General features: G+C 66.0%; 41 protein-coding genes and 2 pseudogenes. 13 read left to right on the plus strand and 30 right to left on the minus strand.

Going from position 1 to position 49,317, the window contains the following annotated elements:
- A partial coding sequence (locus tag BGN95_RS07590) for an MAPEG family protein (RefSeq protein WP_286772167.1) occupies nt 1-377 on the plus strand: 377 nt, incomplete at its 5' end.
- Between the two features lie 98 nt (nt 378-475).
- Here BGN95_RS07590 and BGN95_RS07595 read toward each other — a convergent pair.
- From BGN95_RS07595 to BGN95_RS07605, 3 genes are all read right to left on the minus strand, one after another.
- The gene (locus BGN95_RS07595) at nt 476-1,693 is read right to left on the minus strand and encodes an aspartyl protease family protein (RefSeq protein ID WP_286772168.1); all 1,218 of its coding nucleotides are present in this window, start codon (nt 1,691-1,693) and stop codon (nt 476-478) included.
- A 315-nt stretch (nt 1,694-2,008) separates the two neighbouring features.
- Complete coding sequence (locus tag BGN95_RS07600; RefSeq protein WP_286772169.1) at nt 2,009-4,000, minus strand: cytochrome c/FTR1 family iron permease; 1,992 nt, start codon at nt 3,998-4,000, stop codon at nt 2,009-2,011.
- Between the two features lie 103 nt (nt 4,001-4,103).
- Nucleotides 4,104-4,523 (minus strand): MerR family transcriptional regulator, encoded by a 420-nt coding sequence (locus BGN95_RS07605; protein WP_286772170.1) that lies wholly within the window; start codon nt 4,521-4,523, stop codon nt 4,104-4,106.
- A 67-nt stretch (nt 4,524-4,590) separates the two neighbouring features.
- Here BGN95_RS07605 and BGN95_RS07610 point away from each other — a divergent pair, with 67 nt between their 5' ends.
- From BGN95_RS07610 to BGN95_RS27230, 3 genes and pseudogenes are all read left to right on the plus strand, one after another.
- Nucleotides 4,591-7,113, plus strand: a complete 2,523-nt coding sequence (locus BGN95_RS07610) for a heavy metal translocating P-type ATPase (protein WP_286772171.1) — start codon at nt 4,591-4,593, stop codon at nt 7,111-7,113.
- Nucleotides 7,114-7,179: 66 nt separating this feature from the next.
- On the plus strand, nt 7,180-8,052 hold the full coding sequence (locus tag BGN95_RS07615) for an undecaprenyl-diphosphate phosphatase (RefSeq protein WP_286772172.1): 873 nt from the start codon (nt 7,180-7,182) through the stop codon (nt 8,050-8,052).
- A gap of 117 nt (nt 8,053-8,169) precedes the next feature.
- A pseudogene (locus BGN95_RS27230) lies at nt 8,170-8,286 on the plus strand (IS5/IS1182 family transposase); the annotation flags it as partial.
- A 97-nt stretch (nt 8,287-8,383) separates the two neighbouring features.
- On the opposite strand, the pseudogene BGN95_RS07620 reads toward BGN95_RS27230, so the two are convergent.
- The 5 genes and pseudogenes from BGN95_RS07620 to BGN95_RS07640 all read right to left on the minus strand — a co-directional run.
- Nucleotides 8,384-9,148: pseudogene (locus BGN95_RS07620) on the minus strand (HAD-IC family P-type ATPase); the annotation flags it as partial.
- Between the two features lie 66 nt (nt 9,149-9,214).
- A complete protein-coding gene (locus BGN95_RS07625; RefSeq protein WP_286772173.1) occupies nt 9,215-10,447 on the minus strand; it encodes a tyrosine-type recombinase/integrase in 1,233 nt (410 codons plus the stop codon).
- Nucleotides 10,448-10,908: 461 nt separating this feature from the next.
- Nucleotides 10,909-11,850, minus strand: coding sequence for a tetratricopeptide repeat protein (locus tag BGN95_RS07630; protein ID WP_286772174.1), 942 nt, complete (start codon nt 11,848-11,850; stop codon nt 10,909-10,911).
- Between the two features lie 335 nt (nt 11,851-12,185).
- On the minus strand, nt 12,186-13,751 hold the full coding sequence (locus BGN95_RS07635) for a vWA domain-containing protein (protein WP_286772175.1): 1,566 nt from the start codon (nt 13,749-13,751) through the stop codon (nt 12,186-12,188).
- 251 nt (nt 13,752-14,002) lie between these two features.
- Nucleotides 14,003-14,545 carry an RNA polymerase sigma factor gene (locus tag BGN95_RS07640; protein WP_265270357.1) on the minus strand — a complete coding sequence of 181 codons (543 nt, stop codon included), beginning with the start codon at nt 14,543-14,545 and terminating at the stop codon, nt 14,003-14,005.
- A gap of 124 nt (nt 14,546-14,669) precedes the next feature.
- On the opposite strand from BGN95_RS07640, the gene BGN95_RS07645 reads away from it, so the two are divergent.
- Nucleotides 14,670-15,341, plus strand: a complete 672-nt coding sequence (locus tag BGN95_RS07645) for a response regulator (protein ID WP_286772176.1) — start codon at nt 14,670-14,672, stop codon at nt 15,339-15,341.
- Entirely contained in the window at nt 15,338-17,197 is a 1,860-nt protein-coding gene (locus BGN95_RS07650) for a sensor histidine kinase (RefSeq protein WP_286772177.1), read from the plus strand. Before BGN95_RS07645 ends, BGN95_RS07650 begins: the two co-directional genes overlap by 4 nt.
- 2 nt (nt 17,198-17,199) lie before the next feature.
- Here the strand turns inward: BGN95_RS07650 and BGN95_RS07655 are convergent, their stop codons facing one another.
- The 3 genes from BGN95_RS07655 to BGN95_RS07665 form a co-directional block, all read right to left on the minus strand.
- Nucleotides 17,200-21,849: an MBG domain-containing protein gene (locus BGN95_RS07655; protein ID WP_286772178.1), complete on the minus strand. Its 4,650-nt coding sequence runs from the start codon at nt 21,847-21,849 to the stop codon at nt 17,200-17,202.
- Nucleotides 21,850-21,863: 14 nt separating this feature from the next.
- Nucleotides 21,864-23,570, minus strand: coding sequence for a ShlB/FhaC/HecB family hemolysin secretion/activation protein (locus tag BGN95_RS07660; protein ID WP_286772179.1), 1,707 nt, complete (start codon nt 23,568-23,570; stop codon nt 21,864-21,866).
- Between the two features lie 282 nt (nt 23,571-23,852).
- Nucleotides 23,853-24,323: a MarR family winged helix-turn-helix transcriptional regulator gene (locus BGN95_RS07665; RefSeq protein WP_286772180.1), complete on the minus strand. Its 471-nt coding sequence runs from the start codon at nt 24,321-24,323 to the stop codon at nt 23,853-23,855.
- A gap of 66 nt (nt 24,324-24,389) precedes the next feature.
- Here BGN95_RS07665 and BGN95_RS07670 point away from each other — a divergent pair, with 66 nt between their 5' ends.
- The gene (locus tag BGN95_RS07670) at nt 24,390-25,583 is read left to right on the plus strand and encodes an FAD-dependent monooxygenase (RefSeq protein WP_286772181.1); all 1,194 of its coding nucleotides are present in this window, start codon (nt 24,390-24,392) and stop codon (nt 25,581-25,583) included.
- 114 nt (nt 25,584-25,697) lie between these two features.
- Here BGN95_RS07670 and BGN95_RS07675 read toward each other — a convergent pair whose 3' ends face one another.
- From BGN95_RS07675 to BGN95_RS07710, 8 genes are all read right to left on the minus strand, one after another.
- The gene (locus BGN95_RS07675) at nt 25,698-26,423 is read right to left on the minus strand and encodes an MIP/aquaporin family protein (RefSeq protein WP_265313053.1); all 726 of its coding nucleotides are present in this window, start codon (nt 26,421-26,423) and stop codon (nt 25,698-25,700) included.
- Nucleotides 26,424-26,547: 124 nt separating this feature from the next.
- Complete coding sequence (locus BGN95_RS07680; protein WP_265313054.1) at nt 26,548-26,697, minus strand: hypothetical protein; 150 nt, start codon at nt 26,695-26,697, stop codon at nt 26,548-26,550.
- Nucleotides 26,698-26,769: 72 nt separating this feature from the next.
- Nucleotides 26,770-27,600 (minus strand): helix-turn-helix transcriptional regulator, encoded by an 831-nt coding sequence (locus BGN95_RS07685; RefSeq protein WP_286772182.1) that lies wholly within the window; start codon nt 27,598-27,600, stop codon nt 26,770-26,772.
- Between the two features lie 31 nt (nt 27,601-27,631).
- Nucleotides 27,632-28,447 (minus strand): DUF4198 domain-containing protein, encoded by an 816-nt coding sequence (locus BGN95_RS07690; RefSeq protein WP_286772183.1) that lies wholly within the window; start codon nt 28,445-28,447, stop codon nt 27,632-27,634.
- 3 nt (nt 28,448-28,450) lie between these two features.
- The gene (locus BGN95_RS07695) at nt 28,451-28,939 is read right to left on the minus strand and encodes a hypothetical protein (RefSeq protein WP_286772184.1); all 489 of its coding nucleotides are present in this window, start codon (nt 28,937-28,939) and stop codon (nt 28,451-28,453) included.
- Entirely contained in the window at nt 28,936-29,529 is a 594-nt protein-coding gene (locus tag BGN95_RS07700; protein WP_286772185.1) for a HupE/UreJ family protein, read from the minus strand. The genes BGN95_RS07695 and BGN95_RS07700 overlap by 4 nt, the downstream gene beginning before the upstream one ends.
- On the minus strand, nt 29,526-30,755 hold the full coding sequence (locus BGN95_RS07705; protein WP_286772186.1) for a DUF4331 family protein: 1,230 nt from the start codon (nt 30,753-30,755) through the stop codon (nt 29,526-29,528). The genes BGN95_RS07700 and BGN95_RS07705 overlap by 4 nt, the downstream gene beginning before the upstream one ends.
- Nucleotides 30,752-31,720 (minus strand): alpha/beta fold hydrolase, encoded by a 969-nt coding sequence (locus BGN95_RS07710; protein WP_265270335.1) that lies wholly within the window; start codon nt 31,718-31,720, stop codon nt 30,752-30,754. The genes BGN95_RS07705 and BGN95_RS07710 overlap by 4 nt, the downstream gene beginning before the upstream one ends.
- A 139-nt stretch (nt 31,721-31,859) precedes the next feature.
- Between BGN95_RS07710 and BGN95_RS07715 the strand changes: the two genes are divergently transcribed.
- A complete protein-coding gene (locus BGN95_RS07715) occupies nt 31,860-32,519 on the plus strand; it encodes a 5'-methylthioadenosine/S-adenosylhomocysteine nucleosidase (RefSeq protein WP_286772191.1) in 660 nt (219 codons plus the stop codon).
- On the opposite strand, the gene BGN95_RS07720 is transcribed toward BGN95_RS07715, so the two are convergent.
- The 11 genes from BGN95_RS07720 to BGN95_RS07770 all read right to left on the minus strand — a co-directional run bounded on the left by BGN95_RS07720 (nt 32,516) and on the right by BGN95_RS07770 (nt 45,545).
- A complete protein-coding gene (locus BGN95_RS07720) occupies nt 32,516-33,076 on the minus strand; it encodes a YkgJ family cysteine cluster protein (RefSeq protein WP_286772193.1) in 561 nt (186 codons plus the stop codon). The genes BGN95_RS07715 and BGN95_RS07720 overlap by 4 nt on opposite strands.
- 69 nt (nt 33,077-33,145) lie before the next feature.
- Complete coding sequence (locus BGN95_RS07725; RefSeq protein ID WP_286772194.1) at nt 33,146-34,771, minus strand: saccharopine dehydrogenase family protein; 1,626 nt, start codon at nt 34,769-34,771, stop codon at nt 33,146-33,148.
- Between the two features lie 55 nt (nt 34,772-34,826).
- A complete protein-coding gene (locus BGN95_RS07730) occupies nt 34,827-36,071 on the minus strand; it encodes an FAD-dependent oxidoreductase (RefSeq protein WP_286772195.1) in 1,245 nt (414 codons plus the stop codon).
- Between the two features lie 98 nt (nt 36,072-36,169).
- A complete protein-coding gene (locus BGN95_RS07735; RefSeq protein WP_265270325.1) occupies nt 36,170-37,147 on the minus strand; it encodes a YncE family protein in 978 nt (325 codons plus the stop codon).
- Between the two features lie 9 nt (nt 37,148-37,156).
- On the minus strand, nt 37,157-38,050 hold the full coding sequence (locus BGN95_RS07740) for a DUF1259 domain-containing protein (protein ID WP_265313065.1): 894 nt from the start codon (nt 38,048-38,050) through the stop codon (nt 37,157-37,159).
- 17 nt (nt 38,051-38,067) lie between these two features.
- On the minus strand, nt 38,068-39,465 hold the full coding sequence (chrA, locus tag BGN95_RS07745; protein WP_286772196.1) for a chromate efflux transporter: 1,398 nt from the start codon (nt 39,463-39,465) through the stop codon (nt 38,068-38,070).
- The gene (locus tag BGN95_RS07750) at nt 39,462-40,316 is read right to left on the minus strand and encodes a chromate resistance protein ChrB domain-containing protein (RefSeq protein ID WP_286772199.1); all 855 of its coding nucleotides are present in this window, start codon (nt 40,314-40,316) and stop codon (nt 39,462-39,464) included. Before BGN95_RS07750 ends, chrA begins: the two co-directional genes overlap by 4 nt.
- Nucleotides 40,317-40,462: 146 nt before the next feature.
- Entirely contained in the window at nt 40,463-41,434 is a 972-nt protein-coding gene (locus BGN95_RS07755) for a DUF2268 domain-containing putative Zn-dependent protease (RefSeq protein ID WP_286772202.1), read from the minus strand.
- A gap of 45 nt (nt 41,435-41,479) precedes the next feature.
- Complete coding sequence (locus BGN95_RS07760; RefSeq protein ID WP_265270316.1) at nt 41,480-42,598, minus strand: P1 family peptidase; 1,119 nt, start codon at nt 42,596-42,598, stop codon at nt 41,480-41,482.
- Between the two features lie 106 nt (nt 42,599-42,704).
- Complete coding sequence (locus BGN95_RS07765; RefSeq protein ID WP_286772207.1) at nt 42,705-45,017, minus strand: GH92 family glycosyl hydrolase; 2,313 nt, start codon at nt 45,015-45,017, stop codon at nt 42,705-42,707.
- 105 nt (nt 45,018-45,122) lie between these two features.
- On the minus strand, nt 45,123-45,545 hold the full coding sequence (locus tag BGN95_RS07770; protein WP_179511182.1) for a VOC family protein: 423 nt from the start codon (nt 45,543-45,545) through the stop codon (nt 45,123-45,125).
- 188 nt (nt 45,546-45,733) lie between these two features.
- Between BGN95_RS07770 and BGN95_RS07775 the strand changes: the two genes are divergently transcribed.
- The 5 genes from BGN95_RS07775 to BGN95_RS07795 all read left to right on the plus strand — a co-directional run.
- Nucleotides 45,734-46,111: an ArsR/SmtB family transcription factor gene (locus BGN95_RS07775; RefSeq protein WP_286772208.1), complete on the plus strand. Its 378-nt coding sequence runs from the start codon at nt 45,734-45,736 to the stop codon at nt 46,109-46,111.
- Nucleotides 46,108-46,599 (plus strand): SRPBCC family protein, encoded by a 492-nt coding sequence (locus tag BGN95_RS07780; RefSeq protein WP_265270310.1) that lies wholly within the window; start codon nt 46,108-46,110, stop codon nt 46,597-46,599. The genes BGN95_RS07775 and BGN95_RS07780 overlap by 4 nt, the downstream gene beginning before the upstream one ends.
- A 126-nt stretch (nt 46,600-46,725) precedes the next feature.
- On the plus strand, nt 46,726-47,265 hold the full coding sequence (locus BGN95_RS07785) for a VOC family protein (RefSeq protein ID WP_265270308.1): 540 nt from the start codon (nt 46,726-46,728) through the stop codon (nt 47,263-47,265).
- 12 nt (nt 47,266-47,277) lie between these two features.
- The gene (locus BGN95_RS07790; RefSeq protein ID WP_286772212.1) at nt 47,278-48,216 is read left to right on the plus strand and encodes a helix-turn-helix domain-containing protein; all 939 of its coding nucleotides are present in this window, start codon (nt 47,278-47,280) and stop codon (nt 48,214-48,216) included.
- 148 nt (nt 48,217-48,364) lie between these two features.
- The coding region (locus tag BGN95_RS07795; protein WP_286772213.1) for a TonB-dependent receptor plug domain-containing protein at nt 48,365-49,317 on the plus strand (953 nt) is incomplete at its 3' end.

Raw genomic sequence — 49,317 nt, forward strand, 5'->3', positions numbered from 1 at the left:
ATTTTGCCGTTGTCGTGGTTGCAGTCCGGCTGGTGTCGAGCGCGCGCTATCGGTCGGCCGCCGACATCGGAGGAGCTGCCAAGGGACCGCCGAGCCCTGAACTCGCGGTCAAGGTTGCCTTCCTGCAGAATACGCTGGAGCAGGCATTCCTGGGTGTCGGCGCGCATCTGCTACTGGCCTCGGTCGCGGGCGGCCGCTGGCTGGCACTGCTGATCGCGTCCGACGTGCTGTTCGCGATTGGTCGGCTCAGCTTCTACCGTTGCTATAGCGACGGTGCCGGTGCCCGGGCGTTCGGAATGGCGACGACAGCGCTCGCGGCGCTCACCTGCTATCTGGCCGCCAGCGCGCTGCTCATCGGCCGGCTATTCGGCGGGTGATGCCAGCAGGCGGTGCGGTCGCATAACCTGAAGCCAGCCTTTGGGATGATGGCGGTGATCTCGGCGACCTGAGCGTCCGTGGGCGCGGAAAGCCTGGCCTAAAAGTAATCGACAAGACGGAGTTCGCGCATGCGTCCGGCCTGGTCTTGCAATATCACGAGAGTTCCGGGGGGCATGAAGCGCCACCGCCAATGTTGGCTTCGGATATAGGATGCATCGATACGATGGCCATTGATGGCCAGAATGCGATCCCCTGCCCGCCAGCCATCGCTTGCGGCAGGGCTGTTGGCCGCGACATGGACGATGGAAAGTTCATTGCCACCCGGTGCCAGCCCGAAGCCGCTGTGGTCCTCGAGCATCGGCAACCCGCGCCGCGCCGGTCGCAACCATATCTTCCCCCCAGAAACATCGAGCACGACATCGAATTGAGAGATCAGAGGAAACCCGATACTTCCAAGGGCACTTTTGGAGGCCCAGCTTGATGGAGCGAGGGTTGGCACCGAACGGACGGGGAATCCGCCCAGTTTGACTTCGTTCGCAATGAAGGCAGCGGCCAGCCTAGTACCATCCACCCCTCCGATCGCCGCCGTCGATTGTCTGACCCCGTCCAGAAGTCGGTGTTCCTCAACATATGCGCGATCCAGCATCAGCGCGGTCGAGCTGCCCAAGTCGAAGAGCATGGGCGTATCGGGAAGCCCGGCTACGGAAGCGACCACGAGCAACTCGCGATTCGAACCATGCGCAACAGAAATGCTCTGCCAACCCCGACCACCGGAAAAGGTGCCGCTATCACCAATTGAAATTCGGCTGCTCGCGAATTCCAGGGCAATGCAGCGCTCGACAAGCATATCCTCCCCGAGCACCACATCGACCGGCCGGCCGATTGCGGATGAGACAGCTTCCAGGTCGGCTATGACGACAAAGGGAAGACGGCGCGGCTGTCCAGCAAGCGTGAGCTCGACGTTGCGCGCGAGCTGTACGCTTGCCCGACCACCAATACCGCGAATCATCACCTGTTCGGTCGAAGCGAGGTTAAGTCTCGCGGCCAACGAGGTGCTGACAATCGAAGCTGCGCTACCGCTGTCGAGAATGGCATCGACGGAGATGCCCGCCACGTAGCTCGGGAGGACAATTGTGTCGCCTGTGATCAGGTTGAAGGATTGCCAACGAGGCGGCTTGGCAAACCCGTTCCAATCAGAAACCAGGGCCGCTGCTGTCGCGAAGACAGGCTTGAGCGGCAACACAGCCATGGCACAGGTGCAACCAAGAACCGCGCCGGTGATCTCGCGCCGGGTAACCAACTCGCTTGCGACCATCTCGTCAGCCTTTCAATCCAGGCCGGGTCCTGCCGTCACAGGGGGGAGCAGAGACACCCTTCAGATTACGGAGGATCAAGCCTCGGACCCTACGACGCGCGCCAACGTCATGCTAGATATCGATGCACCTAGACTATGAGATGCGGCAAAGTGATCGTCTCACATCGGCCTGCGCGACGAGCGACCGAGATCAGACGGAGCATGAAGATCTACTCGCCTGCGAAGAAGCATACTCCCATACGACACGAGCTGGCCGCGCGTGTTCGTCGGACCTCGGTTGGTCTCGGTGGTGGCTATGGTCTGGTCGCACCGCCATCAGCTCGTGGTCACGGCCGCGCGACGATGATTGACCATGAAACCCGCTACCAGCGCGGCGAGCGTCAGAAGTTGGGCTCCGATCGATTGCACGGTCGGAAAAATACCCAGCATAGAGACGCGGATTCCACCCGCGAGCGGCGCGATGTCGATGATGCCCGCTTCTTGCAACGCGGCGACGCCCTTGCCGGCGAGCACGATGGTGAGGATTGCCATCAGCCACGCGCTATAGGCGAAGAACTTCGCGATCGGCAGATCACGGCTGTAGCGCAACATAGCCCAGGCGACGAGCCCAAGCAGCATTACTGCCGAGCCGGCACCCGCCAGCATCATGCCGCCATTTCCCTGGGTCCAGAGCGCGGCGTAGAACAGCATCGTCTCGAACACCTCGCGATAGACGACGATGAAGGCCAGGCCGAACAGGAACCAGGCCGATTGCCGCGACAGCGCGTGCGACATCTTTTCGCGGATGTAGCGTTGCCATTGATCCGCTTGCGCCTTTCCGTGCATCCAGATCCCTACGGAGAGTAGGACGACAGCCGCGAACAGCGATCCGAACCCTTCAGTAAGCTCCCGGCTCGCGCCGCTGATCCCGATGGCATAGGTCGCGATCGCCCAGGTGACGCCGCCGGCCGCCAGCGCCCCGATCCAGCCGCCATGGACATAGGGCAGCACTTCAGGTCGCTCCGCCTTGCGCAGGAAGGCGATCATCGCGACGACGATTAGCAGGGCTTCGAGCCCCTCGCGCAGCAGGATGGTGAAGGCCCCCAAGAAGGTCGATGCGCTACTGGCCGCGTCCGGGGACAAGGCGGCGTCGGCGTCGTCAAACAAGCCGCCCAGCACCTGGACGCGCGTGGCAATTTCGTCGGCGGGGCGGCCTTGCTGGAGCGAGGCCCGGAACTCACCCATGGCGCTTTCGATGTGACCCATGAGCGTTGCGTCACGCGCAGTCAGCATCGGCTCGAGCGGCTCAAATCCGTCGAGATAGGCCGACAGCGCCAGCTCCTGGGCAGCGTGGCGATCGCCCGCCCGATAGGCGGCGAGGCTCTGTGCAAGCTTCGCGCGCGCCACATCGAGTGAGCCGGGAGCCTGCTGGACGACCGCTTCCGGGTGGCGGCGCAGGTAAGCAATAACTGCATCGGCCTGCCCGCTCCCAATGCTCTTGGCGAGCGTTTCCGGAGTCAGCCCTGCCAACGCCGTCAGGTCGGGAATCCGTTGTCGGAGGCCGGGATCGGCTTTCCACAGTCGTTCGCCTTCCGTCGCGGCGGCATCGGAAAAGGCGAAGCGACCGGCATAGAAGGCCAGCGCCCAGCGATCGTCGCCTGGCAGGCTCGCAAAACTTTGCATCGCTGTGCCGTCGATGCCTTGGTCGATGACTTGATAGAGCGCGAAGGGACTGCGCTGCCGCGCGCGTGCTAATTCGCTGAAAGCGATCGGCGGGGTCGTTAGCTTCGCGGCATCGGGCCCGCGACCATCCCCGGTCATACCGTGGCAACTCGCACAATTCTGCGCGAACAAGGTGGCGCCGCGGGCAAGCTCGGGCACCTTGCTCGGCGCGAGCGGCACCGGATAGGCCTTGAGCAGATCCGCAGCGAGGCCATGCGCGACGCGGGCAACCTCTTCGGGTGCGCCCTTCGCGGCGATAACGGCCTGGAGCCGGGTAGCCCCTTCAATGAGCTTGGCTCGCTCAGGTGTTTGCGGCAACGTCGCGAGACGCGCCGAAACCGACGCCGCGAATTCGGTCATTTCGTTATATTCGGACGCGCTCCTGATTTTGCCACCAGAGACCGCCCCCCCATAATCGACTGCCATATAGTCGAGGAGCCGCCATGCAGTCTGGACATTCGCCGTATCAGCATGGGCGATCGCGCTCGTGCCCAGCGCAAAGGTCGCCGCACCAAGGACGGCCAAGATGCGGAGTGTCACGCGGTGGAACGAGAACGCTCCAACGCGAATCGACAAGGTGCGGGGGTTGTTCGCGGACGTAAACATCCGCTTCCTTTAGACCCTCTAGCCGCTAGAGGGTCAAGCTGTTTTGCGAGTTATTTGCATTAGCGTGACTGATCGTGGAGCCGGCTCGAGGCCGTCAACCTATCTAGCCGCCCGCCACGGAAACCGGCGCCAATGTTTCGATGATGCGGCATTCGGAAATGGTGCCGTGCCCGCACTGGACGATCACGCTGCTCAATTCGGACCTGAGTGTATTCAGATCCCGAAGCTTTCGGTCAATCTCGGCAAGATGTTCGCGCGCGATCGTGTCCACGGCTTTGCACGAGATGTCTTTCTGGTCGGCGAGCTTGAGAAGCTCCTGCACCTGGTCGATCGAGAAACCGAGCGCGCGAGCCCGGCGGATGAAACTGAGCCGCGCGAGATGCTGTGGAGCGTAAGCCCGATAATTGCCCTTCGTCCGAGCCGGCGGCGCAAGCAATCCGACGCTTTCATAATAGCGAATTGTCTCGACCTTCGTTCCGGTCGCTTTCGCGAGCTTTCCGATGCTGAGCGGCTCGACGGACATATTGGTTGACCCTCTAGTGACTTCAGACTTTATAGAGGATGTCATGTCGAAAAGTCGAGGTGACGTTATGATCGAGCCGACCGAGGCGAGCGCTATCGCTACGAAGCGCCAATTGCGATTCAAGATCCGCGGACTCGATTGCCAGAATGAGGTGCGCCTGCTCAAGGAGGCCCTCCTCCCCCTTGGCTTCGACGAGCGGCATTTGTCGTTCCAGCCGAAGCGCGGACTCCTCGACATCGAAGTCGAGGCGGTCCTCGAGGTGGAGGCAGTGATCGCGGCGGTGTCGACCACCGGGATGACAGCCGAATGGCAAGCGCCTGGCGCCACCAAAAAGGATGAAACGACTGCTGATGAGTGCAGCGGCTGTTCCGGCGACCGGCCACCCGTCGAACAGGCGCGTCCGGATCCTCCGGATAGCGTCATCTTCAAGATCCACGGCATGGACTGTGGTGACGAAGTCGCGGTTCTCAAGCGCGAAGTCGGGCCGGTCGTCGGGTTGGAGAACCTCTCGTTCGATCTCATCAATGGCCGCATGTCGGTCGCAGGTGCGTCCGATGCCGTGCATCACGCCGGAATATTGAAGGCGGTCGAACGCACCGGCATGCGCGCCGAACCTTGGAAAGAAGGTGGAAACACCGCCGGTGCGCAAGGCGAGCAACGTCGGCGCCGCGTTCAGGCGGTGCTGACGATCGCCAGTGGCGTGTTGGTCGTGGTGGGTTTCACGATCCATGCCGGTGCGAGCGGCCTCGCTGCGGTGCTGCACGAGAGCCTCGCGCGCGAGGCCCACCCTCCCCTCCTGGCCATGCTCGCCTACTCGCTGGCGATCCTCTCGGCGGTCCGATACGTCGCTCCCAAGGCCGCCCTCGCCGCGCGACGGCTCAGGCCCGACATGAACCTGCTCATGATCGTCGCGGTGGCAGGCGCCCTCGGCATTGGGCAATGGTTCGAAGCCGCGACGGTCGCCTTTTTCTTCGCTCTCGCGCTTGCTCTCGAGGCATGGAGCCTCGGACGTGCTCGCCGTGCCGTCGCGGCACTCATGGACATCGCGCCCAACTCCGCCCGAATACGGGATGCCGCAGGCGTCGAGCAGGATGTGCCGGTCGCGGACGTCGCTGTCGGAACGCAGGTGATAGTTCCGCCTGGCGGCAAGATTCCGCTCGATGGGCGCGTGGTTGCGGGGACGAGCGCGGTCGATCAGGCGCCGATTACCGGCGAGAGCGTCCCCGTCACCGTCGCACAAGGCGCAACGGTCTTTGCGGGAACCATCAACGGCATGGGAGCGATCGAGATCGTAACGACCCGGCCGGCCTCCGACACGACGCTCGCCCGTATCGTGCGCATGGTTGGCGAAGCGCAGAGTAAACGGGCGCCGACCGAGCAGTGGGTGGAACATTTCGCGCGGATCTATACGCCCGTCGTGATGGCGCTGGCGCTGGCGGTATTCCTCGTGCCGCCGCTTCTACTCGGGGGCAGTTGGGCCGCCTGGTTTTATCAGGCGCTGGTGTTGCTTGTCATCGCCTGCCCTTGCGCCCTGGTCATCTCGACCCCGGTCAGCATCGTCGCGGGGCTGACCGGCGCAGCCCGACAGGGCGTGCTGGTCAAGGGTGGCGTCCATCTCGAGACGCCGGCCCGCATCACCGCGATCGCCATCGACAAGACGGGCACGCTCACGCTTGGGCGTCCCAAGGTGGTCGAGCTGGTCCCGTTTGACGGCCGAGACGAGCTTGAATTACTGGCGATCGCGGCTGCGATCGAAGCGCGAAGCGAGCACCCGATTGCGCGTGCGATCCTCGATGCCGCGGCGGAACGCGGCGTTGACGTGGTCCCCGCAAAGTCCGTGACAGCATTGCCCGGCAAAGGCGTGGTTGGTGCGATCGACGGTCGCGAGGCCTGGGTCGGATCGCCGGGCTATCTTGTAGAGCGACTTGAGGACGCTGGCGATTATGCGCTCACCGCCCATTTGCATCGGATAGCCGCAGCTGGTCTGACCGGGATCATCGTCGGTAAAGCGGAGGCAGTCATCGGACTTATTGCGGTCGGTGACGCGGTGCGTCCCGAGGCCAGACAGATCGTCGCGCAACTGCATGAACTTGGCATCGCCCGGGTCGTGATGTTGACTGGCGATGGCCACGCGCCTGCCCAATCCATCGCGCGCAATACCGGTATCGATGAGGTCCACGCCGAGTTGCTTCCCGAACAGAAGGTCGAAGCGATAGAAAGCCTGGTAGCGCAACACGGCCATGTCGGGATGGTCGGGGACGGCGTCAATGACGCGCCGGCCATGGCGCGCGCCGGTCTTGGCATCGCGATGGGCGCGATTGGCAGCGATGCGGCGATCGAGACAGCGGACATCGCACTGATGCAGGACGACCTCTCCCGTCTGCCGTGGCTCATTCGGCATTCGAGGGCGACGCTCGCCATCGTCCGGCAGAACATTGGCTTCTCGCTGGCGGTGAAGCTCGTGTTCGCAGGCCTGACGCTGATTGGCATGGCGTCCCTCTGGGGCGCGATCGCGGCGGATGTCGGAGCGTCGCTCCTGGTCGTTCTCAATGGCATGCGTCTTGTCGGTCGAGATCAGCGAGTGCGATAATCCGATTATCCAGGACAGCAAAGCGACGATCTACGGGCATCCAACACCCAGGAGGAATGCACTGATATGACCGGACAATGTGCCGCAGGGGTCGACACGGGTTTCGTGACACTGGGCTATGCCAAGGTCGCACTATTGGGAGTGGTGCAAGGTATCACCGAACTTCTGCCGATTTCCTCGACGGCCCATATGCGCATCGTGCCCGCCCTGTTGGGATGGCGAGATCCCGGCTCCGCTTTTTCGGCCGCGATGCAGCTCGCCGCGCTCGCTGCCGTCATCAGCTATTTCTGGCAGGACGTTCGCCGCCTGGTGGTCGGTTCTATATCGGCAATCAGCCGTCGGCAGTTCGCCGATCCCAATTTCCGTCTGGCGATCTGGATCGCTCTTGCGACAGTCCCGATCGTGCTGGCGGGTGCCCTCCTGTCCAACAGCCTCAACACATGCAACTCGCCCCTTCGCAGTCTTACGGTGATTGGCTGGGCCTGTCTCTGCATGGCACTCCTGATGGCGATGACCGAGATCACGGCCCGTCATCGCCGGACCGTCGAGAGTTCCTCGCTTGTCGATGCGCTTCTGATCGGGCTCGCTCAGGTTGGTGCCTTGATTCCTGGCGTCTCGCGATCGGGTTCGACCCTAACTGCGGCTTTGGCCCTTGGCTTCAAGCGCGAGGAGGCGGCACGCTTCTCCTTCCTGCTGGGTATCCCGGCGATCGCTGTCGCCGGATCGAAGGAGTTAACGGAGCTGAACAAAGCTCATCTCGACACACAGGGCTGGTCCGTTTTGGCCCTCGGACTGGTTGTCGCGTCCGTTTCTGCATTCGCAGCCATTTGGGCGCTGATGCGGGTCCTTGAGCGATTCTCCGCTTGGCCATTCGTCATCTATCGCGGAGCGCTTGGCGTTCTTCTGCTCATTGCGACCACTAATGCCTGGTTGGTCTAACAGGGCGCGAAAAAAGCCTTCCCCGATGAGGTTTAGGGTGATTCAGTATCGTCGGGGTGATGAGAGGGCGATGCGATGCGCGGCGGCGACAGGTAAACGGCGGGTTTGTTTTCCTATATGAGTTGCGAGGCTCGGGTTCCGGCTGATCATCCTTTGCGGCCGATCCGCGCGATCGTGGACGAGGCAATGAAAATTTTGCCGCCCGATTTTGAGGCGATGTGTTCGCCGATCGGGGGCTAAAATCCCGCGCCGGTTGAGAGTGTTTCTCCACGCGCGGTTAACAGCAGCTATCGGTAGGCGATACAGACCAATTTGGGGAGCCGGTTGCTCATTACGTATTCCCTTTGTTCCGATAGGCGAGCAACCGGAGCGCGTTGCAGACGACCAGCAAGGTCAACCCTTCGTGCATCATGACCGCAGGGCCGATACCGAGCCCGAGGATCGTCGCGGGCACGAGGAATGCGACAACGCCGAGGCTCACGAACACGTTCTGGCGGATGACCCAGCGCGTGCTGCGACTAAGTCCGACCGCGAATGGCAAATGTGCCAAATCGTCTGCCATCAGAGCCACGTCGGCCGTCTCCAAGGCCACGTCCGACCCGGCGGCGCCCATGGCGATCCCTACCGTCGCCGTCGCCATGGCTGGGGCGTCGTTAACGCCGTCACCAACCATGGCGACCTTGGTTTCGGCGCGGAGCTTCTTGACCGCCTCAACCTTGTCTTCCGGCATAAGGTCACCCCATGCCTCATCGATGCCGACTTCCATGGCGATCGCATCGGCTGCTCGCTGATGATCGCCCGAAATCATAACCATCCGTTTGATGCCGATCGCGCGCAGATTTCTGAGCGTAGCCTTCGCCGCCTCCCGCGGCGTATCGAGCAGGCCGATCGCGCCAAGGTCTTTATCGTAGCGGCGCGCGATTATGCTAGTCTGCCCGCTAGCGCGCAGCTTCTCGATAGCGGCCGTCATCTCGGCCGACAGCGGGGCAATGCCGGCAGTGCCGAACATCTCGGCTTTGCCGATGAGCACTTCATCTTCAACGACAACCGCCGAAACGCCGCGACCCGTCAGACTCTTGAGATTGTCGGCCTGAGGGGGCGCCAAGCGATTTGAGCTAATCCAGCAGAGCAACGTGTGTGAAAGGCAAGAGCGTTGAGACCACTAATCGGGACCTGAATCGGCCTCGCTGTCCGAGACAGCGGCGTCAGTCATAGTAATTAGGGGTACTACTGCCTTTGCGGCCAAATCATCGAGACCCTCAGTAATCCATCTTGAATAATGGCGTTCGATCATTGCGACAGAGGTATCGTGCAATGCCGCCACGAGCCGAATGGGAAGACCCACTCTGATACCCCTGACGATCGAGCTGTGTCGAAGCGCATAGGGCACGAGATTCGGCAGATTTTCCTGATCCGCCACTTTCTTCCAGAATCGCGTCAGTTCCGACGCCGTTTGCCATGCTCCACGATCCGCGCGCACCCAGGTTGCCGGTGCCGTCTGCTTATGTCGCCAGCGCTCCAAAAGCGTGGCGGAAGCGGGGCGCGAAACGAGGATAGGCTCCAGGGCAGCAAGGACATCGGCCCCCACTTGGACGCGGATACGGGAAACCGTTTTTCCCTTTCCTTTCCGCGATGGCGGGACCATCAACCTCGATTGATCGCATTGTACGTCCCGGACTTGCATCCGACGGAGTTGCGAAAAGCGCGCGCCCGTCGCCGCCAGCAATATGATCACCCGAGCCGCATCCCCATCCGGGTCGAGCGACATCGACGTCGCAATCAGCCTAGCGACTTGCTGGTCCGTCAAAATCTGATTTTCGCGCACGCCAGAATCGGCCTCACCTTCCGGAACGGACTGCGCGACAAGCCCGTGCCTGATGATGATCGCAAAATCCGGCGGCAGAACCTTTCGATGCCGGCGATACGTGTCGTTGAGTGCAGCCTTGAAATCATTCACCAGCCGTTTGCGTGTGCTGGCCTTCATATCGGCCAGCCCATCGGTCCATGCGCGGAGGTTGTCCTCCGAAAGAGAATCGAGTGGCAAATGGCCTAATTCACTGCCCTCCAGCACGTGCAGCTTCAATCGATGGGCATCCGATTTTACAGCGCGCCCAATCCTCGCCTTGTCGCGCGCGTCGCGCATGGTGACGTAGGCATCCACTGCCTCCTTCACAGTCAACTCGTTTAGAGCGGTCGCCGCTTCCTCCAGCTTGATGGTTTGCGGGCCGATGCGGGTTTTTGAACCCGCGCGCAATTGTGACGCAAACCAATGTTCAGCCTTCTGCTTTGCCTGGCTCCAATTGAGGATTCGATCGCCGTCGGCCTCCTCGGAATCGTCACACAACGCGAGGCGATAGGTCAAATAGACAAGCTCGTCGCCGGACGGAACACGCATCCGCGCGACCCATCTGCTGCGCTTCAGACCCTTAAAGTATCCCAGGTGACGCCCCTCTTCGAGCGCGCGCCAATACGGCTCCGCCCTCGCCCTGAGCCTTTGTCGAGCCGCTCGAACTTGGAGATTCGCTTCCTGGACCTGCCTACTCATCGAGCACCTACGTAATGCTAGCATCCGGATACCGCTTGACGCGGGAAGTTACGGCCGCGCGCGCCGGAACCTGGTCGTTGTAGCAGGAAAAAAAATCGTGTAAAATCGTGTAATATACCCCCTCGGACGAAATCGGACGGTCATGGATATTTTCCATTTATTATAATTAGTTAAAATAGACATGAACGTGTCCGAGCGCATCCAGAATGCTTTAAAATCAGTACTCTCACGGCGAAAACACGGGTTCGAGTCCCGTAGGGGTCACCAGCGGCAGGACGCGCGACGGCACCAGGCCCCGCGGGGAAATCCGATCATCGCGGCAGGATGTCTTCGTAGCTCGCATCGAGTTCGACCGCGCGGCGCTCGTCGGCCCGCGCCCGGCTCGTCTTGCCCATGCCGCGCAGCACGAGGCTGCGGTTGAAATAAGCGGTCGCCGATCCGGGGGCGTAGCGGATTGCCTTATCCGCATCCTCGAGCGCACGTTCCTCATCGCCGTCATGCGCATGAGCGATGCTGCGGTTGAGATACGCCTGCGACGATTTGGGCGCGATCGCGATCGCCTGATCGAACGCCTCGATCGCCCCGCTCATATCGCCCTGCCAGGCGCGCGTCAGGCCGTCCGCGACATGCGCGCCGGCCACCCCGGCGGGGCCGCGCCGGCCCGCACCGACGAAGTTGCGACACAGTGACAAATCACGACTCGGATCGTCCACCGTACAGGCATTCCAATCCCCCCTTCGCGATCGCCACGGCGCGGCATGCGCACCCGTAACGACAATATCCGAAGCACCATCCGCCTGGGATGATTCCATGTGCCGGCCTGGCGCCGGCGGCGGCGGCGGCGGCGGCGGAGGAGGAGGAGGAGGAGGAGGCGGCGGTGGCGCCGCAGCCACGATCGGCGCGGCGGACATCGCAAACCCTGATGACGCGCGCGACGCGACCCTCGCCCTCTCGCGCGTCTCCGCTGCCACCTCCGGCGGCCGGGAAGCCGAAGCCTCCGGCGACGGCGCAGAGGGCGTCTCCGGCACGCTGGAAGGGGTTTTGGCTTCCGGCGCCGGACCGGTGCTTGCCACCTCTTTGGGCATAGCCGGGCCAACAGGCGCGGCGGCATTCGGCGCGAGTTCGCCGGCCGGCGCGGTGACGGCGGGCGCCGGAGCCGGCGCCGGCGATGCTGCCTGCTCGCCCGGCCCTTGATCGTAGCGCTCGATCGTGACCCAGGCGGCCGGCACGCCGATCACCGCCATCAGCGCCACTGCAACGAGCGCCCCGACCTGCGGCCGTTGGAACCAGCCGGCGCGGCGGCCGCGACGCGGCGGCGCTTCGGCAAGCGGTGGCTTTCCGTCGAACCGCCGCATCGCGCGCTCGATCGCGGCCTCTCGCCGGGCGGGCGCGGGCGGCGGGGGCTCGGGCAACACGGCCTTGAGATCGTCGTCCTCCGCCATTCAGCGGCTCCGGCTGCTGACGAAGCGGAGGATCTCGACCCATCTGAAAGGCTTGGCGCGCATCTGGCGTCCCTATACCGCCCCTTTGCCGGCCGGTCGAATATCCTGTGATGCGGCGGCGACGGAATATCGCCGCCGCATCGCGATCAACGTTCCAGCTGCGGCAGCGCCGCGGCGGTTTTCGCGGTTCGGACCATCTGGACGAACTCGGCGCGATAGCCGAACTCATCCGATCCTTTCGCCGCATTGGCGATCTTCATCACCTCGTCATAGCTCATCGTCCCGCTGTATTTCCCGCCGCGCAGCAGCTCGGCAAAGGCGGCGACACTCGCGGCAAAGCGCGCATCCTGCGGCGCATCGGCGAAGAGCGAAACCTCCGCGGCACGGTCGATCGGCTTCGCGATCAGCAGGCTGGTGTCCGATTTCGGCAGCTTGTAGCGAATTTTCACAAAGCCATATTCGCCGCCGCTCGCGGTCACCGGCGCCGGTCGCGCATAGCGCAGATCGTCCATCGTCCGCGGCCCGCCGGCCGGCACGATTTCGTAGAGCGCGGTCACCGTCTGGCCCGAGCCGACATCGCCCGCGTCGACCTTGTCGTTGTTGAAGTCGTCGCGATTGAGCATCCGCGTTTCATAGCCGATCAGCCGGTATTCGGAGACGGTCGCGGGGTTGAACTCGACCTGGATCTTCACATCCTTGGCGATCGGGAAGAGCGTCGAGCTGGCTTCGTCCACCAGCGTCTTCCGCGCTTCGCTGATCGTGTCGATATAGGCCGCCGCGCCATTGCCGTTCTGCGCCAGCGTCTGCATCATCGCATCATTGTAATTCCCCATGCCGAAGCCGAGGACGGAGAGGAACACGCCCTTGCCGCGCTCGCGCTCGACATAGCCTTTCAGCTCATTCTCGTTGGTGATGCCGACGTTGAAATCGCCGTCGGTGGCAAGGATGACGCGATTGACGCCCTTCGGATCGAGGTTCTGCTCGGCCAGCTTATAGGCCTGGCGAATACCCTCCGCGCCCGCGGTGCCGCCCCAGGCGGTCAGCCGGTCGATCACCGCGCGGATGCGGGTTTTCTCGCTCACCGCGGTCGGCTCCAGCGCGACGCCGGCATTGCCGGCATAAGTGACGATCGCCACCCGATCGTCCGGCGCAAGCTGATCGAGCAGCATCGCCAGCGACTGCTGGACCAGCGGCAGCTTGTTGGGCTCGTTCATCGACCCCGACGTATCGATCAGAAAGACCAGATTGGCCCGCGGCCGCGCGGCGCGCTGGATCGTGAAGCCCTTGATCCCGATCCGCACCAGCTTGCGACCGGCCGACCACGGGCTCGGGAACACCGCCACATTGCTGCTGAACGGATGTTCCGCCGAGGCGGGCGCCGCATAATCATAGGGGAAATAATTGATCATCTCCTCGGTCCGCACCGCCGCCGGCTGGGGCAGGACATTGCGGTTCAGCGAGGCGCGGACGAAGCCGTAGGACGCGGTGTCCACATCGATCGAAAAGGTCGACACCGGATCCTCACCGACCCGCTTGAACGGGTTTTCGTCCTTGGCGGTGAAGCGGTCGCGGCCGACATCGTGGTAGGCGGGAAGCCGCGGCTGATAGGTTTCCCGCGGCACCGGCACTGGTGCCGCATAGGATTGGACGACCCCGACGGGCGCGCCGGCATGGCGGCCACGCGAAGGAAGTCGCGCGGCCGTTACGACCATCTCAGCCTCCGGCGACGATTGCGGCGGCGGCGGCGGGGGCGGCGGTGGTGGCGGGGGCGCCGACCAAGGCGGCGGCGGAGGCGGCGCCGACGGCGCAGCGCAGGATGCGAGCAGGACGGCCGCTGATCCAAGGACAAGGATTGGTTGGAAGCGAGGCATGGACGTCTCCCTGACAATGGCGGGCAAAACCGCCCGTCAATCACTGGGACGCGCCTCCCCGGCGAATCCTTGGGACCCCCATGAGATTTTTTTCAGTCCTCTCCCCGCGCGATGGCGATCAGCCGCCGGGCCTCGTGCATCCGCCACGACACCGTCGCCTCCGCGATGCCCAGAATCTCGGCCGCCTCGGCGTGACTGAGCTGTTGCCCGGCGACCAGCACCACCGCATCGCGATAGGCCGGCTTCAGCCGTGCGATCGCGCTGCGCAGCCACATCGCGTCGTGGAGGTCGCGCCCGTCGGGCGCGCGTGCGAGCCCGACGACGACCGCCAGCCGCTCGGTAAACCCCGCGAATGACCGGCGGCGGCGGCGGAAATCGCGGCACGCATTGAACACGATGCCGCACAGCCAGGTGCTGAATTTGGCCTCGCGCCGAAACCCGCCGATTTTCTCGACCAGAACGCAACAGACATCCTGTGCGATATCGTCCGCGTCGCTGCGCGATCCGGTCAACTGCCACGCCAGACCGTGGATGCGGTCATAATGCCGGCGTAGCAGCGCCTCGACCGCGCGCCGGTCGCCATCGACCGCGGCGGACAACAGGTCGGAATCCGGATCTGATGCGAAATCCGCCATTGCGACGCTGTTTGCCTCAATCGCGGGTCGAGCGCCATGTGCAACCACGATGACGGCGCGTGGCGCTTGATCGACGCCCGGCATAATGCTGTGACGCTCGCGACGGGGTTGCAAAGGAAATGGGGTGCAAGACGGGCGAACGGCGCTGTCGCCGACATTGATCGTCGAGGATGATCCGGCGATCCAGTTTCGCATCAGGCGCCTGGTCAGGGGCATCGAGGGGCCGGATGCCGCGATCGACACCGCCGCCACGCTCGCCGAGGCGCGCGCGCTGCTGGTCAGGAGCAATTATGCGCTGGCGCTGATCGATATCGGTTTGCCCGACGGCAATGGCTGCGATCTGATCGCCGAACTCCACGAACGCAAAGCGAGCATCCAGACGGTGGTGATCTCGGCCTGGGGCAGCGAATCCGTCGTCATCAACGCGCTGCGCAGCGGCGCGATCGGCTATCTGCTCAAGGAACGCGAAGACGTCGAACTCGATCTGCTGCTGCGGAGCATCCAGCGCGGCGGCGCACCGATCGACCCGGCGATCGCGCGCCAGATCCTCACCTTCCTCCCCGCCGAGCAACATGCCGCCAGCGCGCCACAAGCGTCGACCAGCCAGATCACGACGCGCGAGCGCGAAATCCTGCACCTCGTGTCGCTCGGCCGCACCAATCGCGAGATCGCCGACGAGCTCTGCCTGTCGCGCCTGACGATCGAGACCCACGCCAAGACGATCTATCGCAAGCTGGCGGTGAGTTCGCGGACCGCCGCGGTGTTCAAGGCGAAATCACTGGGCCTGCTCGGGTGACGCTGCGCGCCCGGTTGCTGCTGATCCCGCTGATCACGCTGTGTCTTGTGCTGGCCTTCGGCGCACTCCGCGACCAAGGCACGCTGCCGACGGCGCTGACCGAGGCGGAAGCGGTACCGGCCGGCTGGGACAGCGCTGCGCCGCCGCCCACCGGCTGGACCAGGGTGCAATTGCCCGATCTGTGGGCGGCGCGCTGGCCCGAGCATGATGGCGTCACCTGGTATCGCCTGCGCTGGCGACAAGACGATGCGCGCCGCCCGGTTGCGATCATGGTCGATCAGGTCACGCTCGCCGGCGCGATCTACGTCAACGGCAGCCTGATCGCGCGCGACCGGCACCTGACCGAGCCGTTGTCGCGGCATTGGGCAATGCCGCAATATTTCCTGCTGAGTGCACCGACATTGCGCAAAGGCGAAAACCTGCTGACGATCCGGGTTTCGGGCCTCGCGCGATACAAGCCGGGGCTCGGCAAGATCGAGATCGGCGCGCCCGCGGCGATCGACGCTCAATTCCGCCGTGCCACCTTCGTCAATTACGACCTGAAGCTGATCTCGATCGTCGCCGCGCTGACGATGGCGGCCTTGTTCTTGCTGATCTGGCTGCTGAGGCGGCGGGACGGGATGTTCGGCTGGATCGCCGTCGCACAATTCTGCGCCTCGCTTTATTATAATAATTTCGTCGCGCGGGAAATCTGGCCGTTCCAGACGACCGACGGGTGGCAGATGTTCGTCGGCATCTCCAATATGCTCGCCGGCGCCGCCTTTGCGACCTTTCTCCTCCGCTACGGCGATGCATTTTATCCGCGGGTGGAGCGCTGGGCTGCCGCCGCCTGTCTTATCGCGACGATGATCGGCATCGTCGCTCCGCCCATGGCGGGCCATTATGTCGGTTATTATCATCTGGCCGGGGTATTGCTCTATTACGCCGGCGTGGCGTGGTTCGCGCGCCATGCGATCCGCGTGCCGCGGCCGGACAATATCGCGCTCCTCGTATGCCAGAGCCTGCCGGTGTTGGCCTCGGCGCACGATCTTGCGCTCTATTTCGACTGGATTCGCGGCGATAGCTATCTGTTTGGCGCGTCGGCGATGCTGGCTTTGCTGGGGGGCAGCTTCGCGGTCGCCTATCGACTGGTCGGCGCGACGCGCCGGATCGAGCAGTTCAACGCCGAATTGCAGGCCGAAGTCGCCGCCGCCACCGCCGAACTGAGCGCGACGCTGGAGCGCGAACACCGGCTCGCGATCGCCCATTCGCGCGCGGGGGAGCGGTTGCGGATCGTGCGCGATTTGCATGACGGGTTCGGCGGGATGCTGGTCAGCGCGATCGCGCGGATGGAAAATGCCCCCGGTCCCGCCCCCGGCGACGCGACGCTCGCCATGCTCAAGGCGATGCGCAACGATCTGCGACTGGTGATCGACCAGACGATGATCGATCAGGGCGGGCTGGTCGAAATGCTCGCGCCGCTGCGGCATCGATCGGGGCAGTTGCTTGAAACCTCGGGGATCGAGCTCGACTGGCGGCTGAGCAATGTCGACAATTTCGAGCTCGACGGGCGGCGCGGGCTCAATCTGCTGCGGTTTCTGCAGGAGGGGCTGACCAATATCTTCAGCCACAGCGGCGCGACCCGGGCGCAGGTGGAGATCATCCGCGACGGCGATCACGTCCTAGTGCGCATCGCCGATAACGGTCACGGCATCGCGCCGGCGCGGGCGGGTCATGCCGGCGCGGGGATGGAAAGCCTGCGCGAGCGCGCCGCGGCGATGGGCGGCGCACTCGCAGTGCATTCCTCAGGCGAGGGAACCCACCTCGACCTCGCCTTCCCCGCGCGACCGCGCGAAGCGGCCGACGCCGACGGCTGACGTCACCGCATTTCGCCGGCAATCGATTGCCGGGATTTCTGCATTTTCTCGAGGAATTTCGTCATGACCTCGAACGCCTCGTTGCGTTTGGTGGTCAGGCTTTGCAGCAGCAGCATGTCAATTTGCTGATAGCTGGACAGCGCATCGATCTTCACTTTGAGCGACGCCACGATATCCTCCAGCTCTTTCTGGAGCTTCGCCTGTTGCGATTTCGAGGTCGCCAGGTAAATCTTCTTCTGATATTCTATTGTTTTTTCAGTGATTTGATCGTTCAGGCTCGCGATTTCCCCGCTCCTCTTCTGAACATCCTCGATCTGCTGCGCCAACTGGCTGTCGAGAAGCTTCGCCCGGTCGCTCTGCACCGCCATCAGCGCGGTCTCGATATCTATCCCCTGCAAATCGAGGCCGGGCAGGGTTGCCGGGGAGATAGTCGGCGACGGCCCGGTCGTATTCTTCACATCCAGAGTCCCTGTCGTGAACGCGATATTGTAGTTTTTCGACGCGGCCAGCGAGCCGAGATTGATCTGATAGGATCCGGCGCTCGCCGTCGTCGTCGCGGTCGTACCGAGATTGCCGCTCAGCGTATCGCCGTTCACCAGCCCCTGAACATTATAGGTCAGCGCCGGGATCGCCGCGCCGGCCAGGATGCTCTTGCTGTCGGCAGTAATGTACAGGGTCCGGGGCGTAACCGTCAGACCGTTCGCCAGCGTGCGATAGCTGATCGCATAATTGCCCAGTCCGGTGCCGATCGCGTTGGAGGCATTGAGGTCATAACCGCCGATGCCGCTGCCGCTCGTCGCGGACGAAGACAGGCTGACCGCGGTGATCGCATCGCCGTTGACCAATCCCGCCCCCGTCGCGCTGCCCGTGGCCGGGTTGGCATCGCCGTAGATACGGCTCACCGCATTGGCCGTGACGACCAACGCACGCGGCGTGATGGTCAACCCGTTGGCCAGCATGGCATAGCTGATCGCGTAATTGCCGAGGCCCGTCCCGACCGCATTCGAGGCGGTCAGGTCATAGCCGCCGACGCCACTCCCGCCAGTCGCCGGCGAGGACAGGCTGACGCTGTTGATCGTGTCGCCATTGACCAGCCCAACGCCCGTCGCGCCCCCGGTCAGCGGATTGGCGTCGCCGTAGATGCGGCTCACCGCATTGGCAGTGATGACCAGCGGGCGCGCCGTGACGGTCAAGCCGCCGGCGAGCACCTGATAGCTGATCGTGTAATTGCCGAGCCCGACGCCGACCGCATTCGACGCGACGAGATCGTAGCTGCCGATCCCGCTCGTGCGGGTCGCGGTCGACGCGAGGCTGACGCTGTCGATCCGGTCGTTGCCGATCAGCCCCACGCCGGTCGCGGTGCCGGTCGTCGGATTGGCGTCGCCGTAAAGGCGGGTCACCGCGTCGGGGGTGATCGTCAGCGTCAGCCCGAGCGGGGTGACGGTCAGCCCGCCGGCCAGCGTGACATAGCTGATCGCGTAATTGCCGAGCCCCGTCCCCACCGCGTTCGACGCGGTGAGGTCGTAGCTGCCGATGCCGCTCATGCTGGTGGCGGGCGAGGACAGGCTGACGGCGCTGATCGTATCGCCGTTGACCAGCCCGGTGCCCGTCGCCGTACCGGTCGCCGGATTGCTGCTGCCGTAGACGCGGCTCACCGGATCGGCGGTGACCGTCAGCGCGCGCGGCGACACGATCAGCCCGTTGGCGAGCGGGACATAAGTGATCGCGTAATTGCTCAACCCCGACCCGACCGCGTTCGACGCGGTGAGGCCGTAGCCGCCGACACCGCTCATGCCGGTCGCGATCGACGACAGGCGGACGCTGGTGATCGTATCGCCATTGACCAGCCCGGTGCCGGTCGCGCTGCCGGTCAGCGGATTGGCGTCGCCGTAGATGCGGCTCACCGCATCGGGCGTGATCGTCAGGAGGCGCGGGGTGACGGTCAGCGTGCAGAGCAAATTGATCACGCGGTACGACGGATCGGCCGAGCCGCCGGTGGCGACGATCGTATAGCTGCCGACACCGCTGGCGGCGTTCGCCGCGGTCGATAATGTCGCCTGGGTCAGTGGCGTGTCGCCGGGTCGCAGACCATAATAGCCCGCCGTCAGCGTGGGATTGGCATCGCCGTAGACGCGGCTCACCGCATCGGGGATGATCGTCAGCACGCGCGACCAGCGGTAGAATTCGGGATAATAGCCGGCGCTCGGCGGCGCCCAGACGGTGCGGAAGTTCCACGCCCGTGCCAGCGTCGCGAATGCCTGGCTGTCCTGGAATTGCGCGGTGGTGAGCCCCTGCGCGCCCGCGTTGGAACTGGTGCTGCCGCGCGCGAACCCCTGCCCGGTGGCGGCGGTGTCCCAGAAACTGTTGCTGAGGCTGCTCCCCGAATCTGAAAAGCCGATCAGCCCGCCACTATTGCCGCCGGTCACTTGCCCGGTGGCATAGACCTGATCGATCGCGCCGGCATTCCGCCCGGCGAACCCGCCAGCATAGATGAACCCGCTCACCGCGCCGCGCGCATAAGCACGCGCGATGCCCCCGTAATTTTCCCCGACGAACCCGCCGAGATTGCTCGCTTGCTGGAGCGGGCCGCTCACCGTCGCGATCGAATAGGAATCGGTGATCGTTCCGCCGGCCAGGTTGGTGCCGACGAGCCCGCCCGTCGCGGTAAGACCGGTCACACTCCCACCAACCCGCGCGAACCGCACCGTACCCGCGTTGCGGCCGACCAGCGCGCCGACATCGCCCCCACCGGTGACATTGGCCGCGTCGAGCCCGATCGCGGTGAGCAAGCCACCTGCGCCGACGACGCCGAACAGACCATAGCCGAAGCCGTTGCTACCACGGTTGATCCTCAGCCCGTTGATCATGTGATCGCGGCCGTCGAGCGATCCGGTGAAACCGTTGCCGCCATTGGCGGCGACACCCGCGCCGTTGGTGCCGATCGCGACGAAGCCGCGCCCGCCGTTCCAATTCGCGGTGCCGGACGCGTCGATATCGGTGGCGAGCGCGAAATTGCCGCTCAGCAGCGTGTTGATCCCCTGCACGCCATAAATGTCGGCAAGCTGCCACGGATCGGCCGCGCTGCCCGTCCCGCCTAACGCGCGGAGGAAGGTGGTGCCCGCGGCAAGGCTGAAATCGGCCGCGTGGAATGCCGGCGGCGCCGCGCCGAGCTGCTGCCAATTGCCGCGCAGCAGGCTGAAGCTGCCGAGCGCAATATCGCCGCTGGCGCTGATATTCGCGCCGGCATCGAGCGCCAATCCACCCGCCGCGGCGTTGATCCCGCCGTTGAGGATGATGTCGTTCGCCGCCGTCAGCGTCAGCTTCGCGTTGGAGGCCCAGGCGAGGCTGGTCGCCAGCGTGATATTGCCCGCCTGGCCGCCGCCCGTCCCGGTCGAGACGATGACATTGCCCAGCGCAAGCGCGTCGATCAGCGTGGTGGCGTTGACCACGCTGTCGTTGCCCGAAGCGGTGAAGCCCGGCGCATTGACATCGGCGTCGTCGGAAATCGTGAGATTATAGGGATCGAGCAACAAGGTGCCGAGCCGCGCGCCGCGCAGATCGGCGGTGCCGCGATAGTCGAGTTGCCCGGCCGACGAGACTTCCACCTCGCCGCCGCTTCCCCTGCCCGCGCCGCGCGCCGAAATCGTGCCCGCGAAACGTGTCGCGCGATCGGACCAGATCGCGACATCGCCGCCATTGCCGCTGCCGATCGCATCGGCGCGGATCGCGCTGCCGGCATCGACCGTCACCGTCGCCGCATGCGCCAGATCGCCGCCGCCCTGGCGCCCGCCGCCGATTCGCACCTCGCCTCCGCCGCCGGCACCCGACACATCGATGGTCGCCCCGGTCAGCGCGACCGCGTCGCCGGTCAGCGTGACCGATCCGCTGCGCCCGCTCACCCCGCGCGCCTCGATCACGCCCGAAAGGTTTACCAGATTGCGCGCCGCATCGAGCGCGCTCGCCGCGCTCAGCAACACGCTGCCGCCGTCCGCCGAGATCCGCCCCGACATGCCGACCGCGCCACCATCGGCAGGCAGCGCGATCTGGAGGAAACCGTCGCCGGCCAAATCGAGCGTGGCGCGGCTCCCCGAAGCCAGCGCGACGCGCCCCAGCGGGGCGACGATCAGGCCGGCATTGTCGACCTTGCCCCCGATCAGCGCCGCATAGCCGCCCGCGACGATCGAGATCGTCCCGGCATTGCTCACCCGCCCAGCCTTGCCGGTGACGACGATATCGCCGCGCATGAAGGCATCGTCCGCCACATCGAGCGTCGAGGCGACAAACCCCGCCGCGCGGACGCTGCCGGTCGCGGTGATCTGGATCCCATTGGGGTTGACCAGAAACACCTGGCCGTTGGCGTTGAGCGCCCCGGCGATGGTCGAGCTCGCATCGCCGGTGACGCGGTTGAGCAAGACCGACTGGCGGCTCGGCTGGACGATATCGACGCGATTGCCTGCGCCGATCGAGAAGCTCTGCCAGTTGATGATCGCGCGATCGCTGCCTTGGTTGATCGTCATCGCGCCGTTGGCCGGCGCGCCGATCGCGGCGTCGCCGCGCACGATCTGCCCGCCGGTCGGCAAATCGCCGGCATGAGCGACGGCCGGGGCCAGCGCGCTGGTGGCGAGGAGCAGGATGGAAAATGGACGGGTCATGGCGGCTCCCCCTGTCAGAACCGGGTGATCATCGTGAAGGTGACGCGATCGGCGTTGCCGGCGCGCTCGATATGCGCGCGGCCCCATTCGAGCGCGGTCGACAGCGCCGGCGCGCCGCGCCGCGTGCGCAAGTGGAACCGCGCGCCCGCACCGAATGCATAAACGTCGGTCGAGCGGCGCTCGAATATCGTCGGGCGTGCGAGATGCGTATTGCCGGCGACCCCGAACAGATAGGGCGCGATCTCCGCCCGCCCGGCGCCGAGCGCGACGTCGATCGGGCGCGCCAGCTCGGCGCGCGCGACATAGCCGCTATCGCCCTGCAAGGTGCCCGAACGCAGCGGGGAAACCCCGTCGAGCGTCGCGAGGCCGATCTGCTCGGCGTTGACCAGCGTATTGCCGAACGCGGTCTGCGCGCGGCCATTGACCGCGATCGTGAATCCCGCCGGCACCGGCTGGCGCAGCGACATATCCAGCATCAGCTTGGTAAAGCTGGCGTCTGCTCCCTGCCGCGAGAGCGGCAACAGCGGCGTCGCATCGGCGGCCGAGCGGGCGCCGAGCCCGTCGATCCCGACCGATGCCTCGAGCCGCGCGAAGAAGTTGCCGCCGCCGGCCAGTGCCCCCGCCACCGACCCGGCCGCGCGCGCGATCCGCATCCGATCGAGCGAGAGCGGCAGCCGCAACGGGCTGATCGCATCGACCGCCTCGCGCTGCGTATCGAACGCAAGCTCGCCCGAGACGGTCAGCGCGCGGCTGCGAATGAAGGGATAAGCGAGCCGCGCGCTGATCCGCTGGAATTTGCTAGCGGTGCCCAGCGACAGCGCGTCGTGGCGCGGCGCGGTGCGCGCGTCGGTCGCCTCGACGTTGAAGGTCAGCCCGTTGGTGCCGAGCGGCACGATCACGCCGCCGACCAGCGCGCGGTTGCGCGGGGTCGCGTCGAGCAGGCTGATCCCGTTGCCGCCGTTCGGAAAACCGCTCGCGCGCAGATAGATCGTCTCCCCCAGCCCGAGCATCGTGTTGAAATTGACGCCGAGCCCGAACGCATCGCCGCCCAATGCGCGCGGCAGATTGTTATCGAGCGTGAGATAGCCGCTCACCGGGCGATAATCGGCGGAGATGATGAGGACCGTGCCGCCGGGGGTCGTGCCCGGTGCCAGCGTCGAGCGCAGCGCGACGCCCGGCATATCCCCCGCCAGCAGCAGCCGTCGCTCGATCGCGGCCATCGTCACCGCCGATTGCCCGACCAGCGGCGCCAGCATGTGCGCGATCCGGCCGCGCACCGGCGGGGGCAGATTGCTCGTATCGACGCTTTCGATCTGCCCCGCGGTGACGACGAGGCGAAGCTCGGCACCGTTATCGAGGTGCTGCGCAGGAACGCTGACCCGCACCAGCACGCGCCCGCTCGCCGCGAACCACGTTTCCAGCGCGCGCGCCGTCGCGAAGATTTCGGCGATGCTCACGGGATGCCCGACCAGGGTTTCACGCAAGGTCGCCAGTTCGGCCGGCTCGATCGCGAGCCCGTCGACGCGCACCCCCGACAGGGTAACGATCAGCGCTTCCGATCCCGGCGGCGCGGTCACCCCCGGCCCCTGGGGGATGACGACGGGCGCTGCGGGGCGTTCGAGCGCCGGCGCATAGCTCGGCGGGGTGATCTGGCTCGCGGTCTGGGCCTGCGCCGGCGCGCCGCCGAGCGCGCTCGCCCAAAGCCAGGATACGCCCAGCATCAAGCCATGCCGCCGTCGCTTCATTCCCCGTTGCCCTTCCTTTAAGGTGCAACGGGCCGGGCTTCTTCGCCCCAGCGCCGGCCCGATGCAAAATCGGACGTCCAATTAGTTCAGAATGAGTGCGGCGAGTATCCCCGAAAACAGGTATAAACCGGCCGGATTTATTAAACGCCGGTAACCACGGTGATCCCGGCGCCACGATTCTCAGGGAGCGCGGCAGAGTTTGCGCGCTCGAATATTATCAACGCCGCACGTTATGCTCTCGCAAGCGGCTCGCTCTCCCTAAGGGGCGAGCAATTGTTCGGTCATGCCGTCCTGGATGGCGATGATTTGTTCCAGCACGTCGGCCACGATCCGCAATTCCTCGGTGCTGCGCTGGTCGAACGCGGCGGCGCCGGCCTGGGCCAGCGGCAGATAGGCCTTCTGGATCAGCGCTTCGGTTGCTGCGCCCGCCTCCACCAACACCTTGCGCCTGTCGAGCGGGTCCGGGCGGCGGCGAACATAGTTGCGGGCTTCCAGCCGGTCGACCAGCGCCGTCACCGCCGCAGGGGTGAGCCGGGTAGCCCGGGCAATCGCGCTCGCCGGCTGCGGGCCGCCGGCGAGGAAGCTCAGGCACAGCCGCTCGGCGGGACCCAGCCGAAAGATCTCGCCCACGGTTTCGTCGTAGCGCTGGGTGGCGTCCTGCCAGCGCATGATCAGGCCACCAAGCCGCTCGATCAGCCAGGCCTTGCTCGACTCATTTGATTCGATCATCTAATTATCATATCGTCTAATAGTTCAATTGTCATAGCATGTACCGGCAAGATCGATGGGGCAAGGATGAAAACACGGATCGGTATCGTCGGGGCGGGTTTCGCCGGGCTGGCGCTCGCCCTGGCGCTGGTCCGCCGGGGCTTTGCGCCCACCGTCATCGAGAAGAGAAGCGAGGAGCAGCTGCGGAACGAAGGCATCTTCCTGACGCTGGCGCCCAACGGCATGAACGCGCTGCGCGGACTGGGCCTGGCGGACGCGGCGCTCGCGCGCGGCATCGAGACCCGCGGTCTGGTCTTTCACAACGAACGTGGCCGCGTGCTGGGGGCGCTCGATTATACGAGGCACGTCCAGCGTTTCGCCGCGCCATCGGTCACTATCCCCCGTGGCGAATTGGGCGCGATCCTGCTCGAGGCGGCGCGGGCTGCCGGGATCGCCATCCGCTTCGGCACGGCGGTCGACGCTGTCACGCAAACCTCGTCCGACGTGCTGGTGACCGGATCGGACGGCGGCGGCGAGCGCTTTGACATCCTGGTCGGCGCCGACGGGCTGCGCTCGCGCGTGCGCCGCCTCACCATGCCCGACCTCCCGGCGCCCGCCTATAACGGCCTGCAGGGCAGCGGCGGCATCGTCGACGTGCCCGATGTGCCCCCCACCGACGGCCGCATGCACATGACCTTCGGTCGCAATGCCTTCTTCGGCTACATCAAGGCGCCAGCCGCCCCAGTCCATTGGTTCAACACCTTTCCCCAGGCCGAAGAAAACCGCGCCACACCCCTGACGGGCGCACCGCTGGCGCAATTCCTGGCGGGCCTTCACCGGCTCGACCCTGAGGTCAATCGACGGATCATCGCGGCAGTCGATCCAGCGGACATTCGTGTCTATCCGGATTTCGACATTCCAAGCCTCTCGCACTGGTCGCTCGGGCGGGTGGTATTGATCGGCGACGCGGCCCACGCAGTCACGCCCCATTCCGGCCAAGGCGCCTCGATGGCGCTGGAGGACGCGCTCGTGCTCGCGGCCGCGATCGCGGCCGAACCCGCGCCCGCCCGGGCGTTCGAGCGCTTCGAATCGCTGCGCCGCGCGCGGGTCGAAGCGGCAGTTCGCCTCGGTCGGCAGAGCGGCACGCCCAAAAAGGCCCAGGGCTGGCTCTCGCTGCGCCTGCGCGATTTGCTGCTGCCGCTTTTCGTCCCGCTCGGACAGAAGGCGCAGGAGCGACTCTTTGCCTATCGGGTAGATCAGGAACCTTTGTCGCTGCCCTGATCTCCCGGCGGCGATCACCGAGAAAGGGGCGTCAGCGACGATAACCTAGCTCGCGCGGGGCTTCTGCCATGTAAGATTGTTCCACGCCCCCGTGCGCGCGCCCGTTTCCGAACCTCAACCAATAACGCACAAAAGCGCGAGGCCGGCGAGGCAGCCGCCGACAATCGGCCCGAGGACTGGAATCGCGGCATAGCCCCAATCCGAACTGCCCTTGCCGGGAACAGGCAGCAGCGCGTGCGCGATACGGGGTCCCAGATCGCGTGCGGGATTGATGGCATAGCCGGTGGTTCCGCCGAGCGACAGGCCGATGCCCCAGACGAGGACGCCAACAAGATAAGGGCCGATCCCGTCAGGGACCCCGTTCGGCGATACCTGCCGGGAAAAGAGCGCGCCGGCGACGAACGTCAGAGCGAATGTCCCGATGACCTCGCTCACGAAATTTGCCGTCGGGCGGCGAATGGCGGGCTCGGTGCAGAAGGCCGCGCGCTTGATCGCGGGATCGGGCGTTCTTTGCCAATGGGGCAAATAATGAAGGAAAACCAGCGTCGCGCCCAAGATCGCGCCGAGCATTTCGCCCGCCACTGCTTGGGCTATATCCGTCCAATTGTTGTGCAATATCGCCATGCCGATCGCGAATGCGGGGTTGAGATAGGCCGGCTGGCTGCCGCATGCCTTGGCGACAATGATGCCGATAAGAACGGCGAAGGCCCAGCCGGTCGTGATCGCCATCCATCCCGCGCTCTCGGCTTTCGAATCCTTGAGGAGGACGCCGGCGACGACACCGTTGCCAAACAAGATAAGCGCCGCCGTCCCCAATAACTCCCCAATGAAAATATTCATTCGCCCGCCTCCGCTCCGGATTATATTTAGCCGGCCAAGCCGATTTGACGAGCAGTGATTACGACCTGTGGTGCGCGTGGCTAGCCCTTGTGGACGCCCCACGCACATCGAGTGCGTCGAACCGTCACACGCCCTCCCGATCGACGGACGCCGTCGCTTCGCGCAGCGCGATGGCACATTGCTCGCAGCACACTTCGACGACGGTGCCGCCGATGGTGACCGATCGGCGCGCCTCGTCGAGCGGCATGTCGCATGCTGCGCAATTGTCCTGCATGGCTTTTCTCCTCGATTCAACGATGCCGACGGAAGGCGTTGTCCGCTGTCGATTACTTAGCCGCTCTTAAGGTCACCGTACCCGGACGGCGCGCTGGAATTCCCCCGGCGAGCGACCATAGAGCTGGCGGAACGCGGAGGTGAAATGGCTGTGGCTGGAAAAGCCGAGATCGAGCGCGAGCATGGTCAGATCGCGGCAATCGCTGAGCAGATCGAGCGCGCGCGCCAGCCGCAGGCGTAGCTGATAGCGATAGAGCGGCACCCCTTCGGCCTGTGCGAAGACCTGGGTGAGATACACCGGCGACACCCCGACCTCCCGCGCAATCGCCGCCAGCGTCCAGCGACGCCCGGGATCGGCGGCGAGCAGCAGCTTGGTCCGGTCGACCAATTTCTCGCGCCCATAGCTCGTCGCCCGTTCGTGCGAGGTGCGCTCGCCGAGCGACCGGCGGATCAGCGTGAGGGCAAGCGTTTCCGCCTCCAGCGTTTCCATTGCCCCGCGCGCGAGGCCGTGGCGCAGCAGCGCGACGAGCGCCTGCGCCCTGGGATCGATGCCGCGATGGGCGCGCCTGAAGCGGGTCGCCGGCCCCTCCGCGAGCTGGTCGGCGGGTGCCAATTCCCGGATCAGCGCGGGATCGACCGCGATCGACAAGCAACCGTCGCCGCCCGATACGGGATGGCTGACGGCATATTCCTCGTCTTCGTTGAAGAAGACGAGCTGATTGGCCTCCGCGACGGTTTCCCCCGCGCCGACATGCCGCATGAACGCGCCGCGATAGGGATAGACGAGGTGGAGCGCGGTCGCGCATTCGCTCGGCGTCTTATGCTTGCAGTCGCCGCTGCACCGTATGTCACGGATCGACAGCGTCGTCGTTTCCAGCAGCGATGTGACGCGCAATTCGTTCATGGCCTGCCCATCTCCCTGCCAATGTAGCGCATCATTCGATCGCGCCAAAGCTGAGGCTGGAGAAACTGGTGTCGAAATCGGTGAGGCTGGTTTTCGGCTGCGGCCGCGTCCAGATGACGTTGAGCTGCCAGTTGCCCTTGCCGGGCAATCTGAACACCGCACGCCCCTGCGCGTCGCTGCGGCGCATCGCGACGGGTTCGGCATCGTGGTCGAGGTCGTTCAGCTTCACCAGCGCGCCGGCGAGCGGCGTGCCGCGATAATAGATGCGCACCGGCAGCGCGCCGCCGCGCCCGATCGTCAGCGGATCGGCCTCCGGCACGATCTCCAGCGCCAACCCGGCGGGCTTCGTCACGCGGCTCGCCGGCTGCGCACCCGCAAGCCCGACGCGTACGATCGTCTTCGCGTGGCGGCTATAATTCTCCGCGCCGTCCGCATCCATGCGCCCCGCGCTGGTGCGCAGCGCGATCGCGGGCGTCAAACCTTCGACCTTGAGATAATCGTTGAAGCGGATCGCCGGCAGATGGCTTTCGGCGCGATTGTCGGTTTCGAGCAAGACGACATAGGTTCCCGGCGCACCGAACGCCGCCGTCGCGTCATCCGCGCCGCCGATATGCATGCCGGGCCTGAGGTCGATCTGCCGCCCGTTCGGCGCGATCGCCGCAAACCGCACGATCCGTCGCGCGGGGATCGGCGAGCGCTGGCGATACGGGCCGTGCCCGACCTGCAGCGTCATCCGGATCGGCTCGCCCGGCGCGGCTTGCCAGCGCGCGGGTTGGAGCCAGAAATCATGCGCGTCGGCGGCGACGGCGACGGCGAGCAGGCACAGCGGGGCGAAACGAAGAGGCATCGCTTACTCCAGATGATCGGGCAGATAGCCCGGCGTCACGGGCAGGATCGTGAGCGTGGCGTTCAGCGCCCCGATCGCGACAAGCCAGCCGGCAACCACACGGATTGGCAACCGCGAGCGCTTCCTTGCCAGCAGGATGCTCACGACGGTGGAGAAGGTGAGCGCCACGGCGAACCAGCCGAGCGTTCCCACGCCCGCCACCCGGCCGAGCAGTCCCGCCGTGCCGCCCGAAACGATCGCGATCACGAGGTTCAGCGCGTGGGGGCGCAAGCGATCGGGCAACCACAGGCTGCCCGCCGCGATGATGATGAGCCCCCAGGCCAGCGCCAGCAGCGGCTCGCCCCTTCCCGCGTCGGGCGTGGGCAAGACCGCACCGACGATCACGGCGAGCGCAATCGCGCCGAGCAGCACGCCCCCTTTCCGGCCGAAACCGACCGTCAGCCCCCCGGTCGCGACCCCGAGCAACGCGAGCGCGAGATGCGGATCTCTCATGCGCCCGCCGCCTGTACCAGAAAGACGACGCCCAGCACGGCGATCGCGCCGCCCGCCAGCCGAATCGCGATCGCACCGTGCCGGTGATCCGCAGCAAGGCCGATCGCTATGCCGACGACATGGAGAGCGCCGGTGGCGAGAACGAAGCCGGTGCTATAGCCGATCGGATCGGCGGCGGAGGGCAGTTCGCGGCCATGAGCGTAGCCGTGGAACAGCGCGAACGTCGCAACGACGGTCACCGCGAGCCAGACCGGCGCGCGGAAAGCGGCCGCGACGCAGCCGCCGAGAACGAGCACCGACAAGGCGATCCCGATCTCGACCGGCGGCATCGGCCGCGCGAACATGCCCGCTACCGCGCCGACCACCATCATCAGCGGGAAAGTAACCGGCAGCAGGTAGATCAGCGGCCGGCCGAGAAATGCGCCCCAAAGCCCGACCGAGATCATCGCGAGAAGATGATCCCACCCGCTCAACGGATGCATGAACCCCGACGCGAACCCACCGGCGAGCCCCGTCCCGGTATGCGCGGCCGCCGGGCTGGATATGATCGCAAGCGCCGCGGCGGCGACGGCCGGCACGATGTTCCTCATGACCCCGGCACCGCAGGATCGGGCGCAGCCAGGAACGGGAAGATCGAGGTGGAATGCACCTTCTCATCCGCATGGACGCCGTCGTCGATGCCGCTGGTGGTGCCATTGGCGAGCAACGATCGATAGACGTTCACCGCGTCGTAATTGATCGTGCGGCCCCCGCAATCCTTCTCCAGCGCGCGCTCGCCGTTCAGCGCGGCGCGCTCGGCCGCGAAAAGCTGGGTGCAGATCGACGAGCGGCTGTTGATCCATAACCGGTCGTCGGCAAGCAACCGCGCCAACGGCCAATATCGCCGCGCCGGCGGGGCATTGTGGTCGACCAGCAGGCTGTCGCCGCATCGGCCGTCGAGGCCGTCGTACAATGCGATCCCTTTGGCGATCTCCGCGACAAAGGGCGCGCCGGTTGCCGGGCTCGCGTGATTGTATCGCTCCTTGATCTCGTTCTGCGCATCGTCCGATCCCAGCGTGACGAGCAGCGCATTGCCGGTGAGCGGACGCGCCGCCCGGTCGATCTGCCCTTTGGGGCCGCGCGTCGATGCCCAGACCGCGATCAGCGGGCCACCCCGGGTGACCGGCGCGAGATCGACCGAGACGACGATCGAATCCGGCGTCCATCCGCGCAGGAAGTTCGTCGGTGGTCCGCCGTTGGTGTGCCGCCACGCATCGCGGATCGCGGCGGTTTGCGCCGCATCGAACCTCGGACAGTTCGCAGCATCATAGCGCGCGGAGCCGGCGAGCGCCTTGGTCGCGACATTGTACATGTCACGCGTGCCGCGGACGTTGTTGAAGAAGGGATCGTCACGCAGCCCGGCATAGACGCGGAAGCTTTTCCCGCCGCTCAGCAGCCCCTCCGCATAGCTGGCATCGCCGCGCGCCCGGTCGACTTTCCCTAACGTGCAATCGGCGGCGGTCGCGTTGGCGAAGCGGCAAACGAGATCGATCGTCGCGGTCGTCCGGCCGAAGCGGCGTCCGCTGTCGATATGAAAGACATAAGCGATCTTGTCGGAAAGGCTGTGCCCGACGATCGTCATCACCAGATTGAGATGCCGTCCGTCGGGCGCGATCCAGGCGAAGAGATCGCCGATGTCGGCGCGCGGATCGGCGATCACCGACGGCGAATCGAGATGATCCGATGCAACGGACGGCGTCGCGACGATAGTCGCCAGGAGCAACGCCGCGCCCTGCACGGCGCGGGACAGCGATTGCAGCACGATCGGCCCTTTCACGCTTTGGCCCCGCGCCACAGCGCGTCGGCCTCTTCGACGATTACGTCCGGCCGCTCCTCGGGCCAGAACAATTTGGCCTTTTCGATCCGCCGGACGCCGCGCGAATTGCCGAAAGCCTGCGCGAGAAAATCGGCGTTCGCGGGTTCGAAGATCGTATCGGCCGTTCCCCACACGATACGCGTCGGGACGGGACAGCGCGCCAGCATCGGCGCGATACCGCGCAACGCGTTGCCGCCCTGCGCGATCGCGTGCGCCTCGGCCTGACGCGCGCGCGCCGGGCTCGACAGAAGCGGGCCGAAATACATCTCGATCGCTTCGTCGGTGGGATTGGCCGGATCGGCGTAGCACATCCCGCCGAACTGATCGGCGGCACGGGCGCGGTCGCGGCTTGCGTACCACGGCTCGATCCATTGCTTCACATAGAGGCCGTTGCGCGCCAGCTCGATCACCGGCCGCATCGCCGGCGGTGGACTCTGCCGCTCGGTATCGCAATTGGTGAGCAACAAGGTGCGGACGCGATCGGGGTGATGCGCCGCGAGCAATTGCGCCACCGCACCGCCGCTGTCGTTGGCGACGACATGGACGCGGGCGATCTTCAGCGCGTCGAGCAGCGCGATGAGCATCGCGGCCTGGCTCGGCGCCGACAGGTCCTGCCCCTCGGCCGCTTCGGTCGCACCCAACCCTAGGAAATCGGGCACGATACAGCGGTAAAACAGCCCGAGCTGCTCGACTGCATCCCGCCATTGAAAACCGCTCAGCGGATAACCGTGCAGAAAGAGCGCGGGGTCGCCCGATCCCTGATCGATAAAGGCGATCCGGCCGAAACCGTTGCTGACGAAGCGTCGACGCCGGCTCCATTCCGGCACGCGAAACCGATCGAAGCTCGGTGCGGCGCGCGCGGGGTGCGCGATCGCGGCGCATGCGATCGCGCCTACGCCAAAGCGCAGCATATCTCTGCGGTTCATAGCGGGTCCTCCGTTTGTGGAGGCGGTGATGCGCCAAACCGGCCGAGCGGCGCTGTCAAAATCTTTAGCGGTTGCGGGTCTTGTTGCAGAAAAGACTTCGCGCAGCCCATAAGAGGTTTCCCGATAGAAGTGAGGGTTCGTGGGCGATTTTGAGCTTATCGCGGGCAAGCGCGTCCTGTTCGTCATGGCGACGGACGCGGAATATGGCCCTCACCTCCGCAAGTTGTTCAGGCCGCTAATGACCGGCGTCGGCCCGATCGAGGCTGCGCTGGCGATGGGGCAGGCATGTGCCTCGATGAAGCAATCCGGCGGCCTGCCGGATGTGGTCGTTTCGCTCGGATCGGCAGGATCGCGGCGGTGCGCGCTTGGCGAGGTCTATCAGGTCAGTACCGTCTCCTGGCGCGATATGGATGCCTCGCGGATCGGCTTTCCGAAGGGGGTGACGCCCTTTCTCGGCCAACCCGCCGAGATATCGCTGTCGACACCGCTACGGCTGGAAACGGCGCGGCTCTCGACCGGGGCGAACATCGTCGGTGGCGAGGCTTTCGCCGCGATCGACGCGGATATGGTGGATATGGAAACCTATGCCGTGGCGCGCGCGTGCCAGGGCTTCGGCCTGTCGTTGATCGGCCTACGCGGGATATCCGACGGCCCCGGGGAGATCGACGGCATCACCGGGTGGACCGATCTCCTGCCATTGCTGGATCAGCGATTGGCCGAAGCGGTAAACCTGCTGCCCGAGGCGCTGATGCAGGTTGAGGATGCCCCGCATCAACCCGCCGTTCGAACGAGCTTCTAGCCCTCGGTCGAAAAGACGCCGTAATGCTCGCGCCACGCGGCCACTTCGTCGCGGAGATGCGCCGGCGCGGGATCGCCCGATATAACCAGGCGGGCGACATCGCCGTCGGGATGCATCAGCATCTTCTCCGATCCGTCGCTGAACCAGACGGGCGCCAGCCGGTCGCACAGGCTGTCGAGCACGATGCGCGCCATCCCGCTCTCTATCGCGTCGCTGCCGGCGAGCTTGCGGACATTGATCGAGACACCCTCGAAGCAATTGCGCGGCTCGCGCACGAAATTGAGCGAAACCAGCAGACCGGACCGATCGGGTCGGGCTTCGTCGGGCAGGCTCGCGATCCGGCGCCAAGCGCAGAACCATGTCCGGCAGATCGGAGGGCGCGTCTCGTGAATGCCGCACCCGCCCGGAACGAGATGCGCGCAGGGCGTTCCCGCGGGTTTCTTGAACTCGGGCGTATCCACCGTCAGGACGGTGCAACATGCCACGCACCCGCCGCACTCGCGATCGGCAAGCACCGGCCCCAGCAGGATGGTTTCCAGTTCCGGCTCGGTGGACATCCGTGAAGGACTGCCTCGGCGCCGACGCGAATACAAGGGCGGGCGGCACGCTTGTCGCCGGCCATTGATCTATCGCGCCTCAAGCCGCCCGCGATAGTGCACGATCCGGCCCAGAACCGGCAGCGCGATCGGCACGTCAAAATGGAAACGGCCGTCCTCTTCCCATTCCCGCGCGAGCGAGCGTGGTGCAAGCGCCAGCGGCAGGCGAAGCGGGCCGATCCACCACCGGCGCATGACCATCGCCAGCCCATGTTCGTCGGAAGGAAGCTCGAACCCGAAGCGAAACGCGCCGAAGCGCTCGACCAGCCAGCGGCCGTCCTGGCTCAGCCGGCTATGGAAGCGCTTGCCGCTGAAGGTGCGTATCCACGTTTCCACACCGTCTCGCTCCTCGAATGCGACGTGGAGTTCATGCGTCCCGGCGCGCGGAAAGCCGATGAGCGACGCGATGGCCCCCGTCAGGAGGTTTCTCGATCCGGTCACCTCGGCAACGCCGCTCGCCCCGCCATCGCGCAGCGTCTCGTGCATGGCGCGGACGGCGGGCGGCAATTGCTCGAACCGGGTCCCCATCACCCGCGCGTAGAGCGGTGGCGAGCGAATATGCTCGGTCACCTCGTGGCGGATCGAGAGCCCGTCGAATGCAGGCTGATAGTCCGAGAGACCGAGACTCATCCCTGCGTCGCGCGCGCCGGCCGGCTCAAGCCCGTCGAGGATATGCGAAATCAAGGGCGGCACCGACAGCGCGGGAATCTCCGGGCCGTCGCCCCTGCTCGCGAGCAGCGTCCAGCGGCGCTCGACGCGCTTACCGCCGATTAGGCCGAACAGTCGCACGATCATCGCCGACCGGTCGCTCCCCATCCAGCCCGTCAGGCCCTGCAGCGGTCGCAAGAAACGCGCCATCGGCGCCAGGTTCGACAGCAATTTCCACCGAACCAGCCAGCTTGCGAGCCATAATACGCGCGTCTGAAACCCGAGTTCGGTGCCCGCGCGGAAGGTGACGGCCGGTCGACCGGGCAGCCTTTCCGGCAATAGTTCGTGGTCCGGCACATCGACGAGCGCGACCAGACGGCGATCCAGCGGCCGCTCTCCGGCGACGACGAAATGTTCGCGGCGAAGCTCTTGCCACCCGATCCGTTCGATCCACCGCCTGCCCCGCCAGAGCTTCAGCGGCTGGCCAAGCTGGGCGAGGATCGCGGCCGCGACGGCTGGCCCGGCGGTGGTGCGATTCGACGCGCTGATCGCCATTTCGACCGCCCGCACCTGCTCGAAACCGACGGCGAGTTTGCGGACGACGGCGCCGGACAACGCGGGCACGCTGGACGCACCCGAGATGACGACGACACCGGCGGCCTTCGCCGCGGCGTCAAGCGTCACAATGCCGCACACGAATGCGCGCGCGTCGGCGATGTCGACATAATGGACCCCGGCCGCGACGCACGCCGCCGGGATCGTATAATCGAGCGTCTGGAAAGGACCCGAAGCGTCGACCAGCACGGCTGGTCGATGGTCGCGCAACGCTGCGGCGACGGCGGCGCGATCGATCGCGACCGGGGTCAAGCGCGGCTGGTCAGCGCAAAAGGCCCGAGCCTTCGCGAGACTACGACCCGCGACAAGCACATCGTGCCCGGCCGCAGCGAGCCTCCGCGCAATACGTCCGCCAAAACCGCCGTAGCCGCCGAGGACGAGGATGCGGCTCAAGGCAGGCGCGACGCTGGTTCAGCCGCGGGATCAGCCCGGGCCGATGTCTTGCTTCTCATGCCGCGTGCCGGATCGGCTCGTCCGGCTGAGCCGGTTGCCGTGCGTCGAGGCCGAGCGGGCGCAGCGGATTGCCGATCAGCCCGCTGACCATCGCCGCCTGTATCCAGGTTGCCGGCCACAGTTTCGACAGCGGCCCGACCAGTCGGTCGCGAACGAGCGGCAACAGGCGGCTGTCGGATTGATAGACCGGCGTGAACAGCGCGGTGAGCCGCTGATACAGATGGACATGCCGTCGCCGTCGGGCGACCGCGTCGGCCAACCCCTCCGCCACGCTCTCGCTCTCGCGGAGCCCCTTGGCGAGCGCCCAGGCGTCGAGCAGCGCCATATTGGCGCCCTGCCCGAGCTGCGGGCTCGCCGAATGCCAGGCGTCGCCGATGTGGATGAGCGCGGGTTCGGCCGGATCCCGCAACGTGCGATGGGCATAATGCGCGAAGGTGAGCTGATCGGGGCTGACGATCTGATCGAGCAACGGCGCGCACGCGGGCCACAGCCCCAGAACCTCGGCTTTCCACGCATCCAGCCCGGCGGTGCGCCAGGCGTCCAGCCGATCGGCGCGGAGCGACCAGAAGAAGGCAGCCTGCCGCCGCCCGGCGTGCGGCGACGCACCGACGGGGAGAACGCCGACCATCGTGCTCGCCCGCAGATAGCGCTGCTCGAGCGCCGCCTCGTCGAAGGTCGTCGCGTCGGGCCAGTCGAGGCTGGCCCATAAGGCGCCATAGGCCAGCGAATGCCCCGTGGGTGGCGCAAGCGGGGTGCGCGTTCCCAGCGCGTCCACGACGAGGTCGAAAGGCCCGGCCATATCGCCGTCGGCGAAATGCAGGCGACGCTTCGCGCCGTCAGCAACGCTGCCCGCCACCGTCCGTCCCGTCGCGATCGGCACGCCGGCGGTGGTGACCGCATCGTGAAGCAGCGCGAACAGGCTCGCGCGATGGATGCCGATGCCGAAGGCGGACGGGCGGCCCAGCGCGGCATAGCGCACGTCCAGCACGACGGGGCCGGCCGTCCCGGCCTGACCGATCAGCCGATCGACCCGCGCCCCGCTCTCCAGCGCGATCTCGGCCAGCCCGAGCTGTTTCAGCACGGCGAGGCCGGTCGGCTGGAGCATGAGCCCCGATCCGATCGGCTGCGGCGCTTCGAACCGCTCGAACAATGTCACGCGGTGTCCGTCGCGCTTCAACAGCAGAGCGGCTGCGAGTCCCCCCGGCCCGCAACCGGCGACGGCGATATCGAGTGGCCCCATGTCTCCTTGCTAGCGCGAGAATCCCTCCGGACAACCGTCAAACGCCGGCCCTCGGCTATTTTGACATTGGAGCCGCGACCGGCGCGACCGCCATGCGATCAGCGGCGATGAAGCAGGCTCTGTTTGAACACCCAGATCGCCGCGGGCTGCCCGCGTGACGGGACCGCGACGAACAACCTTTCGAGTTCAGGCACATAGAGCCCGGTGCGGGCGCCATCCTGGGTTTCGATGCGCTCGCGTCGGCCGTCATCGTCGACGATGTCGACATGGCCGGTGCCGCATATCACCAGCACGCGCTTGCCCGCCAGGAACAGGTCGTCGGCATCCCCGCAAGCGAACTTCAGCGACAGCGTCTTTCCGTTCCGCGTATCGATCGTCGCGAGCCCGGCGGGTAGCCGATAGGCGATCTTGATCGACTGCCCGCTGGGCTCGATCGCCATCGGAAAGTTGAGGCGCTGGAGCCCGGTCAGCCAACGTGCGAGCTGCCGTCCCTGATCGATATCCGCCGCGATGATCGATCCGTTCCCCGGCACATTGATATAGGCGCGCGCGCCCGCGAGCTGGAACCCCTCGGGATGACCGGGCAGCGCTAACCGGGCGACGACGATGTGACGCGCCGGATCGATCGTCGCGAGGCCGCCCTTGCCATAGCCGACGACGACACGCCCGTTGCGCTGGTCGACCCGAATGTTGTCGGCATCGTCGCCGAGGTCGAGCCGCGCGAGTTCGTGGTGATCGGCGGCATAAAAGCGCACGGTGCCGTCACCACAGGCGACGACCAGCTGCCGCACTGCCGGAAGCCAGGCGACGCCCTGCGGTTCGGAAAGACCCGCGATCCGCGCTTCGACGCGCCCGCCCTCGATATCGACGATATCGACCGTCCCGTTGGCGATTTCGGCGACGAGCAGGCGACGATCCGCCAGATCGATCGCGAGATGGTCGATCCGGCCGCTGGTGTCGGGGAGCGGGATCGTCCGTTCGAGCACGAACGACGAAATCGACTGTTCGGGCTGCGCCAGGCTGCATCCGGGCAGCCCGATCAGCAACGCGGCCGAGAGGCGTGTGCGGCGGCGCATCGCCGCGGCTCAATTCGCCGCGACGGCCACGTGCTTCAGCGCCGCCGCCAACCCGCGCGCCAGTTTCTGCGCGTCGTCATCGGCCCAGAAGTGCATGAAGAACAGCCGCGGCTCGTCATCGAGCATATGGTTGTGGAGCGCCGTCACCTCGATCCCGTTCGCGCGCAGCGTCCGCAGCACCGGGTTGACCTCTGTGGCGGTGAGTACGAAGTCGCCGGTGATCGCGGCCTTGCCGCCCTCGGTCGGCTGAAAATTGATCGCCTCCGCCGCGCCCATCGCCGGCGGCAAGACCATCTCGCCCTCGCGCGGCGCTTCGGCACGGGGAATGCCGAAGGCATAGACTCCGCCGCCCGCTTTGCCCTTGTGGCCAAGGATGCGGTCGAGCGCCCCGGTATCGAGATCCAGCGCCTCGGGCGCAGCCGAAGCATTCGCGGGCGGCGCCGAGAGCGGGGTGCCGCTCAGCGCCAGCGCGTCGTGCAGCGTCCGCGCCAGCTGGGCCGGGTCGCCATGTCCGGCGATGTGCATGTACATCGTGTGCGGCGTGTTGCGCAGCAGATGGTTGTGGAGCGCGGTGATCTCGATCCCGCCGGCGATCAGCTTGGCCATCACCGGATTCACCTCGGTATCGGTGAGCACCAGATCGCCCATGACCATCGCCTGCCCCGGCCCGTGCGGCGCGAACGCCAGCCACGATCCCAGCGCCAGCGCCGGCTTCAGCGTCACGCCGTCGAGCGTCACCTTGAGATCGCTGCGCGGCAGGCCGATGCGATAGACGCCGCCGGGCATCTCCGCGCCCGGCTTGCCGATCGCCGCGGCGACCGCCTGTTGCCACGGTTCGGCCGCCTGCGCGGGAACCGTGAAGGCGAGAAGGCTGGACAGGGCAATTGCCGCAACGCGCATCATGTCTTTCTCCTCTCGCCTCAGGCCACCACGCCGGACAAATAGAGCAACACGCCGACCGCCGATGTCGTCGCCAGAACCGGGATCATCCCGACCTTGAACCGAAATACCGCAATCGCGGCGCCCAGCGCGAGCAGCAATGCCGCGAGATCGAGCGACGCGAGCACCGGCACGTCGAACCCGAGCCCGGCATAATGGACCCGCAGCACCGCGCGAAACAGCGTGTGGATGCCGAACCACACCGCAAGGTTGAGGATCACCCCCACCACCGCCGCGGTGATCGCGCCAAGCGCGGCGGAGAGCGCGCGATTGCCGCGCAGCCGCTCGACGAACGGTGCTCCGGCGAAAATCCACAGGAAGCACGGCACGAACGTCACCCAGGTGGTGAGGATCGCCCCCAAGGTCGCGGCGACCAACGGCTGCAACACGCCCGCATCGCGATAAGCGGCGAGGAAGCCGACGAATTGCGTCACCATGATCAGCGGCCCCGGCGTCGTTTCGGCGAGCCCGAGGCCGTCGAGCATCTCCCCTGGCCTGAGCCAGCCGTAGGTGCCGACCGCCTCCTGCGCGACATAGGCCAGCACGGCATAGGCACCGCCGAAGGTAACTACCGCCATCTGGCTGAAGAACAGCGCGATCTGGCTGAACACGTTGCTCGGGCCGAACAGCGCCAGGAGCAGCGCGACCGGCGCCAGCCAGAGGATCAGGAAAACGCTGGAGATAGTGAGCGACCAGCGGAGGTTGGGACGCGCATGGTCAGGCAAGTCTTCCCCGAGCACGGTATCGCGGTCGTGGACGACATTCCCGCCGGACGGACCGTGCCCCCCTCCTCCCGAGAAGGCAGGCAAACCGAGCCGGCCCCCAAGATAACCGATGACGGCGGCGGCAAGCACGATCAGCGGGAATGGCGCATTGAAGAAGAAGATCGTGACGAACGCCGCGGCCGCGACCCCGCGCATCACATTGTTCTTGAGCGCACGCGATCCGACCCGCACCACCGCCTGGACGACCACCGCCAGCACCGCCGCCTTGAGCCCGAAGAACAGCCCCGTGATCAGCGGTGTATGGCCAAGCAGGACATAGAGATAGCTGAGCCCGAGGATCGCGACGAAACCGGGCAGGACGAACAGCCCCCCGGCGATCAGCCCGCCCTTTGTCCTGTGAAGCAGCCAGCCGATATAGGCCGCGAGCTGCTGTGCCTCCGGGCCGGGAAGCAGCATGCAATAATTGAGCGCGTGGAGGAAACGCGCCTCGCCGATCCATCTTTTCTCGTCGACGAGGATGCGGTGCATCACCGCAATCTGCCCGGCGGGGCCACCGAAGCTCAGTGCCGCGATCCGCGCCCAGACGCGCACTGCCTCGCCCAACGTGATGTCGTGGCTTCGCTGCGCCGCGGCGATATCGACCGCGCCGCTCATGACCGCCCCTTTCCCGCAGCGCGCGCCTTTGCCGGCTGGTGCGATACCCAATTGTGGGTTTCGTCGGTCGCGTCGCGGCACCAGCGGAAGAAGGCGTCGTAGAGAAGCATCCCCGCCTCGAGCTGCTCCAGATCGTCGGCATACATGCGCGAAAGCCCGAGCGATGCGGCGAGCAGCCCCGCCGCCTCCGGCACGAGATCCGGCCGCGCGGTATCCGCGCCGCGCACGATCGGCGCGAGCCGCGCGAGCGCGGGATATCCGCCGAGCCCGAACGCCTCGATCATCACGTCGAAGGTGCAAAGCTCGCCGCGGTGGCTCCAGCGCACCCCTTCGCCTTCGATGTCGAACGGTGCTGCATCGAAACGCTCGGCAACCGCCTGCACCTCCGACGGCGCCACGAACAGGAACACCGCGCCGGGATCGACGAACCGCCGGATCAGCCACGGGCAGGCGATCCGATCGACCTTGGGCCGGGCGCGCGTCACCCAGATCGTCCGCCCGTCGGCGTCGCGCGGCGGCAAGGCCGTCTCCGGCACGAGCGGCAGGCCGGCGCCGGCCCATTCGGCAAGACCGCCGTCGAGCGCCTCCGCCGCGACCCCTTCGTGGCGCAGCCGGGCCGCGACACCCTGGCTCGATGCGCCGCCATCGCGACAGATGACGACCGCCGAGCGCCCGCGGAACGCCGGCGCCCAGCTCGCGATATCGGGCGACGGGCGATGGAAGCTGCCGGGAACGAGAAGCGGCTCGGCGGCGAATTCATCGCCCCCGCGCACGTCGATCAAGGCCGGACCGGTCGGAATGCCGATCAGCCGCGCGAGCTTGTCGGATGAGATAATATTCAAAACAGACATAACGCGCCCTTTCGCAAAAGCAGGACGCGATGCTTCAGCCTGTCGCCTCGTGGGGAGATCGCAACCCCCATGTCGTCAGTAAACGCAGCGTAACGATCGGTGTCAACCGTTGGATTCCTGCGCGTTGCGCCCGGGAGCAGATTCCGTCAAACGGGATGAGCCGCTCGCTGGGTCGTCGCAGCCTTCAGCGCCGGCGGCGGACAATTCGCCTTGGCATCGGCCATGAGGCGGACGAGCGTCGCGCGCAGCAGCTTGCGCGCCGCGGGATGATCGAGACGATCGAGCTGATCGATCCTCCGCCCGGTCGCGGTGGCGATCCGGAACCCGACATAATAGCCGAAGCGCTCGGGCAAATCCGACGGCGGGTGGCCCCCGCCCTGCAACGCCTGCGCCACGACCGCGTCGTCGGTATCGTCGAAATGGGCGGCAACGAAGCAGAGCGCCGTCGTCCAGCGCTGATCGGTCGCGGCCCTGATCGGCGCCGGCATGTCGAGCAGAAGCTGATGATCGGTCGCGCCCGGGTTCATCGAGGCCGCGGCATCGACCGCCAGCCCCTCCTGCCACAGCACGCACCAGAATTGATCGCAATCGCGAAACGCCCGCTGGTGTTCGAGGTGGAACAGTTCGTGATCGAGGAAAGGCTCGAGCGAATCGTCGGCGTGGAGCCGCGCGATCATGTCGGCGCCGAACAGCATGACCAGGCGGTGCCCGGGCTCCAGATAGTCCGAGCCGCCGTCGCGCACGCCGAGCGAATGATAGAGATAGATCGGCAGCGGGGGCGTGAAGCTCGGAAAAACGGTGCGGAACTTTGTCACGGCGTCGGACAGTGCGCCGGGAAAGGTGCTGATCGCGCGATCATATCCGTCCTGCCTCGCCGGGAAATCGGCAAGGGCCCTGGCGATGCGCCGATCCGTGGCCGCGCCGTCGGCATAAACCCCCGGCAGCAAGGCGGAGAGCGTGCGGCGCACCGCGGCAATCCGCATCGCCTCCGGCTGCCCCGCGGTCGCAAGGGCCACCTGCTCGAAGGGCGTGGCGAGATCGGTGAAGCCAACCGGCGCCGCACCGAGGCAGGACAAGCCGAGGATCGCGATCGATATTCGCAGAATCAGATTTCGCATCTTGGCGGCCCCGTTCATCTGCTCAGCTTTCATCTACGCCGCCGATCATGGGACGCGCAGCATCGGCAGGACCTTGTCGAGCGGCAGCGCCTCGATCGTCCCCTGATCCCCTTTGACCGTGGTGCCGGCGAACAGCGAGTTGATCGCGGCTTCCTCGGTCGCCTCCGCCACAGCCTGGAATAGCGGCGACATCGCGTCATTGGCGAGCTGGTCGGACGCCGCCACCCCCGATCGCCGCGCCGGCGTGCGACGCACCGCCGGATTGGTTGAGAAGGCGACGGCATAATCGCCCGAGCCGTTCGAGAAGCCCGAGCCGGTCCGCGCGATCCCGGCGAAGGCGCGCTCCGCCAGCCGGCGCAGGTTGCGATCGGAGAGCGGCGCATCTGTGGCAACGATCACGACGACCGACCCGTCAGCTTTCTTCTGTTCGATCTCGCGCTTGAAATCATAGCGACCGAGCCGGACGCCGACCGGCACGCCCGCGATGCTCAGCACCCCGCCGTAATTGGTCTGGGTGAGCACGCCTACCGTCCAGCCGCCGAGGGACGCGGGAAGCTTGCGCGACGCCGTGCCGATCCCGCCTTTCCAGCCGAACGCGACGGTGCCGGTGCCCGCGCCGACGCCGCCCTCCGCGACCGGCCCGTCCTTCGCGTCTTCGATCGCGCGGCGCGCATCGGCGATCGTGACGTGTCGGCCGCGGATATCGTTCAGAAAACCGTCATTGGTTTCACCGACGACGGCGTTGACCGACCGCACCTGCTCGTTCCCGGGCTGCGCCAGCGTCCATTCGACCGCCGCCGCGGCGCCCTCCGCGACATTGAGCGTATTGGTGAGGAGGATCGGCGTCTCGATCTCGCCCAGTTCCTCGATCTGGGTCGAGCCGACGAACTTGCCGAACGCGTTGGCGACGAAGAAACCCGCCGGCACCTTGTCCTGAAACAGATTGCCGCCGTGCGGCAGCACCGCGGTCACCCCGGTATGGACATGATCGCCGCGGACGATCGTCACCTGCCCGACCTTGACGCCCGCGACGTCGGTGATCGCGTTGAGCGCGCCGGGCTGGAGAACGCCGATGCGCACCCCCGCCTCCCGCGCCCGCGGCGCAGCCGACGCGGCGGTGGCCGCGATCATCAAGACGGTGACGATGGCAGCCGACGCCTTCATTCTCGCTCCCCTTTTACGTGCGGCTGCTTTTCGGGTTGGGCGAAGCGAAATCAAGAGCTGAATTCGCGCTCGTCCGCCAGCGTGCACCTGTGGATCGATCTGCCCGCTATCGCTTCGACATCGAAAATGGCCGCGCCGCCTCCCCGCTGCCCCAAAGCTTGTTCGGCGATGCGCTCATCGTGAAGCGCAGCTCGCCCCCGGCGCGCACCTCCTCGTCCCGGATGTAGCTGCGTTCGAGCGCGGCGCCGTTCAGCGTCGCGCCGGCGACATAGCGGTTGGTGGCGGACAGGCCGTCGGCGATGACGGTGAAGCGCTTGCCGTCGGGCAGGTTGAGCGTTGCGCGATCGACGAACGGCCGGCCGATGACATATTCGTTCGATCCCGGCGCGACGGGATAGAAACCGAGCGCGGTGAACACCAGCCAGGCGGACATCTGGCCGAGGTCGTCGTTGCCGGCGAGGCCGTCGGGCGCCGGTTTATATTGCGACGCCACGATCTGCGCGAGCCGCTCCTGCGTGCGCCACGGCGCGCCGGCGAAATTGTAGAGATAGGCGACGTGGTGGCTGGGCTCGTTGCCGTGGATATATTGGCCGATCAGCCCGGCGATATCCTCCGCATGGCTGTAATCGAGCTTCGAGTTGTCATAGTCGAACATCGCGTCGAGCTTGGCGATCGCCTTCGCGTCGCCGCCGAGCAGGCGGACCAGCCCGGCCTCGTCCTGCGGCATGAACCAGCTATATTGCCACGCATTACCCTCGGTATAATCGGATCCGTAATTGATCGCGGTCGGATCGAACGGCGTGCGGAATGCGCCCGACGACAGCCGCGCGCGCACCCAACCGGTGCTGGCATCGAAACTGTTGCGCCAATAGCCCGCGCGACGCTCGAAACGGTCGGCGATCTGCGTCCGCCCCATCGCGCGCGCCATCCGCGCGATCGTCCAATCGTCATAGGCATATTCGACCGTCTTGGACGCCGCCTCGGGCTCCTTGTCGATCGCGACATAGCCGCGCGCGATATAATCACCGAGCCCGCCGTAAGGCGCATAATCCGCGCTCGCGACCATCGCGTCGAGCGCCGCATCGGCGTCGAACCCGCGGATGCCCTTCAGATAGGCGTCGGCGATCACCGGCGCGGCGTGATAGCCGATCATCGTCCAGGTCTCGCGCCCCGCGAACTGCCACACCGGCAGGATGTCATAGGGGCTGTGCCGCCGGCTCTCGACGAGCGAACGAACGACGTCGACGGTGGTCTGCGCTGGCTGAACCAGCGTGAGCAGCGGATGTTCGGCGCGGAACGTATCCCATAATGAGAAGGTCGAGCGGAAGGTGAAGCCCTTGGCGACATGGACCTGGTCGTCGGGCCCGCGATAGCGCCCGTCGGCATCGCTCCACACGCTCGGCGCGAGCAGCGCGTGATAGAGCGCGGTATAGACATTGGTGCGCATCGGCGCGGGCGCGTCGATCTCGATCGCCCCCAGCGCCTTCGCCCAGGCCTGTGCGGTGGCGCCACGGATCGCGTCGAAACCGCCGGGCTCGGCATCGAGATTGGCGACCGCCCCCGCCTCGTCGACGCCGGACAGCGCCACCCGCATTTCGAGCGGGGCGGTCAGCCGGCCGAAATCGAGCCGCGCCTCCAGCGCCCGTCCCAGCTTCTCCGCCACCGCATCGCTGCCCCGGCCCGGCCCCTGAAAGCCCTTGTACGCTACCGCGGTATCACGATCGACGAACGCATGCCCGGTCAGCGGCGCGGAAAAGCGCATCGCGAAATAGAGCTTGCGGCCGGGCGCCCAGCCGCGCGTCTCGCGAAATCCGGTCAGCGTGCCATCCGGGCGGAGATGCAGCCCCGACCACAGGATCTTGCCCGGATAATTGTAGAGCGACGTGCGCAGGTCGATCAGCAGATGCGCCGCGCGGCCGGCGGGGAAGCTGTAGCGGTGGACCCCGATCCGCGTCCCGGCGGTCAGTTCGGCGCGAATATCGTGATCGGCGAGCGTCACCGCATAATAGCCGGGCCGCGCCACTTCCGACGCGTGATCGAAGCGCGATCGATACCCCGAACCCGGCCGCCGCGGATCGCCCGGATCGAGCCGCACCTGCTCGCCCGCCTGCGGCATGACCAGCACGTCGCCGAGATCGGAATGGCCCGCGCCCGAGAAATGCGTGTGGCTGAACCCCTGGATCGTCGGATCCTCGAAGCGATAGCCCGCGGCATGCCCGTAGCAGGCGCGGATCTCGCAACTCGTGTCGGTGTCCGGCGACAATTGCACCATCCCGAACGGCGCGGTCGCGCCGGGAAAGGTATGCCCCTCCCCGCCCGTCCCGATCATCGGATCGACCGCATCGATCGGCGCGGGGACGGTCGTCTGCGCCGCCGCCGTACCGGAAATCACCAGTGCAAGAGAAAGAAGGATACGCATGACGCGATCTAAGCAGGTGTCGTCGCGCCGCGGAAGCGCTCGTGCAGGGCAAGTCGGGCTGGTTCGCTGTCGATTCCAGCCCGCCCCGCATGAGCGGCAGAGCCATCAGATTGAAAACGTAACGAATCCCTTCTCGTCGATATGCCACGCCGGGTTCCACGCGATTTCCCAGGCGTGATCGTCGGGATCGGCGACATAGCCGCGAACGCCGCCGTGCGGCGGCGCATCGGCGGGCCTGACGATACGTCCGCCCGCCGCGGTCAGGCGGGCCATCACTTCTTCGACCTCGGCCTCGCTCGACACATTATGCCCGAGCGAGAATGCGCCGGGAGAGGATAAGCCGAAACGATTCATGTCCTTTTCGAGCGCGGTCTTGTCGAACGTCCCCAGCACCGATCCGTTCATCTGATAGAAGACGATCTCGTGATTCTCGAACACCGGCGCCCAGCCGAATCCGTCCACGTAGAATCGACGCGACCGCGCCAGATTCGCGACGCCAAGCGTGATGACCGATATCTGTTGTTGCATAACCAAAACCTTCCATTCGCTCCCGCGCCAGTGCGGGCAGCGTTCAAGGTCTTGGGACTCAACGCCGCAGCGAAGGTCAGGGCCCGTTTTCACGGGGACCGGGCTAACCGCACCGGCCTCCCCTTTTTCGACGGCGCGCTTTTATCAGCACCGGCATCGGCCGGCAACACGACCGTCGTGATCCGCTATTGACGAAATATGTGCAATCATGCATATGCACGGATATGGATATAGATGTTTTCGACGCCCTGGCCGATCCGACGCGACGCCGCGTGGTTGCGGCGTTGCGGCAAGGTGAGCGGCAGGTGAACGATCTCGTCGCGGCGGTGGGCATCCACCAGTCGGGCGTGTCCCGCCATCTACGCATCCTCAGCGAGGCGGGTTTCGTCACGATGCGGCCAGACGGGCAGCGGCGGCTCTATTCACTGGCGCCCGGCCCGTTCCGCGAAATCGACGAATGGCTCGCCCAGTATCGCGCGCTCTGGGAGAAGCGGCTCGATCGCTTCGGCGCGGCGCTCGAGGCCCGGCAGGCGCAACAAGATCAAGCACGGAGTGAAGAAGAATGACCGACCAGATCCAGTCGAGCATCGTGATCGAGCGCAGCTATGCCGCCGACCGCGAGGCATTGTGGGCGCTGTGGACGACGAAGGACGGGTTCGAATCCTGGTGGGGCCCCGAGGGATTCCGGGCGGACGTGCGGGAGATCGAGGCGCAGCCCGACGGCGCGTTGCACTATGCGATGGTGGCCGACGCGCCCGACATGGTCGCCGCGATGAAGCAGATGGGCCAGCCGACATCGACCGAATGCAAGGGCCGCTTCTCGGAATTCCGCCCCTATGACCGGCTGGTCCTGACGCAGATCATCGACTTTCTGCCGGGGGTACAGCCCTATGACAGCACGATCGAGGTGGATTTCATCCCGGCCGCCGAGGGGAAGGTGCGGATGATCGTCACGCTGCACCAGATGCACGACGCGAAGATGACGCAGATGCAGCGCATGGGGTTCACCAGCCAGCTCACCAAGCTCGACAAACGCTTCGGCTGGACCGGCTGACCGGCGGCGGCCCGATCATCGAAGTTCCAAGCCCGGATTCGCATTTTTGAAAATTTCACCTATAAGAACTTCCGATGTCGAAAGGCGACCGGAAGATCGCCGCGGGAGAGAGAAGAGAGCGGCAGCATGGATCTGGGCTTCGGGCAGACTTTGGGCGGGATCATGCAGACGGCGTTCGTCGTCGAGGATCTTCGCGCGTCGATCGACCATTTCGTGCGCGATTGCCGGGCTGGCCCGTTTTTCGTGCTCGAACACTTTCTCGCGCCCGATCAATGCTATCGCGGGGAGCCGTCGCGCGCTGACGTCACGATCGCGATGGGGTTCGCCGGGCATATGCAGATCGAGCTGATCCAGCCGCTCGACGACAATCCATCGGTCTATCGCGAGACGATCGACCGGCGCGGCTATGGCTTTCACCATTTCGGCATCGCCTGCGCCGATGTCGATGCCGATCTGGGCCGGTATCAGGCGTGCGGCTATCAACTGGCCTTTCGCGCCGCCGTTCCGACCGGCGGTGCCGTGGCGTATCTGGAAGGCGGCGACGTGGCCGCGCCGGCCTTCCTGGAGCTTCTGCCCGCCACCCCGGCGATGAACGAGCATTTCACGCGCTTCTGGCGCGCCTCACGGGCATGGGATGGACGGGATCCCGTCCGGCCCTTTCTGTGACGGGAGGCGGGTGTGGGAACGATCGAAAAGTTCGCAACGACCCGGATCGCGCCGCGCCAGCGGCTACGTTACTGGAACGATCTGGTCGACCGGATCTACACCGGCACCTGGGTCAACACGCAGGGCGAGGAATTCCGCGGCGAGATGTGGCGCTGGGACATCGGCGACCTGGCGATGATCCGCCCGCGTTCCACGCAATCGACGGTCGGGCGGCGCGGCGCCGCCGCCGGGGGCGAGGAGCGCGTGATCCTGCACCTGCAGTGCCGCGGCAGCAGCCGCCACACCCAGAACGGCGACGAATGCGTGCTGCAGCCGGGCGATTTCGTGCTCAGTTCGCCGCACCAGCCCTATACGATCGATCTTCGCGAGCATGAATTGCTGGTGGTCGAATTCCCGCGCGCGCCGCTGGCGGAGCGGATACCGAAGCTGGACGACATGCTGCGCCGGCATATGACCGGCGGCACCCCCGGCGGGCGCGTATTCCACGATTTCCTGCTCTCGCTGTGGCAATTGGGCGATCAGAGCGAGCTGGACCCCGAATGGGAAAGCGGCGTGACCACGGTATTCTACGATCTGTTCGCGCTGGCGATGCGCGGTGCGCGGCACGCCCCGCGCGGCGCGCATGCCGGCGATCACGCGCTGAGCGAACGCATGGTCTCGCTGGTCGAGGCGAGCCTGGGCGATCCGGCCTTGGGCAGCGCGATGCTGGCGACATCATGCAACACCTCGATCCGCACGATCCAGAACGTGTTCGCCGCAATGGGCACGACCCCGACCGCCTATATCCTCGAACGCCGCCTGCGCCGCGCGGCGGACCGGCTGATCGTCGCCCCCGATACCAGCATCACCGATATCGCCTTCGACCTCGGGTTCAACGACAGCGCCTATTTCACCCGTTGCTTCCGCCGGCATTTCGGCGCCGCCCCGCGCGACTGGCGCGCCGCGCGCTGATCCCCACCGCTGCGTCTGCGTTTCCGTCCTGACGATCTGCGCCGCAGTGCAAGCACCGGCGGCGCCGGCGACGGCAGTGTTCCCCGGTCATCTGCGGCGAAGCCCGAAGGCTTCGGATCAGGCGCAGATGGTTCGGGGGAGGTTTGCGATGATCGAGCGCGTATCGGTTTCACTCGCCGTTCTTGCGGCGGCACTGGCCGCGCCGGCGACGGCGCAGGAGCAAAAGGCGTCCAGCGAGGGAATTCAGGACATCGTCGTCACCGCGCAGAAGCGCGTGGAGAATGTACAGAACGTCCCGATCTCGATCAGCGCCTTCACCGCCAGCGCGCTGCAGGAGCGCGCCGTGACCAGCGTCGCCGCGATGTCGAACCTCGCGCCCAATGTCACGCTCGATGCGGGAACGCCGTTTTCCGGTTCGGGCCAGGTGCTCGCCGCCTATATCCGCGGCATCGGCGCGAACGATTTCGCGTTCAACATCGATCCGGGCGTCGGCATCTATCTCGACGGCGTGTATCTCGCGCGATCGGTGGGCGCCAATCAGGATCTGCCCGACGTCGAGCGGGTCGAGGTGCTCAAGGGGCCGCAGGGCACCTTGTTCGGCCGCAATACGATCGGCGGTGCGATCTCGATCGTCACCCACGATCCGGGCGACGAATTCCGCTTCATCGGCAGCGCCACCACCGGCAGCTACAATCTGATCAACGTGAAGGGCACGGTCGATGTCCCGATCGCCACCGGCCTTGCCTCGTCGCTGAGCTTCGCGGTCAACAGCCGCAACGGTTATCTGCGCCGCATACCCTATCCCGGCGCCACGGCTTACGCATCGGATCCGGTGACCGCGTTCCGCGCGTCGGGCTATGAGAATATCGGCTACGGCACCGAGGGCGGCGACAAGACCTATAACCTGCGCGGCAAGATCAAATATTCGGGCGGCGGCTTCCGCGCGGTGCTCTCCGCCGATTACAGCAATACCGATACGTCACAGATCGCCAATCGCGTGATCGCGATCTTCCCGGGGATTTTCGCAGGCACCTATAATTGCGCGATCGCGGGCAATCCGGTGGTCGCCGGCGGGGGCAGGTGCGATTCCCAGATCGCCGG

The sequence above is a fragment of the Sphingomonas sp. 66-10 genome (assembly GCF_001897045.1).
Lineage (GTDB): Bacteria > Pseudomonadota > Alphaproteobacteria > Sphingomonadales > Sphingomonadaceae > Sphingomonas > Sphingomonas lycopersici.

What these genes read in the sequence shown, in the direction of transcription:
- BGN95_RS07595 (WP_286772168.1), bottom strand. Translation starts at nt 1,693, where the DNA reads ATGGTCGCAAGCGAGTTGGTTACCCGGCGCGAGATCACCGGCGCGGTT.
- BGN95_RS07600 (WP_286772169.1), bottom strand. Translation starts at nt 4,000, where the DNA reads ATGTTTACGTCCGCGAACAACCCCCGCACCTTGTCGATTCGCGTTGGA.
- BGN95_RS07605 (WP_286772170.1), bottom strand. Translation starts at nt 4,523, where the DNA reads ATGTCCGTCGAGCCGCTCAGCATCGGAAAGCTCGCGAAAGCGACCGGA.
- BGN95_RS07610 (WP_286772171.1), top strand. Translation starts at nt 4,591, where the DNA reads ATGATCGAGCCGACCGAGGCGAGCGCTATCGCTACGAAGCGCCAATTG.
- BGN95_RS07615 (WP_286772172.1), top strand. Translation starts at nt 7,180, where the DNA reads ATGACCGGACAATGTGCCGCAGGGGTCGACACGGGTTTCGTGACACTG.
- BGN95_RS07625 (WP_286772173.1), bottom strand. Translation starts at nt 10,447, where the DNA reads ATGCGTGTTCCGTCCGGCGACGAGCTTGTCTATTTGACCTATCGCCTC.
- BGN95_RS07635 (WP_286772175.1), bottom strand. Translation starts at nt 13,751, where the DNA reads ATGGTCGTAACGGCCGCGCGACTTCCTTCGCGTGGCCGCCATGCCGGC.
- BGN95_RS07640 (WP_265270357.1), bottom strand. Translation starts at nt 14,545, where the DNA reads ATGGCGGATTTCGCATCAGATCCGGATTCCGACCTGTTGTCCGCCGCG.
- BGN95_RS07655 (WP_286772178.1), bottom strand. Translation starts at nt 21,849, where the DNA reads ATGACCCGTCCATTTTCCATCCTGCTCCTCGCCACCAGCGCGCTGGCC.
- BGN95_RS07660 (WP_286772179.1), bottom strand. Translation starts at nt 23,570, where the DNA reads ATGCTGGGCGTATCCTGGCTTTGGGCGAGCGCGCTCGGCGGCGCGCCG.
- BGN95_RS07665 (WP_286772180.1), bottom strand. Translation starts at nt 24,323, where the DNA reads ATGATCGAATCAAATGAGTCGAGCAAGGCCTGGCTGATCGAGCGGCTT.
- BGN95_RS07670 (WP_286772181.1), top strand. Translation starts at nt 24,390, where the DNA reads ATGAAAACACGGATCGGTATCGTCGGGGCGGGTTTCGCCGGGCTGGCG.
- BGN95_RS07675 (WP_265313053.1), bottom strand. Translation starts at nt 26,423, where the DNA reads ATGAATATTTTCATTGGGGAGTTATTGGGGACGGCGGCGCTTATCTTG.
- BGN95_RS07680 (WP_265313054.1), bottom strand. Translation starts at nt 26,697, where the DNA reads ATGCAGGACAATTGCGCAGCATGCGACATGCCGCTCGACGAGGCGCGC.
- BGN95_RS07685 (WP_286772182.1), bottom strand. Translation starts at nt 27,600, where the DNA reads ATGAACGAATTGCGCGTCACATCGCTGCTGGAAACGACGACGCTGTCG.
- BGN95_RS07690 (WP_286772183.1), bottom strand. Translation starts at nt 28,447, where the DNA reads ATGCCTCTTCGTTTCGCCCCGCTGTGCCTGCTCGCCGTCGCCGTCGCC.
- BGN95_RS07695 (WP_286772184.1), bottom strand. Translation starts at nt 28,939, where the DNA reads ATGAGAGATCCGCATCTCGCGCTCGCGTTGCTCGGGGTCGCGACCGGG.
- BGN95_RS07700 (WP_286772185.1), bottom strand. Translation starts at nt 29,529, where the DNA reads ATGAGGAACATCGTGCCGGCCGTCGCCGCCGCGGCGCTTGCGATCATA.
- BGN95_RS07710 (WP_265270335.1), bottom strand. Translation starts at nt 31,720, where the DNA reads ATGAACCGCAGAGATATGCTGCGCTTTGGCGTAGGCGCGATCGCATGC.
- BGN95_RS07720 (WP_286772193.1), bottom strand. Translation starts at nt 33,076, where the DNA reads ATGTCCACCGAGCCGGAACTGGAAACCATCCTGCTGGGGCCGGTGCTT.
- BGN95_RS07730 (WP_286772195.1), bottom strand. Translation starts at nt 36,071, where the DNA reads ATGGGGCCACTCGATATCGCCGTCGCCGGTTGCGGGCCGGGGGGACTC.
- BGN95_RS07735 (WP_265270325.1), bottom strand. Translation starts at nt 37,147, where the DNA reads ATGCGCCGCCGCACACGCCTCTCGGCCGCGTTGCTGATCGGGCTGCCC.
- BGN95_RS07740 (WP_265313065.1), bottom strand. Translation starts at nt 38,050, where the DNA reads ATGATGCGCGTTGCGGCAATTGCCCTGTCCAGCCTTCTCGCCTTCACG.
- chrA (WP_286772196.1), bottom strand. Translation starts at nt 39,465, where the DNA reads ATGAGCGGCGCGGTCGATATCGCCGCGGCGCAGCGAAGCCACGACATC.
- BGN95_RS07750 (WP_286772199.1), bottom strand. Translation starts at nt 40,316, where the DNA reads ATGTCTGTTTTGAATATTATCTCATCCGACAAGCTCGCGCGGCTGATC.
- BGN95_RS07755 (WP_286772202.1), bottom strand. Translation starts at nt 41,434, where the DNA reads ATGCGAAATCTGATTCTGCGAATATCGATCGCGATCCTCGGCTTGTCC.
- BGN95_RS07760 (WP_265270316.1), bottom strand. Translation starts at nt 42,598, where the DNA reads ATGAAGGCGTCGGCTGCCATCGTCACCGTCTTGATGATCGCGGCCACC.
- BGN95_RS07765 (WP_286772207.1), bottom strand. Translation starts at nt 45,017, where the DNA reads ATGCGTATCCTTCTTTCTCTTGCACTGGTGATTTCCGGTACGGCGGCG.
- BGN95_RS07770 (WP_179511182.1), bottom strand. Translation starts at nt 45,545, where the DNA reads ATGCAACAACAGATATCGGTCATCACGCTTGGCGTCGCGAATCTGGCG.
- BGN95_RS07780 (WP_265270310.1), top strand. Translation starts at nt 46,108, where the DNA reads ATGACCGACCAGATCCAGTCGAGCATCGTGATCGAGCGCAGCTATGCC.
- BGN95_RS07785 (WP_265270308.1), top strand. Translation starts at nt 46,726, where the DNA reads ATGGATCTGGGCTTCGGGCAGACTTTGGGCGGGATCATGCAGACGGCG.